Annotated in this window: 59 protein-coding genes (1 of these 59 running past the window's edge); 46 read left to right on the forward strand and 13 right to left on the reverse strand. The window is 58.9% G+C overall.

The genetic code is table 11. The features are described from left to right. The 6 genes from NFR87_RS05930 to NFR87_RS05955 form a co-directional block, all read right to left on the reverse strand. On the reverse strand, positions 1 to 1563 hold a 1563-nt coding region (locus NFR87_RS05930), incomplete at its 3' end, for a M56 family metallopeptidase (RefSeq protein WP_277613131.1). Position 1564: 1 nt separating this feature from the next. After that, positions 1565 to 1939: a BlaI/MecI/CopY family transcriptional regulator gene (locus tag NFR87_RS05935; protein ID WP_251447683.1), complete on the reverse strand. Its 375-nt coding sequence runs from the start codon at positions 1937 to 1939 to the stop codon at positions 1565 to 1567. A 169-nt stretch (positions 1940 to 2108) separates the two neighbouring features. Then, positions 2109 to 3989 (reverse strand): S-layer homology domain-containing protein, encoded by a 1881-nt coding sequence (locus NFR87_RS05940; RefSeq protein WP_251447686.1) that lies wholly within the window; start codon positions 3987 to 3989, stop codon positions 2109 to 2111. 15 nt (positions 3990 to 4004) lie between these two features. Beyond that, complete coding sequence (locus NFR87_RS05945) at positions 4005 to 5225, reverse strand: ABC transporter permease (RefSeq protein ID WP_251447689.1); 1221 nt, start codon at positions 5223 to 5225, stop codon at positions 4005 to 4007. Further along, positions 5222 to 5998, reverse strand: coding sequence for an ABC transporter ATP-binding protein (locus NFR87_RS05950; protein ID WP_251447692.1), 777 nt, complete (start codon positions 5996 to 5998; stop codon positions 5222 to 5224). The genes NFR87_RS05945 and NFR87_RS05950 overlap by 4 nt, the downstream gene beginning before the upstream one ends. Before the next feature lie 3 nt (positions 5999 to 6001). After that, positions 6002 to 7705: an efflux RND transporter periplasmic adaptor subunit gene (locus tag NFR87_RS05955; RefSeq protein ID WP_251447695.1), complete on the reverse strand. Its 1704-nt coding sequence runs from the start codon at positions 7703 to 7705 to the stop codon at positions 6002 to 6004. 252 nt (positions 7706 to 7957) lie between these two features. On the opposite strand from NFR87_RS05955, the gene NFR87_RS05960 reads away from it, so the two are divergent. The 7 genes from NFR87_RS05960 (at position 7958) to rpsR (ending at position 12014) form a co-directional block, all read left to right on the forward strand. Continuing rightward, positions 7958 to 8683, forward strand: coding sequence for a peptidoglycan DD-metalloendopeptidase family protein (locus NFR87_RS05960; RefSeq protein ID WP_251447697.1), 726 nt, complete (start codon positions 7958 to 7960; stop codon positions 8681 to 8683). 219 nt (positions 8684 to 8902) lie between these two features. Beyond that, positions 8903 to 9145, forward strand: coding sequence for a helix-turn-helix domain-containing protein (locus NFR87_RS05965; RefSeq protein ID WP_251447700.1), 243 nt, complete (start codon positions 8903 to 8905; stop codon positions 9143 to 9145). Between the two features lie 183 nt (positions 9146 to 9328). Next, positions 9329 to 9856: a QueT transporter family protein gene (locus tag NFR87_RS05970; RefSeq protein WP_251447703.1), complete on the forward strand. Its 528-nt coding sequence runs from the start codon at positions 9329 to 9331 to the stop codon at positions 9854 to 9856. A 27-nt stretch (positions 9857 to 9883) separates the two neighbouring features. After that, complete coding sequence (gene galU, locus NFR87_RS05975) at positions 9884 to 10753, forward strand: UTP--glucose-1-phosphate uridylyltransferase GalU (protein WP_251447706.1); 870 nt, start codon at positions 9884 to 9886, stop codon at positions 10751 to 10753. Between the two features lie 194 nt (positions 10754 to 10947). After that, entirely contained in the window at positions 10948 to 11244 is a 297-nt protein-coding gene (rpsF, locus tag NFR87_RS05980) for a 30S ribosomal protein S6 (RefSeq protein ID WP_251447734.1), read from the forward strand. 12 nt (positions 11245 to 11256) lie between these two features. After that, positions 11257 to 11730, forward strand: coding sequence for a single-stranded DNA-binding protein (locus NFR87_RS05985; RefSeq protein ID WP_251447736.1), 474 nt, complete (start codon positions 11257 to 11259; stop codon positions 11728 to 11730). Between the two features lie 38 nt (positions 11731 to 11768). Further along, a complete protein-coding gene (rpsR, locus tag NFR87_RS05990) occupies positions 11769 to 12014 on the forward strand; it encodes a 30S ribosomal protein S18 (RefSeq protein WP_251447739.1) in 246 nt (81 codons plus the stop codon). Positions 12015 to 12106: 92 nt separating this feature from the next. Here the strand turns inward: rpsR and NFR87_RS05995 are convergent, their stop codons facing one another. Genes NFR87_RS05995 through NFR87_RS06005 form a run of 3 tightly spaced genes read right to left on the reverse strand, consistent with a single transcriptional unit; the run spans position 12107 to position 14213 of the window. After that, complete coding sequence (locus NFR87_RS05995; RefSeq protein ID WP_251447742.1) at positions 12107 to 13435, reverse strand: [Fe-Fe] hydrogenase large subunit C-terminal domain-containing protein; 1329 nt, start codon at positions 13433 to 13435, stop codon at positions 12107 to 12109. 11 nt (positions 13436 to 13446) lie between these two features. Continuing rightward, a complete protein-coding gene (locus NFR87_RS06000; protein WP_251447744.1) occupies positions 13447 to 13866 on the reverse strand; it encodes an ATP-binding protein in 420 nt (139 codons plus the stop codon). Positions 13867 to 13868: 2 nt separating this feature from the next. Continuing rightward, positions 13869 to 14213 (reverse strand): DRTGG domain-containing protein, encoded by a 345-nt coding sequence (locus NFR87_RS06005; protein ID WP_251447746.1) that lies wholly within the window; start codon positions 14211 to 14213, stop codon positions 13869 to 13871. Between the two features lie 219 nt (positions 14214 to 14432). Between NFR87_RS06005 and serC the strand changes: the two genes are divergently transcribed. The 19 genes from serC to NFR87_RS06100 all read left to right on the forward strand — a co-directional run bounded on the left by serC (position 14433) and on the right by NFR87_RS06100 (position 34648). Continuing rightward, on the forward strand, positions 14433 to 15518 hold the full coding sequence (gene serC / locus NFR87_RS06010; protein WP_251447749.1) for a 3-phosphoserine/phosphohydroxythreonine transaminase: 1086 nt from the start codon (positions 14433 to 14435) through the stop codon (positions 15516 to 15518). Between the two features lie 12 nt (positions 15519 to 15530). Continuing rightward, entirely contained in the window at positions 15531 to 16700 is a 1170-nt protein-coding gene (locus NFR87_RS06015) for a phosphoglycerate dehydrogenase (RefSeq protein WP_251447752.1), read from the forward strand. A gap of 39 nt (positions 16701 to 16739) precedes the next feature. Further along, positions 16740 to 18653 (forward strand): WG repeat-containing protein, encoded by a 1914-nt coding sequence (locus NFR87_RS06020; protein ID WP_251447755.1) that lies wholly within the window; start codon positions 16740 to 16742, stop codon positions 18651 to 18653. Between the two features lie 155 nt (positions 18654 to 18808). Continuing rightward, entirely contained in the window at positions 18809 to 19183 is a 375-nt protein-coding gene (locus NFR87_RS06025; protein ID WP_251447757.1) for a GntR family transcriptional regulator, read from the forward strand. Positions 19184 to 19190: 7 nt separating this feature from the next. Beyond that, the gene (locus NFR87_RS06030; protein WP_251447759.1) at positions 19191 to 20030 is read left to right on the forward strand and encodes an ABC transporter ATP-binding protein; all 840 of its coding nucleotides are present in this window, start codon (positions 19191 to 19193) and stop codon (positions 20028 to 20030) included. Beyond that, the gene (locus NFR87_RS06035) at positions 20027 to 20638 is read left to right on the forward strand and encodes an ABC-2 transporter permease (RefSeq protein ID WP_251447761.1); all 612 of its coding nucleotides are present in this window, start codon (positions 20027 to 20029) and stop codon (positions 20636 to 20638) included. The genes NFR87_RS06030 and NFR87_RS06035 overlap by 4 nt, the downstream gene beginning before the upstream one ends. 161 nt (positions 20639 to 20799) lie before the next feature. After that, on the forward strand, positions 20800 to 21168 hold the full coding sequence (locus NFR87_RS06040) for a TnpV protein (RefSeq protein WP_160642593.1): 369 nt from the start codon (positions 20800 to 20802) through the stop codon (positions 21166 to 21168). 612 nt (positions 21169 to 21780) lie between these two features. Further along, positions 21781 to 22455 carry a response regulator transcription factor gene (locus tag NFR87_RS06045; RefSeq protein WP_251447764.1) on the forward strand — a complete coding sequence of 225 codons (675 nt, stop codon included), beginning with the start codon at positions 21781 to 21783 and terminating at the stop codon, positions 22453 to 22455. Next, positions 22443 to 23723, forward strand: coding sequence for a sensor histidine kinase (locus NFR87_RS06050; protein ID WP_251447767.1), 1281 nt, complete (start codon positions 22443 to 22445; stop codon positions 23721 to 23723). Before NFR87_RS06045 ends, NFR87_RS06050 begins: the two co-directional genes overlap by 13 nt. A gap of 111 nt (positions 23724 to 23834) precedes the next feature. Next, the gene (locus NFR87_RS06055; RefSeq protein ID WP_251447770.1) at positions 23835 to 24869 is read left to right on the forward strand and encodes a hypothetical protein; all 1035 of its coding nucleotides are present in this window, start codon (positions 23835 to 23837) and stop codon (positions 24867 to 24869) included. A gap of 2 nt (positions 24870 to 24871) precedes the next feature. Continuing rightward, positions 24872 to 26038 (forward strand): WD40 repeat domain-containing protein, encoded by a 1167-nt coding sequence (locus NFR87_RS06060; RefSeq protein ID WP_251447773.1) that lies wholly within the window; start codon positions 24872 to 24874, stop codon positions 26036 to 26038. Between the two features lie 248 nt (positions 26039 to 26286). After that, entirely contained in the window at positions 26287 to 27174 is an 888-nt protein-coding gene (locus NFR87_RS06065) for an ABC transporter ATP-binding protein (RefSeq protein ID WP_251447776.1), read from the forward strand. After that, positions 27152 to 28372 (forward strand): ABC-2 family transporter permease, encoded by a 1221-nt coding sequence (locus NFR87_RS06070; RefSeq protein ID WP_251447779.1) that lies wholly within the window; start codon positions 27152 to 27154, stop codon positions 28370 to 28372. Before NFR87_RS06065 ends, NFR87_RS06070 begins: the two co-directional genes overlap by 23 nt. Next, a complete protein-coding gene (locus tag NFR87_RS06075) occupies positions 28369 to 30369 on the forward strand; it encodes an ABC transporter permease (protein ID WP_251447782.1) in 2001 nt (666 codons plus the stop codon). Before NFR87_RS06070 ends, NFR87_RS06075 begins: the two co-directional genes overlap by 4 nt. Beyond that, complete coding sequence (locus NFR87_RS06080) at positions 30359 to 30568, forward strand: hypothetical protein (RefSeq protein WP_251447785.1); 210 nt, start codon at positions 30359 to 30361, stop codon at positions 30566 to 30568. Before NFR87_RS06075 ends, NFR87_RS06080 begins: the two co-directional genes overlap by 11 nt. Before the next feature lie 421 nt (positions 30569 to 30989). Next, a complete protein-coding gene (locus NFR87_RS06085; RefSeq protein WP_251447788.1) occupies positions 30990 to 31280 on the forward strand; it encodes a plasmid mobilization protein in 291 nt (96 codons plus the stop codon). A gap of 1 nt (position 31281) precedes the next feature. Further along, entirely contained in the window at positions 31282 to 32622 is a 1341-nt protein-coding gene (locus tag NFR87_RS06090) for a relaxase/mobilization nuclease domain-containing protein (RefSeq protein ID WP_251447791.1), read from the forward strand. Beyond that, positions 32619 to 32888 carry a transposon-encoded TnpW family protein gene (locus tag NFR87_RS06095; protein WP_251447793.1) on the forward strand — a complete coding sequence of 90 codons (270 nt, stop codon included), beginning with the start codon at positions 32619 to 32621 and terminating at the stop codon, positions 32886 to 32888. The genes NFR87_RS06090 and NFR87_RS06095 overlap by 4 nt, the downstream gene beginning before the upstream one ends. Before the next feature lie 83 nt (positions 32889 to 32971). Further along, positions 32972 to 34648, forward strand: a complete 1677-nt coding sequence (locus tag NFR87_RS06100; RefSeq protein ID WP_251447795.1) for a recombinase family protein — start codon at positions 32972 to 32974, stop codon at positions 34646 to 34648. 112 nt (positions 34649 to 34760) lie between these two features. Here the strand turns inward: NFR87_RS06100 and NFR87_RS06105 are convergent, their stop codons facing one another. Next, the gene (locus NFR87_RS06105) at positions 34761 to 35981 is read right to left on the reverse strand and encodes a 5-bromo-4-chloroindolyl phosphate hydrolysis family protein (RefSeq protein ID WP_251447797.1); all 1221 of its coding nucleotides are present in this window, start codon (positions 35979 to 35981) and stop codon (positions 34761 to 34763) included. A gap of 193 nt (positions 35982 to 36174) precedes the next feature. On the opposite strand from NFR87_RS06105, the gene NFR87_RS06110 reads away from it, so the two are divergent. Together NFR87_RS06110 and NFR87_RS06115 are read left to right on the forward strand one after the other, a co-directional pair. Further along, positions 36175 to 38028 carry a VanW family protein gene (locus NFR87_RS06110; RefSeq protein ID WP_251447799.1) on the forward strand — a complete coding sequence of 618 codons (1854 nt, stop codon included), beginning with the start codon at positions 36175 to 36177 and terminating at the stop codon, positions 38026 to 38028. A gap of 25 nt (positions 38029 to 38053) precedes the next feature. Then, a complete protein-coding gene (locus NFR87_RS06115) occupies positions 38054 to 38728 on the forward strand; it encodes a DUF2461 domain-containing protein (RefSeq protein WP_251447801.1) in 675 nt (224 codons plus the stop codon). Between the two features lie 134 nt (positions 38729 to 38862). Here the strand turns inward: NFR87_RS06115 and NFR87_RS06120 are convergent, their stop codons facing one another. Next, entirely contained in the window at positions 38863 to 39201 is a 339-nt protein-coding gene (locus tag NFR87_RS06120; RefSeq protein WP_251447802.1) for a winged helix-turn-helix transcriptional regulator, read from the reverse strand. Positions 39202 to 39328: 127 nt separating this feature from the next. Between NFR87_RS06120 and NFR87_RS06125 the strand changes: the two genes are divergently transcribed. The 3 genes from NFR87_RS06125 (at position 39329) to NFR87_RS10450 (ending at position 41379) form a co-directional block, all read left to right on the forward strand. Then, complete coding sequence (locus tag NFR87_RS06125) at positions 39329 to 40264, forward strand: radical SAM protein (protein ID WP_251447804.1); 936 nt, start codon at positions 39329 to 39331, stop codon at positions 40262 to 40264. Positions 40265 to 40390: 126 nt separating this feature from the next. Then, a complete protein-coding gene (locus NFR87_RS06130; protein ID WP_251447807.1) occupies positions 40391 to 41113 on the forward strand; it encodes a polysaccharide deacetylase family protein in 723 nt (240 codons plus the stop codon). Between the two features lie 140 nt (positions 41114 to 41253). Further along, positions 41254 to 41379, forward strand: a complete 126-nt coding sequence (locus tag NFR87_RS10450) for a hypothetical protein (RefSeq protein WP_277613132.1) — start codon at positions 41254 to 41256, stop codon at positions 41377 to 41379. 83 nt (positions 41380 to 41462) lie between these two features. Here NFR87_RS10450 and NFR87_RS06135 read toward each other — a convergent pair whose 3' ends face one another. Next, the gene (locus NFR87_RS06135) at positions 41463 to 42632 is read right to left on the reverse strand and encodes a tyrosine-type recombinase/integrase (RefSeq protein ID WP_251447809.1); all 1170 of its coding nucleotides are present in this window, start codon (positions 42630 to 42632) and stop codon (positions 41463 to 41465) included. Between the two features lie 614 nt (positions 42633 to 43246). Continuing rightward, on the reverse strand, positions 43247 to 43741 hold the full coding sequence (locus NFR87_RS06140; protein WP_251447812.1) for a helix-turn-helix domain-containing protein: 495 nt from the start codon (positions 43739 to 43741) through the stop codon (positions 43247 to 43249). Positions 43742 to 43911: 170 nt separating this feature from the next. Here NFR87_RS06140 and NFR87_RS06145 point away from each other — a divergent pair, with 170 nt between their 5' ends. The 15 genes from NFR87_RS06145 to NFR87_RS06215 form a co-directional block, all read left to right on the forward strand. Then, entirely contained in the window at positions 43912 to 44058 is a 147-nt protein-coding gene (locus NFR87_RS06145) for a hypothetical protein (RefSeq protein WP_251447815.1), read from the forward strand. Between the two features lie 157 nt (positions 44059 to 44215). Continuing rightward, the gene (locus tag NFR87_RS06150; protein ID WP_251447817.1) at positions 44216 to 44515 is read left to right on the forward strand and encodes a hypothetical protein; all 300 of its coding nucleotides are present in this window, start codon (positions 44216 to 44218) and stop codon (positions 44513 to 44515) included. Further along, the gene (locus NFR87_RS06155; protein ID WP_251447820.1) at positions 44503 to 44733 is read left to right on the forward strand and encodes a hypothetical protein; all 231 of its coding nucleotides are present in this window, start codon (positions 44503 to 44505) and stop codon (positions 44731 to 44733) included. Before NFR87_RS06150 ends, NFR87_RS06155 begins: the two co-directional genes overlap by 13 nt. After that, the gene (locus NFR87_RS06160) at positions 44730 to 44948 is read left to right on the forward strand and encodes a helix-turn-helix domain-containing protein (RefSeq protein ID WP_251447823.1); all 219 of its coding nucleotides are present in this window, start codon (positions 44730 to 44732) and stop codon (positions 44946 to 44948) included. The genes NFR87_RS06155 and NFR87_RS06160 overlap by 4 nt, the downstream gene beginning before the upstream one ends. Next, entirely contained in the window at positions 44945 to 45373 is a 429-nt protein-coding gene (locus NFR87_RS06165; RefSeq protein ID WP_251447826.1) for a hypothetical protein, read from the forward strand. The genes NFR87_RS06160 and NFR87_RS06165 overlap by 4 nt, the downstream gene beginning before the upstream one ends. After that, on the forward strand, positions 45370 to 45855 hold the full coding sequence (locus NFR87_RS06170; protein WP_251447829.1) for a hypothetical protein: 486 nt from the start codon (positions 45370 to 45372) through the stop codon (positions 45853 to 45855). The genes NFR87_RS06165 and NFR87_RS06170 overlap by 4 nt, the downstream gene beginning before the upstream one ends. 12 nt (positions 45856 to 45867) lie before the next feature. Then, complete coding sequence (locus tag NFR87_RS06175; RefSeq protein ID WP_251447832.1) at positions 45868 to 46497, forward strand: hypothetical protein; 630 nt, start codon at positions 45868 to 45870, stop codon at positions 46495 to 46497. Positions 46498 to 46561: 64 nt separating this feature from the next. Beyond that, positions 46562 to 47296 carry a rolling circle replication-associated protein gene (locus NFR87_RS06180; protein WP_251447835.1) on the forward strand — a complete coding sequence of 245 codons (735 nt, stop codon included), beginning with the start codon at positions 46562 to 46564 and terminating at the stop codon, positions 47294 to 47296. Positions 47297 to 47447: 151 nt separating this feature from the next. Further along, on the forward strand, positions 47448 to 47696 hold the full coding sequence (locus NFR87_RS06185; protein WP_251447838.1) for a hypothetical protein: 249 nt from the start codon (positions 47448 to 47450) through the stop codon (positions 47694 to 47696). Positions 47697 to 48349: 653 nt separating this feature from the next. Then, positions 48350 to 49390 (forward strand): Ig-like domain-containing protein, encoded by a 1041-nt coding sequence (locus tag NFR87_RS06190; RefSeq protein ID WP_251447841.1) that lies wholly within the window; start codon positions 48350 to 48352, stop codon positions 49388 to 49390. A 271-nt stretch (positions 49391 to 49661) separates the two neighbouring features. Next, positions 49662 to 51080: a hypothetical protein gene (locus NFR87_RS06195; protein ID WP_251447843.1), complete on the forward strand. Its 1419-nt coding sequence runs from the start codon at positions 49662 to 49664 to the stop codon at positions 51078 to 51080. Between the two features lie 66 nt (positions 51081 to 51146). Then, on the forward strand, positions 51147 to 51758 hold the full coding sequence (locus NFR87_RS06200; RefSeq protein WP_251447846.1) for an HAD family hydrolase: 612 nt from the start codon (positions 51147 to 51149) through the stop codon (positions 51756 to 51758). A gap of 48 nt (positions 51759 to 51806) precedes the next feature. Continuing rightward, positions 51807 to 53225 carry a hypothetical protein gene (locus NFR87_RS06205; protein ID WP_251447849.1) on the forward strand — a complete coding sequence of 473 codons (1419 nt, stop codon included), beginning with the start codon at positions 51807 to 51809 and terminating at the stop codon, positions 53223 to 53225. Positions 53226 to 53371: 146 nt separating this feature from the next. Continuing rightward, entirely contained in the window at positions 53372 to 55204 is a 1833-nt protein-coding gene (locus tag NFR87_RS06210; protein WP_251447852.1) for an ABC transporter permease, read from the forward strand. A gap of 1 nt (position 55205) precedes the next feature. Continuing rightward, positions 55206 to 56489: the 5' portion of an ABC transporter ATP-binding protein gene (locus NFR87_RS06215; protein ID WP_251447855.1), read on the forward strand. 363 nt of this gene lie beyond the right edge of the window; only the first 1284 of its 1647 coding nucleotides appear in the window; its start codon is at positions 55206 to 55208; the stop codon falls past the right edge of the window.

A 56489-nucleotide genomic window follows, 5' to 3' on the forward strand; every position in this document is an offset into this window, starting at 1 on the left:
GGGGCGGGTCCCGGACCCGCCCGCCTCCACCAGCGTCACACAATACCAGGAAGTCCCGGCAAAGGAACTGTTGTGATAAAGCTTTACCAGATCCCCATCCCGGACTCCGGCGGCGATCTTCGGCCCGCCGGAGTAGTTGGTGTCCCCGTGCATCCAGTAGTAGGCGTCGTACTCTTCCAGGTAGGTGAATTGGTCCAGCCCCACCTTGTTGGTCTCCTCCAAAGAGCGGCCGGTGTACTCCACCAGGAGCCGGTCTATCTCCCCAGCGGTCATCTTATAGCCCGGGCAGGGCATATCCTCCCAGGTATCAAAGCCAAAGGCCGCCGTTAACTCGGCGTCGCTGATCTCCCCGTCCCCCATCTCACAGTAGAACAGCTCATAGAGGTCGATGTCCTCGGGACGGTCATAGAGGATGAGGGGGTTGGCAAACTGGTTGCGGAAGTTATAGAGGGAGGCCTCCGGAGAGGAGAAGAACTCCTCATTGAACCACCGCAGCTCCTCCCCGGTGAGGGCCTCTGGCCCGCTGACGGGCACCTTGCCATCACTGCCTGGTTTGCCCCCCGTGAAGGTGCAGGCGGAGACGACACCCGCCAGCACCGCCACGGCCAGGGCCGCCGCCATGACCTGCCTGGGCCGCCTGGCGATGCGGCTCACCCGGTCTTTCAGTTGCTTTTTCCCGGCGGTCATGGTGGTGGCCGCGATCATGGGATTGGAGACCTTCTTCACCGGGATAAGGGACAGCAGGGTCTGCCCATAGGGGATGCGCTCTTCCTCCCCCAGGGCTCTCAACACGCTCTCGTCACAGGCCAGCTCACAGTCGGCCCTGGAGCACCGGGCGGCGACCCACACCAGGGGATCGAACCAGTAGACGGTCAAACAAACGCACCGCAGCAGGGCCCACAGTGGGTCGAGATGCCGGGCGTGGGTGGCCTCGTGAGAGAGCACGTGGCGGAGCTTTTCGCTGTCGGTGGCCACGGCGGGGGTGATATAGATGGAGCGGCCAAACAGGCAGGGGGAGGGGATCACACCCTCAGGCACCAGGTAAACCGCCTGTTTTACCCCGTAGGGGTGGGCTGTGCCCGCCCACTCTCTTCTATATTTCCTTAGTCTGAAATAAAACCCCAAATTACTCACCAGGAAAAACCCGCCCATCAAAACCATCCCGGCCTTCCAAACCAAAGCCAGCACCTGCTCCACCGACAGCTTCCGGTACTGCACGGCTGTCTCGTCGCTCTGGGCCACCCACACCCGGTCCTGGGCGGGCTCGATGGCCAGCTCCGGGGCGGCGTCGGGGGCGGTGGGGTGCTGGACCAGGGGGGCCTGGGCCACAGGCACGAACACCGGGGCGGCCACCCGGCCGGCCACCACCGTCTGCACCGGCTGGGTGGCAGTAAGGACCGAGAACTCTGTCGCCGGTAGGCTGACCGGCACCAGCAGGCGCACCAGCACCAGGGCCCACAGGGCATACTGCACCCGCCGGGACAGCACCCCCTTGAATCCCTGCCGGATGGCCAGTAGGGCCAGGATCAGGGCGGACGAGGTGATCAGGATCTCCTTCATCATGTCAGTCTCCCTCCTTTGCGCTCTCCAGAATGGCGGTGAGCTCGTCGATGTCCTCCTGGGTCAGGGCCCGGGAGTCCACCATGGCGGACATCATCAGTCCCAGCCGGCCCCCATAGACCTTGTCCAGAAAGCTCCTGGTCTCGCTCTGGGCCGCGTCCTCCTTCTTCAGGACGGCGGAGTACCGCTTGGCGGGGTGGCCCCCGTCGTGGGCCACCGCCCCCTTGGCCTCCAGCCGGGAGAGCATGGTGATGACGGTGTGCTTGCCCCAGCCCGTCTCGGAGTGCAGGGCGGCGGTGAGCTGGGTGATGGTGAGGGGCGCGCCCTGCCAGAGCTTGTTCATCAGCTTCCACTCGCCGTCGGATAAATTGACCTTCATGGAAAACACCTCCTTTTGGTAAACGGCTGTCTACCTTCTATCATCAGTATAGCAGGGAGGTATACAAATGTCAACCCAAATAAAATGACAAAAAAGTTACACTATTTTTCAAAAGAGATACAAAAAGCCCCGGCAGCGTGATGCTGCCGGGGCTTTTTTACAAACTGTGTCACTGGGCCTTTGCCACGATGACCCGGATACGGCCGCCCTGGGCGGCGTCCTTGTCGTAGTAGCCGGTGAGGCTGTAGCCCGTGCGTACCCGATCCAGGCTGGACAGCCGGTAGGTGCTGTTTTCCAGCACATAGACCACCGCCTGATCCCACATGGGGAAGGTGTCGCCGTTGGAGAAGGTGGCCACGGAGGCGTCCGCCCCGGTGAGCCGGGCGGAGCGCAGGGTCGTCATCTTTTCGGGGGAGGCCAGGCTGCCCTTTATCTGCACGGGGCCCTTGCTCAGATTCAGGATGCCGTTTTCCTTCACAAAGCCGTAGGTCTGCCCGCCGATGTCATATTGGTAGGCGCCGTAGAAGGCGCTGATAGAGCCGGGGATGGGGGTGACGGTCTCGTTGACCTCGGTGAGCACGCCGTAAGCGCACAAATCGCCGGTGGCGTCGTCCAGGATGAGCACGTCCACCTCGCCGTTGGCGTTCTTCCGGCAGTAGCGCACATCGCCGCTTTCCAGGCTCATGCCCGCCAGGCGGCTGGGGTAGAGCTTCACCGCCGCGCCGGTGCCGTCGGTGTCCAGGATCTCCACGTCCTCGGCGAATTTGGTGCTGCCGATCTGGGTGCCCGCGGCGTTGACCTTACCGGAGATGGAGCTGCCGGAGAGGCGGGAGACCTTGGCGTCGCCCCGGTCGGCCACCGCCACCTGCACCAGGTTCCCCGCCTTGAGGGAGGAGCCTGCGTCCAGGGGATAGGAGTAGGTTTGACCGTCGGTGGCGGCGATGAGGGCGGTCTTGGCGGTGTAGCTGTTGCCGCTCTGGTCGGTGTAGGCGGCGTCGGTCACCGCCTGCACCACGCCGTAGAGGGTGCCGCTGCCCGCGGCGGAGGAGGCTACCGCCGCCACCTGGCCGTCCCGGCCCAGCAGGAGGGTCACCGTGTCTCCGGTCTTATAGGCGCCCAGGTTGGACAGGGCGTAGGCCGCCTCGGCGGTCTCGATGGAGTAGGTCTTGCCCGCCACGGTGACAGCCTGGGGGCTGGCGGCGGAGGGGGAGACCGCCTGGTACAGGCCCGTCACCTTGTTGGAGTACGCCCACAGGGTGCGCATGGAGGCGGAGTAGTAGATCACGTCATTGGGCTGGAGGGCGGCCAGGGTGGCCAGGGAGCCGCCCCGGTACACCGTGGCGGTGTCCACGTCAAAGTTGATCTTGCCGCGCCAGTCGCCCTCCATCACCACCGGGCCGTTCATGGCGGCGTTGATGAGTCCCACCCGGTCGATCTCCCCGGCGGCGGTGAGGGGATAGCCCAGAGAGGTCAGATAGGGCGTTCCCGTCTTGGTGGCGGCGGTGAGCAGGTTGTAGAACAGGTACATGGCATCCTGCCGTGTCATGGCACTGGTCTGGCCGATGGTGATACCCTCGTCCAGATCCTCTTTATAGTAGAGGGCCATCTGCCCCGCGGGCCAGGCCCCGGAGAAGTCGCTGTCGCTGTAGCCCAGCAGACGCACCGCCATGGTCACCCCCTCCTGGAGGGTGATGGAGCGGTCGGGCTCAAAATAGCCGTAGACGTTGCCGTTGACATACCCGGCGGCCACGGCGGCCTCCACATAAGGGGCCGCCCAGTGGGTGTAGGGGACATCGGGGTAGGGGGAGACCGTGGTGGTCGCGCCCACATTCTTTCCCCTGGGGGAGGCGGCGATGACCAGCTTGGTGAACTCCGCCCTCGTCACCTGGCGGGAGAGCATCAGATCGCCCTCCTCATTGCCCGTCATGATGTCCAGCGCGGCCAGAACCTGAGCCATGTCGGCGGTGGTGACCTGGGCGGCGTGGGCGGCGGGGAGGAGGCTGGCCGACAGGGCCAGGGAGAGCAGGATGGGTAAGATTCGTTTCTTCATGGTAGATACTCCTTATCAATCGTATCTCAGGGCGTCGATGGGGTTGAGCTTGGCCGCCTTGTTGGCGGGCAGATAGCCGAAGAGGATGCCGATGGCCACCGAGACCCCGAAGGCCACGGCGATCCCCTGAAGGGTGGGCATGGCCACGAATCCGTCATTGCCGGTGCCCAGCACCAGGGCGATGACATTGGTGATCGCATTGGCCATGATGATGCCCAGCACGATGCCGATGCCGCCGCCGATGGCGGAGGTGGTGCCCGCCTCGATGATGAACTGGCTGCGGATATCCCGGCCCTTGGCCCCCAGAGATTTGCGGATGCCGATCTCCCGGGTGCGCTCGGTGACGGACACCAGCATGATGTTCATGATGCCGATGCCGCCCACCAGCAGGGAGATGGCGGCGATGAGGGTGAGGATGGCCATGAGCAGGTTTACCATGGAGTCCATGGCGTCCATCATCTCCGCCGAGGTCAAGACTACGTAGTAGTCGGTGTCGTGGTAGGCCTTGAACAGGCGGTTTTCCACGATGCCCTTGGCCGCGGCGGCGGTGGAGCGGTCGGTGGAGGTGAACATATAAAGGACGTACCACTGGGAACCGCCCAGCCGGTTGGCCTGGGTATAGGGGATATAGATGCAGTCGTCACTGCTGCCCTCTGAGCTGTCTCCGCTTTGGTCCAACACCCCCACCACGGTAAAGGGAGCTCCGGAGACAGTGAGGGTCTTGCCCAGGGCGTCCCCGCCGAAAGCCTCCTGCTCCAGGTAGGAGCCGATGACGCACACCGCCATCTCCCGCTCCACATCCACGTAGGACAGGAAGCGGCCTTTGCCCAGGGAGGAGCCGGTCATGATGGTGTTCTTGTTGACATTGTAGAAGGTCTCGCCCACGCCGTAGACGCTGGTGCGCTTAAACTCGTCGCTGCCCTGGCGGACGGTGCCCTGGACGCTGTTATAGGGGGTGACCCCGGAGAGGTACTGGGGGTACTTCTCCACCAGGGCGTACATATCGTCGGCCTTCACGTCCAAAGAGGAGCCGGTGAGATAGACCTGGGCCTGGACCAGGTTGGAGCCCATCTCCTCGAACTGGTCGTTCATGTAGTTCTGCATGCCGTTGCCCAGGGAGGTGATGATGATGACCGCCGCCACGCCGATGATGATGCCCAGCATGGTCAGCAGGGAGCGCATCTTGCTGGTCATCAGGCTCTTCACCGCCAGGCGGAAGGATTGTCCGAAGTTCATTCCCCCACCTCCTCGACCAGGAGGGCGGCAAAGCCGTCGTCTTCGTCGGCGGCCCCGGTCTCCTCGGGCTGTACCACAGCCTGGGGATCCTGGGAGTCCCCGTCGTAGATGATCCTGCCATCCTGAAGGCGTACGATGCGCTTGGCCTTCACGGCGATGGAGTTATCGTGGGTGATGAGGACTACGGTGTCCCCCTCGGCGTTGAGCTTCTGGAGGAAGGAGAGCACCTCCCGGCCGGTGCGGGAGTCCAGGGCTCCGGTGGGCTCATCGGCCAGGATCACCGAGGGGTTCCCCGCCAGGGCCCGGGCGATGGACACCCGCTGCTGCTGGCCGCCGGAGAGCTGAGAGGGCAGGTTCTTCCGCTTGTCGGCCAGACCCACCCGCTCCAGAGACCGGATGGCCCGTTCGTGGCGCTCCTCGGCGGAGACGCCGGCGTAGAGGAGGGGCAGTTCCACGTTCTCCTGGACGTTGAGCTTGGGGATGAGGTTATACTGCTGGAAGATGAAGCCCAGCATTTTGTTGCGGATCTCCGCCTGCTGGTCGTCCTCCATGGTGGACACATCGATGCCGCCCAGATGGTAAGTGCCGGAGGTGGGCACATCCAGACAGCCGATGATGTTCATGGCGGTACTTTTGCCGGAGCCGGACTGGCCCACGATGGCCACGAATTCCCCCTGGTCGATGGTGAGATCCACCCCGTCCAGGGCGTGGACGGTCTCCTCGCCCATCTGGTAAATTTTGTAGATGTCTTTGAATTCGATGAGGTGTTCCATAGCTTACATCCCCATCATGGCGCTCATAAAGCTGGAGGCGGCGTTGGGGATGAAGACCACATCCCCCTCCTCCAATCCGGAGAGGACCTCAATGTACTCATCGTTGTTCCGGCCCAGCTCCACCGGGCGCTGTTCCAGCTTGGTAAAGTCCGCCAGGCCGCCGTTCTCGTCCAGGGCGCCCTCTCCGGCCACCAGGACGTAGGGGATCTCGGAGCGCTGGATGGCGTCCACGGGGACGCAGAGGACGCTGCCTACCTCCTCCACGATGATGTTGGCCGAGACGCTCATGCCGGGGAGAAGGCCCTCAGCGGCCAGGTCCTGGCCGTTGCCGTCCACTGCCACGGTGACGGGGTAGGAGGTGTTGCCGTTCTGGGTGGTGCCGTTGATGTTCACCTTTTCCACCACGCCGGTAAACTCCTGTCCGTCCAGAGCGTCGGCAGTGAAGGTGACCCTCTGGCCCGCCTGGACCCGGACCACGTCCATCTCGGAGACGTTGATGTCAAAGGTGAGGCGGGACATATCATAAATGACCGCCAGGAAGGCGTTGGCTCCAGTGGAGGAGGCGGTGGAGGGGTCGTAGTTGTCCCCCTCCTTATAATTTTTCTCGATGACGGTGCCGGTGATGGGGGAGGTGATGGTGTAATCCTCCAGGCTGTCCTCGGCGCGCTGGAGGCTGTCCTGGGCGTTGCGCAGAGCCAGGCGGGCGTTGTCCAGCTGAATGGCGGCGGCGTCGATCTGATCCTGCATCTGGGTCTCCTTGAATTCGCCCACGACCTGGCCGTCGGCGACCCGGTCGCCCTCGTGGAGCGTCAGGGTCTCCAGCTCCCCGGAATACTTGGCAATGAGCTGCTTGCTCTCGCCGTAGGCGAACTGGCCGGAGGAGGCGCAGGTCACATCTCCCACGGCGGCGGAGCCCATGGAGGTATCGGAGAGGGCCCCGGGGTTTTGGACGGTGATGGTCACGTTCCGCACCAGAGTGCCGCCTGCGCCCACGGCGTCGGTGGCGGCGATCTCGGTAATGGTGCCGTAGAGGATCTCGGCGGTGCCCGAGACGGTGACCGAGGCGGACTGGCCCACATAGAACCCGGCGGCGCTCACCGAGTGGAAGGGCACCTCCAGCTTCATGTTGTCCCGATCCAGGATGTCGGCGACGGGGGTGCCCGCGCCCACGGTGTCGCCGGGATCCACATAGACCTTGGTGACCACGCCGTTGGCGTTGGCCTTTACCTGCCGGTCTTCGGCGTTGTCATTGCGGGTGCGGACGAGGCTGTCGTAGTTGAGCTGGGCGGACTGCACCGAGAGCTGGGCCTGCTCCACGCCGGTGCGGGCCTGCTTGATGGCGTTCTCCACGTCGGAGGCGTCGATGGTGAACAGCACGTCGTCCTTCTCCACCGTGTCCCCCTCCTCAAAGGGGGCGGTGAGGATCTCCCCCTTGATGAGGGTGGTGGCCTTGTAGGAGTCGTTGGACTTGATGGTGCCCGGGCCGGTGACGGCCACGGTCAGGTCCTGCACCTGGGCCACGGCAGGCAGGTAGTTGCCTGCCGCACTCTGGATCCCGCTGGACATACAGCGGGACAGGGCAAAGATGATGAGGGCTGCGATCACGGCCAGGATGACGAGCCGTTTGACCCACTTTTTCTTCTTTTTGGGAACCTGGAGCTTGGGAGTCTCCTTGACGGGAGTTTGGACATTGCTTTGGTCGGCCATATGTATGTTCTCCTTCCGGATCCATTCTTGGAGCTTGAATCAAGTTTGCAGTATAGCATGGTGAAAAGAAAAAAGTGTAAACATAAAGTTAAAATTCGTTTAAGAAGAGAAACTGGGGCGGTTAGCCTGTGCTTATTATTATATAACCTCACAGGGGAAAAAGCAAATCCCTCCCCGCCGCCAAAATTTTGTCCTGGCGGGTATAAATGGCAGGGAAGGGGGCACAATAGGCCCTGGAGGTGTTAAAAACCAATGAAACGAACCATGGGAGAGCGCGCAGGCGACTTCATGGCGGGGAAGGGCTTCTACATAGTCCTTCTCCTGTGCGTCGCAGCGCTGGGAGCTTCGGGCTATTATCTTTTTTCCGGTATGACCAACGACCCCGGGCAGGCAGTGAGCGGCCCGGCCACGGTGGTGGTGACACCCGCCCCTGTGCCGAGTCTCGCCCCCGCCCCCACTCAGGCGGCGGTAGAGCCGCCCACCACCGCCGCACCCAGGCCGGTGCAGACCGCCCCGCCCATTCCGGAGGCTACGTCCGCCCCTGCGGCGCAGCCGCCTGCCACCGCCACCGCCAGCGTCTTCACCTGGCCGGTGAAAGGGGAGGTGCTGCGGGGCTACAGCATCGACACCCTGGTCTATGACAAGACCATGGGGGACTGGCGGGCCCACGTCGGACTGGACATTGCCGCCCCTGTGGGCACTCAGGTCATGGCCCCCGCCGGGGGCACGGTCAGCGACATCTACACCGACGACATGATGGGCACCGTGGTGGAGATCCTCCACGCCGACAACGTCATCAGCGTCTGCGCCAACCTGGGGGAGATCCCCACGGTGGAGATCGGCGACACGGTGCGCACCGGCGACATCATCGGCGCGGTGGGTACCTCCGCCATCGCCGAGAGCAGTGAGGAGGCCCATCTGCACCTGTCTATGACCAAGAGCGGCATCAGCGTCGATCCGCTGAACTACCTGCCCTGAAACTGAAGGGTTCCGCAATAGCCACACATCCTTTGGAAAAATGAAATAAGCGCGCCGGCAGAACAGCCGCGTTCACAGCAGAGAGGGGCCTTGTGGCCCCTCTCTGCTTGCGCTTCACCGGCACGGCCCATCTAAAATAACACATAAGTGTTCAAATGTCAACAAATGTGTTCATTCGGAGAAGACTTACCATTTACACTATATAAGTGAGGTGATCCTATGAGCACAGAGCAGTTAGATCCCGCCGCCGTAGGCCGGGCCCTCGCCAGGGTGCGGCTGTCCAAAGGCATTACCCAAGAGGTGCTCAGCGGCCTGGCCGTTATCGGGCGCAGCCATCTGAGCGCCATCGAGCGGGGGGAGCGAAAGCCAACGCTTGAGACCATTTACCGCATATCCAATGCCTTGGATATCCCCATGTCCAAGCTTGTGGAGGCCATTGAGGAGGAACTGGCGGAGAGATAAGCCCTCCACACCCCCTTTTCTTTATTGACACCTTGTGCTATAATACCTCCGACTGGTTCCCCACCCAGTCCAACCGGTACAGAGAAAGCCGTCCGGAGGTCATGCGCCTTGCCTCCGGGGAAAGGTACCTGTACCGCTGTGCGCGGCGCGCGTACTCTAAACAAAAAATGGAGGTATTTTATCATGCGCAAATTTTCCACCCGCGATCTGACCCTGGCGGCCATGGTGGCCGCCCTCTACGCCGTGATGGGCTATTTCGGCAACATCTTCGGCCTCACCTTCGGCCCGATCCAGTTCCGCTTTGCCGAGGCACTCACCGTTCTTCCGTTCCTGTTTCCCGGCACGGTGCCGGGCCTCTTTGTGGGCTGTGTCATCGTCAACCTGCTCTCCCCCTATGGCCCGCTGGACATCGTGGTGGGCTCGGCGGCCACCCTCATGGCCGCGGTCTGGACGAGCAGGCTGAAAAGTAAGTGGTTGGCCCCTCTGCCCCCTGTGATCTGCAACACGGTGCTGGTGGGCTTCACCATCGGCTGGGCGGAGGCAGGCGGCTTTACCGCAAAGCTTCCCGTGGCCTGGCTGGTCAACGGCCTGAGCGTAGGGGCGGGGGAGCTGGGCGTTTGCTATGTGCTGGGCCTGCTCCTGCTGGAGGTCATGCCCAGGATCGGCTATTTCCGCACGATGATCCCGGAGAAGCGGCTGTCTGTGCTGTAAAACCTGTTTTACAAAGGAGGATGCCCCATGAAAGTCCGCAAAGCAGTCATTCCCGCCGCCGGCCTCGGCACCCGGATGCTGCCCGCCACCAAGACCGTCCCCAAGGAGATGCTTCCCATGGTGGACAAGCCGGTGCTGCAGTACATCATTGAGGAGGCGGTCTCCGCCGGCATTGAGGACATCCTCATCGTCACCAACCGGGCCAAGTCCGCCATGGACGACTACTTCGACTACTACCCCGAGCTGGAGCACCGGCTGGAGGCGGCGGGGAAGGAGAAGGAGCTGGAGGCGGTGAAGCAGGCCGCGGATCTGGCCAACATCTTCTACGTCCGGCAGAAGGAGACCAAGGGCCTGGGCCACGCCATCTGGCGCTCCAAGCGTTTCGTGGGGGAGGAGCCCTTTGCCGTGCTGCTGGGGGATGACATCATGCGCGCGAAAAAGCCGGTCATCGGCCAGCTCATCGCCGCAGCCGAGCAGTATAACGCCAGCGTCATCGGCGTGCAGCAGGTGTCCGACGAGGTGGTGTCCAAATACGGCGTGATCAAGGCGGAGCCTTTGGCTGAGCGGGTCTTTACCGTTCGGGACATGCAGGAAAAGCCCACCCTGGCCGAGAAGTTTTCCAATTACGCCGTCCTGGGCCGCTATGTGCTCGGCCCCGACATCTTCGACATCCTGGAGAATCAGACCCCCGGCTACGGTGGGGAGATCCAGCTCACTGACGGCCTGAAAAAGCTCTGCCCGCAAAACAGGCTCCTGGCGGTGGACTTTGAGGGGCGGCGCTACGATACCGGCAATCTGAAGGGCTTTTTGGAGGCCACCATCGATTTTGCTCTGGATCATCCGGAGACCGGGGCGTGGCTCAGGGAGTTCCTCAAGGAGAAGGCCGCAATATTATAAGGAAGCTGAAGAGAGGCGCTTCGTGGGGAGGCGCCTCTCTTTTTTGATCCTATCCGCATTTCTTCGGATTTTCCTTGACATTTTCCCAAATTCCGTTATAATAATGAAGCCTGTCTAAAGCGATATGCTTATTCAGAGCTCCTTGCTCCCGGCGGAGACCGGGGGCCACAAGACCATAAGGAGGTGCAAGAAAAATGGCAAAACTGAACGCGAATTACGAGGCGGTGTATATCATCGACCCCCGTAAGAACGAGGAGGACACCGCCGCTCTGGTGGAGAAGTTCAAGGCCCTGGCCGAGAGCAACGCCACCCAGGTGGAGGTGGACGAGTGGGGCAAGCGCCACCTGGCCTATCCCATCCAGGATCAGAACGAGGGCTACTACGTGCGCATGACCTTTACCGCCGAGCCCGCCTTCCCCGCCGAGCTGGATCGTATCTTCCGCATTACCGACGGCGTCATTCGTTCCATCATCGTCTGTCTGGACGAGTAAGGAGGAAGGGACATGCTCAATCGCATCGTCCTCATGGGACGACTGGTGGCCGATCCTGAGTTGCGCACCACCCCTGCCGGGGTCACCGTGGCCACCTTCCGCGTCGCCTGCGACCGGGACTTCAAGAACAAGCAGACCGGCGAGCGGGAGACTGACTTTATCAACATCGTGGTCTGGCGTCAGACCGCGGAATTCGTCAGCCGTTACTTTACCAAGGGCCGCATGGCCGTGGTGGAGGGCCGGCTCCAGATCCGCAACTACACCGACCGGGACGGCAACAAGCGCACTGCCGCGGAGGTGGTGGCCGACAGCGTCTACTTCGGGGATTCCCGGAGAGATGGCGAGGGCGGCGGCTTCTCTCCCGCTTACGGCGCGCCCGCCGGCGGCTTCGGCGCCCCCGCCGCATCTGCGGGGAGCTATGAGGCTCCCAGCGGAGGCGACCAGTTCGCTGAGCTGGCCGATCCGGACGGCGATCTGCCGTTCTGAAAACGGCGTCTATTTTAGCTTAAAGGAGGTTATCCGTTATGCCTATGGAAAATAGAGAGCAGCGTCCCCGCGGCCGCAAGCGCCGCAAGGTGTGCACCTTCTGCGTGGACAAGGTGGAGCACATCGACTACAAGGACGCCGCCAAGCTTAAGCGGTTCCTGTCCGAGCGCAGCAAGATCCTGCCCCGCCGTACCACCGGTACCTGCGCCATGCATCAGCGTCAGCTGACCGTGGCCGTGAAGCGGGCCCGCCAGATCGCTCTGCTGCCCTACGTGACCGACTGAGGTATCTTCTCAAAAAGAAGGATGCCGCCGGCAAATGCCGGCGGCATCCTTTTTGTTTTTATTACGCGCTCTGCCCCACCGCAAAAGAGCGGTTACCGGTCGGAGGGCACCACCTTGCCCAGTTTACTGCGGAAGGGGGCGGGCAGATATTCGTCGGAATCCTCCGGCCCGGTCATGGCCCGCATGCGTGCCCGCACCTGGAAGATACAGTCCTCCCGCTGGGCCCGGCCCATGACCACATCCTCAGCGAAGGCGTGACAGGAGGGGGCGCCGCAGGAGCCGCACAGCAGACCGGGCAGCTGCCGCTCCAGGTCGTGAATGGCGGACATCTTCTCCATGGCGACGGTGCGGTCGGGATCCAGAAGATAGACCGGGGCGAACTCCAGTTCCTTGTCCGCCTGGACAATGGCGGGGTCTCCCACCTGGTCGTCGTAACTGCAGGCCACATCGGGCAGGCTTCGGATCAGGTGCCGCAGCCGCATGGTGGACACAAAGGGATCCTCCACGGTGAGGCAGCCGCCCACACATCCCTGGGTGCAGGCGCACAGCTCCACGAAGTCCACGTCGGGCACCCGGTCGTCCTCGATGGCCGCCAGGATGCGAATGACGCTGTCCATGCCGTCCACGGCCAGGAACCGCTCCGAGCTTCCCCGGGCGCTGGCCTCGCCGCCGCAGAAGGCCCACCGCACCCCGGCCTTTCCGGCGGAGGAGGGGGTGTGGGGCGCGTCCAGCTTCTGCATGGGGGAGAGCAGGCGTAAGTACAGGTCGCGAATGGAGAAGGCGCCGTCCAACACCGGCTGCTGCAGGTCGTCGGGGGAATGGGCGGCGGTGACCTGGGCCGAGCAGGGCACGATGGCGAAGACGCCGATCTGCTCCGGCAGAAGTCCCGTCTCTTCCACCGCTTTCTTCCGGGCCAGAATGGCGGCCAGCTCCATGGGGGTGATGGTGGAGGTGATGTGCTCCAAAAGCTGGGGGAAACGGATGCGGATGAGCCGCAGGGCCGCCGGACAGGCCGAGGAGATCACCGGCAGCTTCTTTTCCGCGGCGTCGCCGGGGTGCTTTCTGGCGTAGTCGGACAGGAGCTCCGCGCCCTTGGCAGTCTCATACACTGCGTGGAAGCCCAGCTCCAGAAGTCCGTCCAGCACCCGCCCCACCTCGTCCAGATGCTGGAACTGGCCGTAGAGGGCCGGGTCGGGCAGAGCCACGGTATATTGGAACTCCTCCAGGCAGGAGAAGGGGTCGCTGCGGGCCTTGATGGCCTTGTGGGGGCAGCATCGGATGCACTCGCCACAGTCCACGCACCGCTCGGTGAGGATGGTGGCCTTGCCCCGGCGGACGCGGATGGCCTGGGTGGGGCAGTTTTTCATGCAGGTGGTGCAGCCCCGGCAGCGGGCGTACTCAATAGAAACGGAATGCTGCACGGAAGTTCACCTCAAATTTTGATCTTGATGGTGACGGTAGTGCCCTTGCCTACCTCTGTCTCAATGTCCATCTCGTCGGAATAGCGCTTCATGTTGGGAAGTCCCATGCCCGCGCCGAAGCCCAGATCCCGGGCCATGTCTCCGGCGGTGGAGTATCCCTCCTGCATGGCCCTGTCGATATCGGGAATGCCGGGGCCCTGGTCGATCATGCGGATGACGATCTCGTCCATCCCCACGTCCACCTCCGCCTGGCCGCCGTCGGCGTGGATGACCATGTTGATCTCACCCTCATACATGCAGATGGAGGCGCGGCGGATCACATCGGGGGGCAGTCCCAGCTTCTTCAGGGTGAGCTTCATTTTGCTGGAGGCCTCGCCGGCCTCGATGAGGTCGCCGCCCTCCACGGGATATACCAGTTTGACTGCTTCCATGCTCAAACATCTCCTCTCAATCCGGCGGCGTACAGCTTGCCGCAGGCGTCATACATCCGAATGGGGGCGCGCATGATCACCATGTCCCGTTCCCTGGCCAGCGCCAGCACGTTCTCGTCGGGCTGCTTGCCCCGGACAAAGGCCACGCACTTCATATCCATCATGTCCGCCGTGCGGATCACCTGGGGGTTTACAAGACCGGTGAGCAGCAGAGCCTGGTTCTTCACATAGGCCAGCACGTCGCTCATAAAATCGCTGCCGCAGGCGGAGAAGACCTCCCTGTCCAGCTCATCCTCCCCGTAAAGCACCTCAGCATCGAGAATGTCGCGCACCTCAGAAAGCTTCATGGTATTTCCTCCCAAAAACTAAACTTACGATTCTGCTTTTTTATTGTAGCACGCCGTGGGCCGCTTGTAAAGCTAATTGTTCTATTTTTCACAAAGTTTTTTGCCCCGGCGCCTCTCCTTTCGCCATCCCTTACCTTGACGAAAGAGCACAAGACAACTATAATGAACTTTAATTAACCCAAAAGCAGCTTTTTGAGAGAAATAAGGAGGTCATTTACAATGGGAGATCGTGTCTACAACTTTTCCGCGGGGCCCTCGATGCTGCCGCTTACGGCCCTGGAGCGGGCGGGAGCCGAGATCACCAACTATCAGGGCTCCGGCATGTCCGTCATGGAGATGAGCCACCGCTCCAAGGTGTTCCAGAAGATCTTTGACGACACCCAGGCCAAGTTCCGCAAGGCTCTGAACGTTCCCGAGGGCTACAAGGTGCTGTTTCTCCAGGGGGGCGCCTCCACCCAGTTTTCCGCCGTACCCCTGAACCTGATCGGCAGGACGGGGCGGGCGGACTACGCCGTCACGGGCAACTTCTCCAAGCTGGCCTATAAGGAGGCCCTGAAGTACGGCGAGGTCAGCGTGGCCGCCACCAGCGAGGATGAGAACCATACCTATATCCCCGCCCAGTCTCAGTTGAAGCTGGATCCCCAGGCCAGCTACTTCTACTACTGCGCCAACAACACCATCTACGGCACCGAGTGGCAGTATGTGCCCGAGACTGGGGATGTGCCCCTGGTGTGCGACATGTCCTCTGATATCCTCTCCCGTCCCGTGGATGTGAGCAAGTACGGGATCATCTTTGCCGGCGCCCAGAAGAATATGGCTCCCGCGGGTCTCACGGTGGTCATCATCAAAGAGTCCCTGGCCGGCCATGAGTTGCCCTTCACCCCTCTGATGATGAACTATAAGACCATGATCGACAAGGACTCCATGTACAATACGCCCCCCTGCTGGTGCATCTATATGCTGGGCCTGGTGCTGGACTGGCTGGAAGAGCAGGGCGGCGTGGAAGGCATGGAGAAGATCAAGCACGGGAAGGCCAAGCTCCTCTATGACGTGCTGGACAGCTCCCGGCTCTTCACCTGCGCCGCCGAGGAGGGCAGCCGCTCCGACATGAACGTGACCTTCCGCTCGGTGAGCGAGGAGCTGGACGCGAAATTCGTGGCCGAGGCCACCGCGGCGGGCTTCACCAATCTGAAGGGCCACCGCAACGTGGGCGGTATGCGGGCCTCCATCTACAACGCCATGCCTGTGGAGGGCGTGGAGAAGCTGGCCGATTTCATCAGAGCCTTTGATAAGGCCAACGGTTAAGGAGGGGCCGCCATGTTTCGCATTAAAACCTTGAATAAGATCTCCCCCGCCGGGCTCAGCCAGTTGGACAAAGCACGCTATGCCGTCTCTGACAGCGAGGAGAACGAGGATGGCGTTCTTGTCCGTTCGGCGGACATGCAGGACTACGTCTTCCCGGAAACCCTTCGGGCCATTGCCCGGGCCGGCGCGGGCACCAACAACATCCCCGTGGACCGCTGCTCCCAGGCGGGCATCGTGGTCTTCAACACCCCCGGGGCCAACGCCAACGCCGTCAAGGAGCTGGCGGTGTGCGCCCTGCTGCTGGCCTCCCGCCGGGTGGTGGACGGCTCCCGCTGGATCCACGACCAAGTCCTCTCCGGCGTGAATGTGGAGGATGTGGTGGAGAAGGGGAAGAGCCAGTTCACAGGCCCCGAGCTGCAGGGCAAGACCCTGGGCGTCATGGGCCTGGGGGCCATCGGCGTCCAGGTGGCCAACATCGCCACCAAGCTGGGTATGACGGTCTATGGCTACGACCCCTACCTGTCCGTGAACGCCGCTCTCAACCTGTCCCGGATGGTTCACGTCACGGCTGAGACGGAGACCATCTATAAAAACTGCGACTATATCACCATCCACGTCCCCCAGAACAAGGAGACCCGCGGGATGATCAACGAGGACGCCATCCACATGATGAAGGGCGGCGTGCGCATCGTTAACCTGGCCCGGGGCGGCCTGGTCAACGAGGACGATCTCATTGAGGCGCTGGGCTCCGGCAAGGTGGCCGCCTATGTCACCGACTTCCCCACCAATAAGCTGGCGGGGGCACGGAACGTGACCCTCATCCCCCACCTGGGAGCCTCCACCCCGGAGAGTGAGGAGAACTGCGCGGTCATGGCCGCCCAGGAGCTGCGGGATTACCTGGAAAACGGCGACATCCGCAACAGCGTCAATCTGCCCACTCTGGTGCAGCCCTGGTCGGGCATCGCCCGGCTGTGCGTCATCCACGCCAACAGCCCCGGTATGCTGGCCAGGATCACCGCCGTCCTCTCCGCTGAGGGGGTCAACGTGGAGAACCTGACCAACAAGTCCAAGGGGGAGTACGCCTACACCGTGGTGGATATCGGCAGCCGCATTGGGGAGAAAGAGGTGGAGGGCATCCGCGCCATCGACGGCGTTCTCCGGGTGCGGTACCTGACCCACTGAGATAAGCGGGCCAGCAATCTGAGGAAAGAGGAGAAAGATATGAAAAGACGCTTTTTGCCGATGCTGCTGTCTATAGCGACGGCCCTGTCCCTGCTCCCGGCTCCGGCCCTTGGGGCGGAGCTGGAGATCACCTGGCTGGCGGAGGACGCCTTCGAGCATTCCGGAGACTTTCATGGGGGCCTGGCCGTTGTGTTTGACGGCTGGTGGAACGACCCGGAGGGAACCCGCTATGGCGTGGTGGACGCCTCCGGCAAGCTGGTGGTGACGCCTTCGGGCGCCTACCAGCTGATCGAGGACTTCCACGATGGCCGCGCCATTGTGAGTACCGATAAGGGGATGGACGGGATAGCCCGGATCGGTGAAAAGTACGGTGTGATCGACGCCAACGGCAAGCTGTTGGTTCCTATGAGCTATGATAAGATCGAAGACTACGCCGAGGGGATGGCCGTGGTGAAAAAGGCCCTGTCCGGAAAGAGCCCGGCGGGCCTTACCAACGAGTGGGAGATGGGCTATCTCGACCTGGACGGCGAATTGGCCGTCCCGATGAAATACGGCGACGCCGGTGATTTTTCCGAGGGGCTGGCTCTGGTCGCCGATAAGGATTGGAACCGGGGCTTTATCGACAAAACCGGCAAAGAGGTGATCCCCCTGGGAGAATTTGACGATCTCTGGGACTTCCGGGAGGGCCTGGCCTATGCGAAAAAGGGCGAAAAGGCGGGCTATATCAACACGGACGGAGAGGTGGTCATCCCCCTGGAATACGATCAGGCGGCCCTGGAATTTTCTGATGGGATGGCCATCGTGGGCATGGGCGAGCTGCAGGAGCGGAAATTTGGCGCCATTGACAAAACGGGAACCGTGATTGTTCCCTTGGAATATGAGGCAATGCAGGATTTTCATGAGGGCATGGCCATGTTCTGGGAGAACGGCAAGGTGGGGTTTGTGAATAAGAACGGCCAGGTGGCGATCCCTGCCGTGTATGACGACGCCGAACTCTTTGACGGCGGTCTGTGCGTGGTGACAAAGGACGGTCAACGGGGCGTGGCGGATCGCTCAGGCCGTCTGGTGGTTCCCCTGGGCGCCTATGAATATGTCAAGCTGGCGCAGGGCATGGTCATAGCCTCCGATATAGAGACGATGAAGGGCGAGGAGCACTACGGAATGTATATCTCCCATGTGTCCCTGCTGGACGCCGACGGCCAGGTGGTGATCCCCGCCGACCGGTACGACGCCATTTACTCCGTGGGAGAGGGCCTGTTCCAGGTGGAGGCCGGGAACATCGGCACGCCGGAGTACCAGACCGGCCTCATCGACAGGGCGGGGAATGTGGTGATCCCGCTGGGCGAGCTTGAAGGGATCTCCGGCTTTTCCGAGGGCCTCGCCTGGGTCGTGGGGGATGGCAAATATGGGATCCTGAAAAATCCCCTGCCGCCGGAGGAGCGTCAGGCCCCCGATTTGGGAGAGCTTCCGGCGCCCTATGTGGAACCGGCCCAGCCGGATCCCGCAGAGACCATCCCGGCGGCGGGCCTGGCCTACGCCTCCACCCAGTTCGTGCTGGTGGATGGCCAGAACGTGGAGTTCCAGTGCTACGCCCTGAAGGACGCGAGCGGCAATGACACCAACTACATCAAGCTCCGGGATGTGGCTTCTGTGCTCAACGGCACCGGCGTTCAGTTTGACGTGGGCTGGAATGGCGCGGTGAACATCGAGACCGGCAAGGCATACGCCCCCAACGGCTCCGAGATGTCCACCCCCTTCAGCGGCGACCGGGCCTACGAGGCTGCGTCCGCCCCCACCAACATCGACGGGCAGCGGGCCGCGCTGGGCGCCATCGTTTTGAAGGACGACCAGGGCGGGGCCTTCACCTATTACAAGCTCCGCGACCTGGGGACGGCCCTGGGCTTCGCCGTGGACTGGTCGGCGGAAAAGGGCATCTTCATCGAGACAAAATAAGTCCGTCGGAGCTCCGGCGGACAAAAAGCCCCCGGCGGGAAAATTTCCCGCCGGGGGCTTTTTTGCCGTTTCCTATTGACAAGGGGGAACAATGCGATTATACTGTATATGTTCGATAGATACAGTATCTACAAAAAGCAGATGGGAGTGACCACATGGATATCATCATCCGAAATACGGGGGAGACCCCCATCTACGACCAGATCACCCGGCAGGTCAAGACGTTGATCCTCACCGGGGTCCTGGGGGAGGGGGAGGCGTTGCCCTCCATGCGGGCTCTGGCCCGGGATCTGCGGATCAGCGTGATCACCACCAAGCGGGCCTATGAGGAGCTGGAGCGGGAGGGTTTCATCACCACCGTCCCGGGCAAGGGCTGCTTCGTGGCCCCCCGGAACCTGGAGCTGGTCCGGGAGAACGCCCTGCGTCAGGTGGAGGAGCATCTGCAAAGGGCGGTGGACGCCGCCAAAATGGGCGGGATCGCCCGGGATGAGGTGCGCCAGACCCTGGACATCCTATACGAGGAGGAATAAACAGACGATGAAATACGCCGTTGAAATCAAAAATCTCACCAAAACTCTGGGCACCTTTCGCTTGGATGACGTATCCCTCGCCATCCCCGGCGGCACCATTCTGGGGCTCATCGGGGAGAACGGGGCGGGCAAGTCCACCCTCATCAAGTGCCTGCTGGGCATCCTCACGCCGGACAGCGGCAGCGTGGAGCTGCTGGAGGGGGCGGGCCTGGCGGGGGTGGGCTACGTCCCCGACGAGTGCCCCTTCTCCGACCAGCTCAAGCTCTGCCAGGTGGCCGACTTCTGCGCCGGGCTCTTCCCCGGCTGGGACGGCGGGCTCATGTCCCACTACATGGAAAAGTTCCAGCTTCCCTGGGACAAGAAGGTGAAGGAGCTGTCCCGGGGCATGAAGATGAAGCTGTCCATCGCCGCCGCCCTCAGCCACCGGCCGAACCTCCTGGTGCTGGACGAGGCCACCTCCGGCCTTGACCCGGTGGTGCGGGACGAGATCCTGGACGAGTTCCTGGCCTTTATCCAGGACGAGGAGCACGCCATCCTCATCTCCAGCCATATCACCAGCGACCTGGAGAAGATCTGCGACTATGTGACCTATCTCCACAAGGGCCGGGTCACCATCGCCGGGGCCAAGGACGAGCTGCTTGCCACCTATGGCAAGCTCTCCTGCTCCAGGGCGGAGCTGGCCGGGATCGACTCCATCCTTCTGGTGGGCAAGCGGGAGGGGGAGTTCGGCTGCCAGGCTCTCATCAACGACCGCCGGGCCTTCCAGGCGGTGTGGCCCCAGCTGCCCCTGGAGGCGCCCACACTGGAGGACCTGATGATCTTTACCACAAGGGGGGACAGGACATGACCGGCTTTTTGAAGCGGGACTTTTATCTCATCAGCAATAACATCCGTTTTTACATTCTCATTATCGCGGCCTTTGCCGCCCTGTCGGTCTTTACCGATTTCAATTCTGGTTTTTATGTCTTCTATATACTCATTTTTGGCATGTCCAGCATCCTGGGCCTGTTCAGCTACGACGATTTCAACCACTGGACGGCCTACGCCGCCGCCGTGGAGAAGGGCCGCCGGGACATGGTGAACGCCCGGTACCTCCTCACTGTCCTGGTGGCGGCGGGGATGACGGCGCTGCAGCTCCTCCTGAGCCTGCTGGGAAGGGAGGAGAACAGCCTGCCCGTGGCGGCGGTCTACGGCGGGGTGTTCCTCCTCTACGCCGCCATTGCCCTGCCCGTCAGCTACCGCTTCGGCGGCACCAAAAGCCGGACGGTGATGGTGGTCATCATCGCCCTTTTGGCCGGCGGCGTCGGCGTGGGGAGCTCGATCCTGACTATCTCCGGCACCCTGGGCCGGCTGCGCCTGCCGCCGGTGACCCTGCTGCTGCCGCTGCTGGGACTGGCCGCCCTGGCCGTCTCCTACCAGATCTCCTGCCGCATCATGGCGAAAAAGGAGCTTTGAGCCTGGGAGCTCTCCGGCGGGATATGGCCCTTCTGCGTCAACAAAAAACCGGGTCTGCCCCTTGGGAGGAACTTCGTAAAGAAGTTCCTCCCAAAACTTTTGTCAAGCCAGCCGGATGTGATTGAATTGCGAGGAATTTCTACATATTGGAGGACTATATCATGGAAAAGTCACTATTTGAGCGCATGGGTGGAACCTATCATCAAGAGGGCGATTACTTTCTCCCCGACCTGTCTGTACCCGAACTTCCCGCCATCGGTATATGGGGACAACGGAGGAGGCGGTATCTGAAAGAACACCGTCAGGCTCTTTATACGGCTTTGCTACTATCTGGCAAATTGAACGACCACCTGTCCGAAGTTGACGAACAAGCAGAAGCTATGTTTTCTCAGCTTGTAAAACAGATGGCGGCACAGGACAGTATCACCGAGCAGTTTAAAGCGGATAATCAAATGGAATGGGTCAGGCAAATGAACAGCGCCCGAAACCGGGCGGAGGAAGTTATCTATAATAAGTTGATTTACGCCTGAAATTAAGAAACCTGTAGAGAACATTTAGCAGACTGCCCTATATTCAAAGATACGGGGCAGTCTGTTACTGTCCGGCCCGATATTTTTCTATTACCGCCTTTATTTTCTCCCTGGCCCGAATGACTGAGTGCATGATTGATTGCGGTCTGCAACGCTCCATCTGTCGAAATTTTATATAGAACGTTTCCGATATTTCCAAATCACAAAATTCCCCCTGCCCGTCTGTAAAAGCTGATAAAATACGACGTTTTTTCCATCGCTCCACACTTCCGTCCGAAGTGTATAGACCTTATCCATGAACGTCATTTGCCTGCCCTCCTACAAAAAAGCTGGGTGAAAGGGCTTAACCTCTCACCCAGCAGCCCGTGAGGATGTGCAATTTGGGAGCTACCCTTGAAATTTCTCCAATTTTTTCAGCCAGTTTCCAACGCTGCCTTTAGCAATTTGCCTGTACAAGAGTGCCGGTATCGCCACGGTCAGGAGGATGAGCCTCATTTGCACAATTGATACTTACCGCTCCACAGTGTATAATTTATAATATTCCATCGAGTTTCGATCTTGACGGAATTTTGACTTTCTCCCTATATGATGAAAAAGGCTGGAGGTGTTCACATGGCATACAGAATTTTGATCGTGGATGATGAGCCGATCCTGACCGAACTGCTTTCCACCCATTTGCAGGATCACGGATATGCAGTTTCCGTAGCCAACAGTAGCGATGAAGCCCTGGCAAAGCTGAATACAAAGCCAAATCTCATTCTGCTGGACATCAATATGCCGGGGATGGATGGACTGGAGCTGTGCAAGGTCATTCGGAATCATATCGTCTGCCCTATCCTGTTCCTGACGGCGCGGATCACAGAGCAGGATAAGGTCAACGGCCTGCGGGCCGGAGGGGACGACTATATCACCAAGCCGTTCGGCTTGCAGGAATTGCTTGCCCGCATTGAGGCCCATCTGCGCCGGGATGAGCGGAATAACCGCCCGCCGGAGGTCGTGACCTCTCAGGGGCTGATTATCAATCTCTCTGACAGAAAAGTGTTTTGGAATGAGCAGGAGCTTTCTTTTTCAAAGAGGGAATTTGACATCATCGAATTTCTGTCCTCTAACCCCAATCAGGTCTTTGACAAGGAACGCATCTATGAGGCGGTATGGGGCTATGACGCAGAGGGCGACAGCAACGTGATTAAAGAGCATATCCGCAAGATCCGCGCAAAGCTCATGCAGGCCAGCGGGAGTGAGTACATCGAAACAGTTTGGGGGATGGGCTACCGATGGAAAAAATAAAAAGGCAATCACTGAAACGCTCTTTTATGGCGGCTGTGGCGATTACTATGTTGATCGTGTTCCTATGCAGCGGTCTTGCAATTTTCGGCTGTTACCTTCTACAAAAGCATATTCTCCCCGATTCCAACGAGGTTTGGCTGACGCAGCAGACAACCGCCCCGGATGGTACGGTCACAGAGGCAAAGATGAGGTATGTCCTTGATGACTCGCCAGAGCCATTCGGCCAACTGATAGCGGACGGTCAGGAACGCAACGAGAGTCAGGGACAGACGAGCTACATGATAGAGCGTATCGAATCCAGCTACTCCATGCTTTCCCCGAAAACGAGAACGGCCTACCGCGTTTCGCAGATTTGTATGATGTTGCTGCCCTTCCTGTTTGCTGTAATTGGAATTACTCTGTGCGCGTGGTGGTTTTATCACAAGATACTGGAGCCGCCGATCACTGTCTTGATGGATGCCACCGTACACATCCAAGACCGGGATTTGAACTTCCAGATCAATTTTAGCGGGCGGGATGAGTTGGGCCAGCTCTGTACCGCGTTTGAAAAAATGCGGCAGACCCTATATGAGAATAACCGTCAGCTCTGGAGTATGCTGGAGGAACGCCGCGCATTGCAGGCATCCGTGGCCCACGATCTGCGTAATCCCATCGCCATTATGACAGGCTATGTGGAATATTTGCAGGAGAACCGCCAGGGCGGAACCTTGACGGACGAAAAATTAGAAAAGGCGCTCGCCAATCTCGGCATTACTGCGGAGCGTATGGGCCACTACACAGATACCATGCGCGACCTGGGCGCGATTGAAGAAACAGAAGTCCACCGCAGAGAAGTGGAACTTCCTGAGTTTTTACAGCACATGGCGGACTCATTATCCATTCTGTTTCAGAACACCGAAGTACGCTTTGCTTGTAATTTCCATGTGCCAGCGGGCAGGGCCATCCTTGACGGGGAGCTGTTATACCGCGTTCTGGAAAACCTGATTTCCAATGCCCTGCGTTTTGCGGAACATCAAATTAAGCTTGCCTTTTATCTGGAACACGGAACGCTGTCGGCCACCGTGACAGACGATGGGCCGGGTTTTTCGGAAAAGCTGCTGCAAAAGAAAACCGCCCTGTTCTACTCCGAAGATACCTCCGGCAAGCACCTGGGCCTGGGGCTTGCGGTGAGCCGGGTGCTGTGCCAAAAGCATGGGGGAACCATAGAGCTGTCAAACAGATTGCCGCATGGAGCCTGCGTGAAAGCCACCATCACCATCAAGCAATAAATCGTCCCTCCAAAATGCTGCCCCAAAAACCTGGGCGGCATTTTTCATTTCTTGACCGAATCTTGACCTTTGCCCATTATGCTTAGTCCATCAAAGCAAAGGAGGCCATGTATGCGAAAACGATTGATTGCCGTTCTCTTGATATGCGGCGCACTTTTATCCCTCGCCGCCTGTGGGAACTATGCCATTCCAGACAGTACACCCCCGCCGTCACAGGCTGTTGCCGCAAACCCGTTTGAGGCAGCGGAGGAGGACGCCGGATTTCTGGCAATGCTCACCCACGAAGCTGCTTCGGCTGATTTCTCCGAGAGTGGGGAGCGCCTGCCCTTCCCCTATGACGGCGGCGAGTTTCGGCTGGACTACCGATTCTCCCTCACCGGCAAGATGGATACCGTTGGATTTCTCCTGTTCCTGGACGGCCAGCCCCAGCCCTACAAGGTGAACGATACCACTGCGGAGTATGAGTATTGCCATAGCTTTCCCGCAAAGGAGGATCACAGCTTTTCCTTCCTCTTTGAGCCTGTAACCGGCAGCACCGGCGATACGCTGGCCCTGACTGTGGTGAGCATCACCAACCCGGACTTCCAGCCGGATATGGAATCCACCTCCAGCTTTGGCTGGTATCATAAGACGCTGGATTCCTATGTTGAATTGAAGTTCAACATGGACGCACCCGCCGCCCATTCAGACCTTCCGCCCGTCCGGGAAATCTTTTCACAAAGCGAAGCGCGGGAGGAAAAGGCCACAGCGCAGTATGTGGAAAACGAGCTTCCCAAATACGGCTGGGGAGATGTGAGCATGGACACGCTGGACAGCGGAATCTATTACACCTTCTCCTGCGATGGCGGCATCACCTATGACAACCTGCTTGTCTCCGCTCCCGTTCTCCTGCGGTTTACCATGTGCGGCACAGCCGGAACAAGTTACAGCATCGCCTTCTTCTTGGACCATCAGCCGGTGAAACTTGGCGAAAGCACCTGCTGCTCTGTTGCCTTGAGCAAGGGCGGCGTCATGGAGCTGGAGGCTGTAATCGACCCGGACAAGCTGGGGCAGTTTCACACCTTCTACTGTGTGGCCGTCCCCCAGGACGGAGCTTCCGGCCCGCTCATTAAGACCAATTCTATTTTATTGTATAAGGAGAGCTGAACATGAAAAAGAAATTCTGCATGACATTGGTGCTGATTTTTACCCTGGCGTTGTCCGCCTGCGGTAAGACGGACGCCCCGGCTCCTGCGGTTTCGGGAGACACCCCCTCCGACACTCCTGTGGTTTCTGTTCCGACCCCTGACGGACAGACGGGACTGTCCTCTTCTTCCTGCACCTTCGACCCCGCCCTGTTTGGCGGCAAGCTCCAGAGCTGCGCCTATGCCGGGAACGGAACGCTTTTTGTGCTGGCAGACAAGCTGTACCTCTACGACACTGGGACTTCCTCGGTGCTGGCCACCGCAGAAGCGCCCCTGCGCGACTTTGAAGCCCAGGCCATTGACGGGGGCTACGTCCTGTCCGGTATGGGCGACAGCGGCATGATGGCGTACATCTATGACAGCTCCCTCTCTTTGAACAAGGAGATCGCGGTGGATGAGCTTTTACAGGGGGATCTTGTTGTCAGCGAAACCGGGGGCGTAGCGGCCTCCACAGACGGGAAAAAGCTGGCCTTCGCCGCCTTGGGTGGGCTGTATCTGTATGACCTGGAAAGCGGGAGCCTGACTACCCTCCTGGACATGGCCCAAGACGCCGGAACAGCCAGCATCCGTATTTCCATGCTGAACGGCGCTGCCTTTGCCCAGGATAACAGCCAGATCGTGTTCTTTGGCAGCGGCAGCTCGATTCCCGCGGCAGACGGCGAGGAAGGCTTTTCCATCTACGGGAGCATCGCCGTGGATGGCAGCGGTCTGATGCTCACAAAACCGTCCGACTATGAAATGGAAGAAATGCAGAGCAGCGTCAGCCGGTTGTTTTTCCCGCAGACCTTTACCCAGGCCAACGGCACACTGCTTTGGATCGACCGGGCAACAGGCAGCGCCAATACGCTCTCCTTCTCCACCAGCGGTGAGGGCAAAGACGGCGTGTACGGCTCGGAGCAGGGGAACTATGTGGCAACCGCCGTTTTGGACGGCAGTCTGACCGTTCGCGTCTATGACGTGGTCTCCGGCGCATTGGTTGCCACCGAAGTGATCGAGAACTCTGACCCCACATATTTCAACCGTATCCCCAGGATTTACCTTTTGGACGGGGCCAAAACCGCCGTAGTCGTTCTCGGAGGCAGTATCAGCGAAGTTGATACGCTGGTATCCACATTTGAGTTTGGAGCGTAACATGGAGATAACAGGTGGAAATGTGCGTGGAATGGAAACAAAATGCCAGCCTATTTCCCGCATCTGGCTTGATACAGAACGAAAGATCGCATCCTTTCATCCTCTTGCTGATACTGAGCAAAACCATTTTTGCTGTTACAGCCGTGAGCAATTTATGATATATACCTTTGCCCTGGTAGAGAACGGATTTCGGTTTATGTAGGGCATTGTAAGCAACCTATATTCATTACTCGAATTTGGAGAATAACATGGAAATCACATTTGAAAGCGTATCCAAGCAATACAAAAGCAAGTATGCGCTGAAAAACTTTACCGCCACCTTAAGCGAGGGCGTGTACGGCCTGCTGGGTGAAAACGGGGCCGGGAAAACAACGCTTATCAATACCTTTGTGGGTATCCTGCGCGGGGACAGCGGCACGATTCGGGTGGACGGACAGGATGTGAGGACGCTGGGCAAAGCGTTCCTATCCCAAATCGGCTATATGCCGCAGTACCCCATTTTTTACCGGGATTTTACCGTCAAGGATTTTCTGCTCTATATGTGTGCGCTGAAAGACATTCCCACCCATGAAGCGCAAGACCGGGTTGCGGAGCTGCTTGCCACGGTGAACCTGACGGACGCTCAGGACAAGAAGATCGGGGCGCTCTCCGGCGGTATGCGTCAGCGTGTCGGCATTGTGCAGGCCATGCTGTCCGACCCCAAAATTCTGATCCTGGACGAGCCTACCGCCGGTCTTGACCCCAGCGAACGGATACGGTTTCGGAACCTGATCTCCCGGTTTGCCCAGGGCCGGACGATCCTGCTGGCAACTCACATCGTTTCCGATGTTGAGTGCATCGCGCGGGAAATTCTGCTGCTGAAACAGGGGACGCTTCTCATGCAGGGAACGCCCGCCGCGCTGGAACAGGGGATTGAAGGTAAGGTGTGGAGTGTAACTGCCGGGGCCGAGAGCGCCGCGCTGCTGACCGATATGTACTGTGTCAGCAACATGAAGCAGGAGGACGGACGTTTTACCCTCCGCATTGTTGAGGATGGATGCCCGATCAAGACCGCACAGCCTGTCCAGCCCAACCTGGAGGATGTGTTCTTGTACTATTGCAGGGGGGAGCGCCATGATACGTCTGATACGGTATGAGTTTATCAAGCAGTTCTGTAAACGCTCCATCCTGGCGCTCTTTGTGGTGTTCAGCCTCGCCAACCTGTTCAAAATCTATGGCGAATACAAATCCTACTCCTATCTGACAGACGGGAATGGAGAACGGAGCTGGCACACGCTTCATTGGCAGCTCTATGAGGAATACCAGGGGGAAATCACCCCGGAGAAAATCGAACGCCTGCTTGCGGTTTATCAGCCTCTTGTGGAGGCCACGTCAGATATGACCGCAAGCACAGCCACCGATGATCCCAACACCATGACCGGGAACCTATACAGCGACAGGAATCTACTGGACAAGTATTTTGTGCAGCCTATGCAGTATTCCTATGAGTACAGCGGCCGGTCGGAGCAAGTGGCAAATAGAGCGCGGCAAAGTGCCGCGCTCTATGGGGAACGGGGAGCGGTCTACCAGCAGAGGGAGAGCGGCGCGATCTATAACCTTTATGCTGGCCGCACCATCCCCGCCTTTGCCTACCGAGAAATGTGCAATTACTATCTGAACTATGATTTTTCCATTGTCCTGACCCTCCTGCTCTGTCTCTATGGGATCATCGGAACCTTTGTGAGCGAGCGGGAAACGCAGATGGATATGCTGCTGCTGGTAAGTCCCAACGGCGGCAGAAAAACAGCCCTGGCGAAAATCATTGCGGCCACCCTGTTTCTACTCCTGACCTCGCTGTGGTTTTCTCTCCTTGACCTGATTGGCTTTGCGGCCTCTTTTCAGACTTTGGAAGGGCTGGCCCTGCCGGTATTCGCAATTCCAAACTTTGCGGAGGCATCCGTCAATCTCAGTATTTTTCAATATGTCCTCCTGTCTGCGGCGCTCAAATGCGCCGGCGCATGGATGATCGGGATGCTCTGGCTGTTGGTTTCGATGTTCTGGAAAAATGCCCTGCTCCCGTTCGTCATCAATTTTGCCCTCTGTATGGCGCTGACCGTCAGTGGAGCCGCCTGCGCCTACTCCAATTTCTTCTGGACAAAGGTGCTGAACCCGTATTCTCTGCTGACAAACCGTGTTCTCCTGGGCAAAACAGAGTTCGTAAACCTGGGCGGATTCCCCGTCCTGACATGGCAGGCCGCAATATGGTTTGCCCTGATCGCGGGCCTTGTGCTTGTAGCTGCAATCTATTTTCTGTCAGCGGAAAACTGTCACCGCTGTGTTCGGAGGGCAAAATGAGCGTTTTCTCTTATGAATGGAAAAAACTGATGGTCATGCAGCGGGGCCTGTTCTATATCCTGGCTGCGCTCCTGGTCAGTACGGTTTGGCTGGCCGCAGCCGACAGGCCGCAGAACAGCGCGATGGAAGAATACCGCGAGGAATACGAGTGGTATCTGGAACGGCTGGACGGGGCGTACACAGAGGAAAAGGCCGCTTGGCTGGAGCAGGAGGCCCAGGCCATCACGGAGGCCCGCAGTACCCGCTCTCAATCCCAGGAAAGCTATTACAGCGGTCAGATCACAGCGGAACAGTATGAGCGGCAGATCGCAGAGGTCAACACGGTTTTGGCCCATGAGCATGGCTTTGAAGCTGTATATCAGCAATATTTATATATCTGCGAGAACACCGGCAATCGTTACTTTCTGAAAACAAACGGCTGGGCGGGGCTGTTTTCCTCCCAAACGCTGGACTTCCCTCTGTTTCTTGTCATTTTGATTTTGGCCGCTACGGTTTTTTGCTCGGAGTATAGCTGCCAGATGGACGCGCTTTTGCGGACGGCACCGCAGAGCCGCAAGAGTGCCAGGAGCAAAGCCGTAATGACCCTCTACGCCGTGTTTGTCCTCTGTGTAGGACTATCCCTGATCCGTTTTCTGTTCTTTGCGGTAAAATATGGCCTGCCCCACGGGGAGTACCCTGTTCAGAGTATCGCCAGTTTCGGAGGCAGTACAAAAAACATCTCCCTGCTGGCTGCGTATCTGATTCTGACCGTCCTGCGCTGTTTTGGCTCGGTGTATCTCGCCGCCCTGCTGCTCTTTACCTCCGTTTTGGTGAAGAAATATGCTTTAACGGTGGTGATCGGAGTGGCATCCACCTTGATACCGTACATCGGACTGTCCAGGCAGATCTGCTACCGCTTGCCGCTGCCCCTGCCGTTCCTGCTGGCAACCGGCTTTCTGGAGGGAGCCTCCTCCATGGAGGATTCGCTGACAGGCGAAGCCATTGAGATTTTTTCGGAGCGTTCCCCCCAGGAGCTGCTGGCCTTGCTGGGCTTGTCCGCTGTGTGCTGCTCCCTCATGGTATGGTGGGTTCTGCGGCAAAACACAAACTGCTGGCAGTCTGGAAGAAAACCTGTCAGACGGTGTGAGGCCGCAGTCCTGAGCCTACTGCTTCTGATTTCGCTGTCCGGCTGTTCTTTCGGAACGTCCACAAACGGGATATTCAATTCATCTTCGCAAAGTGTGTCGGAAACTTACAGCGTGATCTTCGACGATCAGACGCGGACATACTCTCTGGAAAACCGGGAAACCGGCGCTTTGACGGATTTGCCCCTCTCTCCGCTGTTCGGAGCTTTTTCGGATGGGGAATCCGTCAAAGCCGTCTATATGGATGCCCCGTACATTTATTATATGGCTTCCCGCACAGAACAGTATGTGGATCGGGTCGGCAGCTACAACAGCACAGCCACCCAGGTGTCCATCGTCCAGCTTGATACAGAAACCTTTGAGGAACAGGTTATTTTTGAGAAAATAACGGACAGCGGGCGATCTCTGTTGGGAATTGACTATACCGTGGGGGATACCTGGATGTTTCTGCAATACTGCTATGGCTTTTTCTTGAACAACGACAGCCTTTTTTTCATTACGAATGATGGGATTACGGAAGTAAGCAGGACGACTCAGCGAACTCAAATGCTGGACATCCCCACCAGGGGGAATATAGCGTTTGATGGGCGGACGATCTATTTCATCAACGAAAATTCTTTGCTGACAGCGTATGACACCAAAACCCACAAAACAAGACCGTTTCGGAATGCTGTCGCTTACGATTTCTGCCTGACCGAGCAGGGGCTGTATTTTATCAACCGCATGGATTCCGACTGCGTTTATCTGTGCGGCAGGGATGGCGCCCACAGTCTGAAGATTTCAAATGACCCGGCCCTGTCTGTTGGCTATAACGGTGAGAAAGTTACCATGATTCTAAAATCGGACGGGAAGGAGGTGATTTTTGAACCGTGACGGTACGGGAGTGCCAAGCATCCGTCAGAGCAAAGCGAAAAAAACGCATCAGGAGGTTGGTGATCGCCTACGCTCTGCGGAGTGCGATCATCCTTCTGCTGGTTCTAATGGAGGACTGTGTAATCCCCAACTGTTTTTTACAGAACACCATACAAAGGGGCATTTTCCAGAGCAAACTGTAAAATTTGCTGATTTGTAATTGACAAACTACTTCCCCATGTGGTATCCTACAACACTTCCATAAGGGAGCGCCAACTGAATAGGCTGATCTGATTGATACAGATAAAGCCGGTTACATACACAAACCAAAACAGACACCAGCGGGGCGAGGATCGTCCTGCTGGCACGGTTGTGTATGTAGCCGGTTTCTTTATTTGCCCGAGGGAAACAAAATTTTTGGAAAACCTCAAGAAAAAAGTTCCGTTTTGGGCACTGAAAGTTGTAGTGGAGGATGGGAGGAAAATTCTGAGTGGCGGCAAAACACTGTTACCCGCTGTTGCCCTGTCCACAGGGATAGCGAGCATCGGATTTCGCCCCCCCACGGGGCAAAATCCATTCCCAGGGGAGACCCCTGAATACCCCCTCCTACGGCGGAAATTCGACAGAATGGAGGAATTAATTTGAGTACGCACGATGAAAAAGTCCGTCTGAAAATTAGGCTGACTGAAGAAGAAAAAGCCAAGCTGGAATATGACGCTGCCCTGTGCGGCATGACCCAATCCGAATACTTCCGACAGATTTGCCTGGGCAAGCAGCCCCGCCCCAAGCAGCCGCCGGAGTTTTGGGAACTGCTGGACGCTCTGTATGAAGTCCATGATAAGCTGGAACGGCTGATAGTCTACTGCCCGGAGGTGGCAGAAGAATGTTTGCGGTTTGAACGGCTCGTTCTGCTATTGCAGGGGGTGGCCTGACGTGGCAACCACCAGCCTGTGGCACATCAAGGGCGATCTCGGAGACCTGATCGCCTATGTGGAAAACCCTGAGAAAACCATCCCCAAGGGCACCGAGGACTTTTTCAATGTATTTTCGTACATCCAGAACCCACAAAAAACCGCAGATGGCTCCTTTGTCACCACTATCAACTGCTTGAAGCAAACAGCCCTACGTCAGATGATCCTGACCAAGCAGCGGTACGGCAAAGAGGACAAGTACATCGCGTGGCACGGCTATCAGAGCTTCAAACCGGGGGAGGTCACCCCGGAGCGGTGCCATGAGATCGGCGTGAAGCTGGCACAGGATATGTGGGGTGACAGGTTCCAGGTCATTGTCACCACCCACCTGGACAAAGGCCACCTGCACAATCATTTCTGTTTCAATTCAGTATCTTTCAGGGATGGCAAAAAGTATAACTACTCCAAAGCCGAGCAGCAGCGCCTCCGAGACACCTCAGACCGGCTTTGCCGGGAATATGGCCTGTCCGTCATTGAGCATGGGCGCAAGGCCCCCAGCCGCCCGGTCTGGCTGGACGAGCAGAGCGGCAAACCCACCCGCTACAATGTTTATCGGGCGGACGTGCGGGAAGCGGTCAACGGAAGCCGTACTGTGGAGATGATGGAGAAGTATCTCCGGCGCAAGGGCTATCTCACCGATTTCACGGGCAAACATTGGAAGATACGCCTGCCACAATACCAGCACTTCACCCGTCTGGACACCCTGGACGAGCGGTGGACGCCGGAAAATATCAGGCGCAGCCTGGGCGCACGAGCCAGCTTTGGGAATAAACGCCCCACCGTGAATTTCGCCCCGGAGCTGCCGGAGGAACTGCGGGTCTATGTTCCGTTCCAGCCCACAGGCCACGTTTACCGGCTGTTCCTCTATTGGGAATACCAGCTTGGCATTTTACCCAAGGGAACGGATTACAAGCCCACCAGCCCGTTTATGAAAGAGGAACTGCGAAAGCTGGATACGATCACCGCCCAGGTGGATTATTTGGCGAAAAACCGCATTGAAACGCTGGACGATCTTCTTTCAGCCCGTGAAACCATTCAAAGTGAATTGGACACGCTGATCGACCAGCGGACAAAGCTACAAAATAAGATACGCAGAGCGTCACCCGCTGAAAAGGAGCGGTTACGGGGCGAAAAACAAGCTATAACCGCTCAGATTTCTGCTTGTAGAAAGAAATTGAAGCTGAATACAGGCGTTGAGGAACGCTCCGCCAAAATTCAAGACACGATGGACATGGTTTACACCAACGAGGAACAGCACCGCCAGATAGGGCAGGAGAGAACGAGAGGAGCGAGAAGCAGATGAATATTATCAAGTTGGAATTGACCGAGCAGGAAGCGAAAATCTATGATGAAGTGATGGAGCAAATAGAGAAAACAGCAGCTTTTCTTGTCGGTCTGTCCCACGAGGAACGCCTGGACTGGCTGAAAAAGCACCAATACAGCCGTCCCATCAGCTTTGAGCGGGAGATTGACGGGACGATCTACACCGTCAACGCCCATTTCAGCGAGAACACTGAAACTGTGGAGGGGAAGATAAATCGCATTCTCAACCAAAATATCACACTGTAAAGTGTTGAAGTTTTGCGCCGGATGTGGTATGATAATCGTACCCTGCAATTCATATCACATCCGGCTGCGGAAAGGAGCATACTTTGAAGAAAAAGCAGCCAAATAATCAGAGGATTACAGCATTATACGCCAGATTGTCCCGTGACGACGAGAAAGAGGGTATCTCAGGGTCAATCCAAAATCAAAAGGCCATCTTGGAGAAATTTGCCAGCGACAATCATCTGCCTAATCCAAGATTTTTCTTTGATGACGGTTACTCAGGTGTTTCGTTCACCCGTCCGGCCTTTATGGAAATCATGGAGTTGGCCGAGCAGGGGCTTGTGGCAAACCTTGTTGTAAAAGACCACTCAAGGCTGGGGCGTAACCGTCTTGTGGTAGGCCAACTGTTGGAAGAAGATTTTGTCCGGCTGAATGTGCGGTATATCGCCATCATGGACAACATCGACACCGCAAACGGAGTGAGCGATATCGTTCCTATGCAGGATTTGTTCAATGAATGGCACGCAAAAAATACGAGTGACAAGGTACGGAGGGTCATGCAGAGTCGCGGCAATGCCGGAATACCTCTGACCACGAACACTCCCTTTGGCTATAAGAAAGATCCAGAGGACAAGAACAGGTGGATCGTGGATGAACCGGCAGCGGAGGTAGTACAACGGATTTTCCGAATGAGCGTGTCCGGCCTGGGGCCTACGCAAATCGCCAAGCGGCTAAAGTCTGACGGCGTGATGACCCCCAGCGAGTATCTGCACAGCGTTGGCGTAAAATGCCCCGTTAAGCCCCCTGTGTACCCGCATAACTGGTGTTCCTCCACCGTGGCCGCTATTCTGGACAGGCAGGAGTACACCGGCGATACGGTAAATTTCCGCTCGTTCAGACAATCCTTTAAGTTGAAGAAGCGGATGGACAAGCCCCAGGAGGAATGGAAAATCTTCCCGGACACCCATCCCGCCATCATCGACCGTGAAACTTTTGCCCTCGTGCAAGACCTCCGGCAGCACCGCCGCAGGCCCACGAGAACGGGCATCGTCAGTATGTTCTCCGGGCTTCTTTACTGTGCCGACTGCGGCAGTAAGCTGGGGTACAGCGCCACCAACAACTACAAGCGGGAGCAGGCGTTTTTCTTCTGTTCTGCTTATCGAGGAAATTCCAACGTTTGCTCGGCCCATTTCATCCGGGAAAAAGTAGTTGAGGAATTGGTGCTGGAAGGTCTGCAAAGACTGTTGTGGTACATCCAGGTCTATGAAAAGCGGTTTGCCCAGGAACAGATGGAACGGTTTGGCATTCAAGAAAAAAGAGAGTTGACCGCCAGGGGCCGGGAGTTGGACAAGGCCAAACAGCGGGTGGTGGAGATCGACCAGCTTATCCAGAAAAGCTACGAGGACATGAGTAAGGGTTTACTTTCGGAGGAACGGTTTGCCACCCTGTCTGTATCACTGGAAACCGAGCAGAAGCAGTTGAAAACAACTATCCCGGAGATGGAGGCCAGCTTGGAGGCCACCACGGACAAGGCCGCTGACTTACAGCGGTTCATTGAGCGGGCCAGACAGGTGACCCGGCTGACGAAATTGACGCCTGAGATTGTCCATGAGTTCATTGACAAAATCGTGGTGTCCAAGCCCGACAAGGCAGGCGGCAAGCGGCACCAGCGGGTGGACATTCACTACAACACCATTGGCCTATGGTGCGCTCCCTCCCCTGAAGAAATGGAGAGACTGTACCAGGAACATCTTGCAAACCAGCGGAAAAGGACGGCATAGCCACAACTACGCCGTCCAAATAGATAGAATTTCTTTACAGGTTAGCCCAAGGCCGACACTTCCTTACGGAGTGTCGGCCTTGGGGCAGACCCGGTTTTTTGATTCGTTTCTGTCAGCCGCCCATGGTCATTCCCGACCCCAGGCCGTCCTTTTCCAGCATCCGCTCCAGCACCTCCACGTCAGTGGCGATGTCCATGGCGTCGGTCTGGAAGAGCTGATCCAACTGTTTCTCAAAGCCCTCCACCACCTTGTCCATCATGTCCTCGATGCGCTTTTTGGAGGCGGTGATATTGTCCCCCTCCACCCCCTGGGCGTCCAGCTGGGCGTAAGTCTTGAGCAGCTTGAGGGTGGTGGGCAGGTAGTAGTTCAAAAACTGCCGCAGTTCAGTGGCCTTGGCGGGATTTTGCCGCTGGTAATCCAGGATCTTTTTGGTGATCTCCCCAATGCGGTCGATCTTCCGGGTCATCTCCTCGCCGGGGATGGCGTCGTTGACCGCGCGGATCTCCCGGAGGATGGCGTCGTCGTCCTCCTGGGGCTCCTTTTTGGCCTTTGCCTGGGAGGACTCGGGCGTGACCTGAGGTTCCGGGGCGGGCTCGTAGCCCTGGTCGGTGAGCACCAGCCGTCCGCTGGCCCGGTCGATGTAGCCCATGGGCAAAATGCCGTCGGAGAGCATTTTCTGAATGTCGGCGATCACCCGCTTTTCACTGACCCCGGCGGCCCCCGCCAGGTCAGAGAGGAAGACGGAGCTTCTCTGCCCAATGACCCCCATATAGAGCCGCTGACGACGGGACAGCCTGGTTTTGCCGATGCCGTGTCCCAGGAGAAATAGCCAAGCGCAGAGAAAACCAAAGATGGGAAACCACTCGTCGGCATAGAGAAGCAGGCCGTAGTGCAGGGCTTCGATAAACTCCACGGCAAAACCGATGCCGAAGATAAAGCTCATAACACCGCCCAGAATGGTCATGGCCTTGCCGTCCCGGATCTTTTTCTCCCAGCTTTTCTTCTTCGGGCTGGGGGCCTGCTTCTGAGCCTGCCCGGCCTGGCCATAGTGGTAGGGACTGCCGCCGGCCTTCTGGGCTCCGGGGACGGCGGAGCCTGTTCCAGTCCCCGTCTTTGCCTGGCTCTGGCCCTGCCCGGTGTATGTATAATGATAGGTGTAGCCCGTTCCGGTGGTTCGGCCCTGCTGAGGGCGCGCGCCGGTATTGAGCTTGTCCGTGGGGATGCGCACACCGCCCAGATTGAGGAACAGCAGCACCATGCCCACGGGCCAGAAAAAGATAAAACCTAAAATAATGGCCCACCAAGGGATCTCAGAACCCTGTTTATTGTTCATGGGGAATATCCCCTCCCTGAAATTACATACTTTTTTGATTCTCACATATCATACAACGATTTCAAGCGGTTGTAAAGGAAAAATAGAGGGGCGCTGTAACCGTTCTGTTATTGATTTTTAGTGCGAAATGTCCTATAATAACTCTATATATTGTGTATGACCGCCCCCTGGGGCGGTATTGGAGTGATCGAGCATGGAAGAGAAGGATACGAGAGCCGGCGGGAAGCGGGTGGCGGCCGGCAGCGGCGGTGGGGGCAAGAAGGCCGCCGTTGCCCTGGGCGCTGTCGCGGCGCTGCTGCTGGCGGGCTATCTGGGCCTTTGCGCCTATGCCGGAAGCGGCGGCGGACGGATGGCGCCCAACACCCATATCGGCGGTGTGGCGGTGGGCGGACAGTCCACCGAGGCCGCCGCGGAGACCCTGGAGCGTGCCATGGAGGCGCGGCTGGCCGAGCTCGAGGTGCAGTTCTCCTGTGAGGGGCGCATCTACACCGTTCCCGGCGGAGAGTTTTCCTATGACGCGGCGGGGGCGGTGCGGGCGGCCTCGCCTGCCTCCAGCGGCTTTTTTACCCGGGGAGCCAAATTTCTGCAGGGCCTTCTGAGCAAGAACGGCCATGCTGTGTCCCTGACCCTGGATCATATGCCGGAGGCTGTGACCAGAGCCGCCCGGGAGTGCGGGGATGCGGACGCCCAGACCACCTGGGAGGTCACCGACACCGCTGTGCTCTTTACCAAGGGCCGTACCGGGCGCAGCCTGGACGCCGCCCAGCTCATGGCCGCGCTCACCGAGCGGGCGGGCCACCTTTTCAATAATGACGAGCCTGCCGGCTATGTGCCTGTAGAGGCTGCCATCGCCGTGGCTCCGCCTGCCGAGCCGGATTTTGAGATGATCCGCCGGGGCCTCTTTACGCAGGCCGCCGATGCCTATCTGGATCGGGAGAGCGGGGAGATCGTCCCCTCGGTCACCGGAAAGGATCTGGATATCGACGCCGCCCGCACCGCTTTGGCCGGGACGGAGGAGGGCAAGCTGTGCCGGGTGGAGCTCAAGCTGGACGTGCCCGCGGTCACCACCGAGGGCCTGACCGAAAGCCTCTTCCGCGACACCCTGGGTTCCGCGGCCACCCGGGTCACCGGCACCGCCGACCGCAGAATGAACGTGCGGGTGGCGGCGGCCTTCCTGGACGGAAAGATCGTCTTCCCCGGGGAGGAATTTTCCTTCAACCAGGCCTGCAGCCCCTACTCCGTGGCCAATGGCTACGGAAAGGCCACCGCCTACGTCAACGGCCTTTCCAAGGACACGGTGGCCGGCGGCATCTGCCAGGCCAGCTCCACCCTCTACTGGGCCAGCCTGCGGGCCAACCTGGAGACCCTGGAACGTTCCGCCCACCGCTATGAGCCCTCCTACGTCAACGGCGGCCTGGACGCCACGGTCTATGGGGACTATCAGGAGGAGGGGAGCCTGGACTTCCGCTTTCAGAACAGCACGGAGCACCCCATCAAGCTGGAAGCCTATATGGATGAGAGAAATTACCTCTATGTGAACATCTACGGCACAGATACCACCGGCATCCACGGTGAGCCCTACTCTACCAACCGGGTAGTGATCCAGGCCTACCAGACCGTCTATGAGCCCAGCGACGCCATCCCCCAGGGCACCACCCAGAAGGATCCTGAGCGTACCGGCTACCATGCCGTGAGCTGGGACACCTACCAAAAGCTGGTGGACGCCGAGGGCAACACCATCTCTGAGACCAAACTCTATACCACAAAATACAAGCTGCGCAACGCGGTGGTGCTCTATAACCCCGCCGATATGGCCCTCTGGGGCATCGACCCCTATACGGGCCTTCAGACCCTGGAGCCTGTGGTTCCCTCTGCGGAGCCGGAGGGCGGACAGCCCGGCGGGATGCTGCCGCCGGCGGAGACGGGGACGGTTCCCTCTGCCGGAGAGACGGAAACGCCGCAGCCCCCGGCGGAGACTGCTCCCGTCCTTCCCGTGCCGACCCCCATTCCCGATCCCGGCGAGGCCATTCTGCCTCCGGGCGTCTGAGAGATAGAAAAGGAGCGTTCCTGCCATGTTTCAGGGCTTTTCACCAGAGACCGTCGATTTTATGTGGGGCGTCCGCTTCAACAATGAGCGCGGCTGGTTCGAGGCACATAAAAGCGAGTATAAGACTTATTTAGAGTATCCCATGAAGGAGCTTTGCCGGGAACTCTACAAGGGCATGGATGAAAAATACGGGGCGCTGGGCCTGGTGAGCCGGGTGTGCCGTATCTACCGGGACGCCCGCCGCCTCCATGGCCGGGGGCCCTATAAGGATCACCTGTGGCTGACTATCTCTCAGCCGGCGGAGCGGTGGAGCTGTCTGCCCACCTTCTGGTTTGAGATCGCTCCGGATAACTACAGCTTCGGCCTGGGCTACTGGATGGCGAAGGCCTCCACCATGGCCAAGCTGCGCGCCCGGATGGACAACGACCCCGAGACCATGGAGAAGCTGGTGCGGAAGCTGGAGAAGCAGGACACCTTCCAGCTCCAGGGTGAGCCGTTCAAAAAACAAAAAGAGGCCCCCAGCGAGCTGCTCTCACCCTGGTACAACATGAAGGGGGGCTTTTCCATGAGCAGTGAGCGCCCCCACGACGAGCTGCTCTTCTCCCCGGAATTGAAGCCTCACATTCTGGAGCGGTGGGCGCTGCTGGTACCTCTGTTTCGCTACCTGTCCACCCTGGACGGCGATCCTGACCCGAGATAAGAACGCCAAGACCCGCGCCGAAGGATAAGCTTCATAAAGAAATAAAGGGCAAGACAGACCGTAATGGTTTGTCTTGCCCTTTTTATTAAGAGGTTTTAACAGAGTATCTCATTCGGACGGTCATTCACGTGCTTTCAATCTGTGCAATCCGGTAGATTGCGTTCTCCCCATTGTTTCATATAGCGGATCACATCAATAAAGCTCATTCCCAGTTCAGACAGCGTGTATTCCACCCTTGGCGGAATCTCCTTATAGTCATGCCGGATCAAAAATCCATCGGCTTCTAATTCCCGAAGCTGTTTTGTCAGGGAGGACTCCGTGATCTCGCCGAGCTGGCGGCGCAAAGCGCCAAACCTGTGAATGTCGTGAAAGGCAATATAGTAGAGGATTTCGAGTTTCCACTTTCCGCCCAACATTTTTTGAAGCGTTGACATGGTTTTGCAGCGTTGGATCGCTGTTTCTGTTTTTCTCATTTCCACGACCTCCTGTCAATACATTGTATCGCTGTAACATCAAAATAGCAAGGTACTACAAAAAAGTACCGTACTTTTATTTTCTTTGTACTATGATATAATGACGGAAAAACAAGGAGGTTCTGCTATGCACTACACGGGAACAATATGGCGGCCGCCTTACGAGGCTTCCTCGCTGCTGCTTGAAGTCACGGCTGGCTGCACCCACCACAAATGTAAATTCTGTACGCTCTATCATGACCTGCCGTTCAAATTCAGAATGTCCCCCCTTGCGGATATCGAGAGCGACCTGCAGGAGGCCCAGCTCTGGAGTAACGACCCTATCTCCATGCTGACGGCCCGCTTGCAGGGGATACCCAGGCCGGAACGTATCCAGCGGGCTTTTTTGACCGGGGCAAACCCCTTTGTATTGAAGTGTGAACGGCTTATGGCTATTGCTGACCTGATCCGGCAGTACATTCCCTCCATTAAAACGATTGGATGCTTTTCACGAATTACAGATGTTGCGTTAAAGTCGGACGAGGAATTGGCATCACTCCATCAAGCTGGATATGACGGCCTGACCATCGGAATAGAAACTGGCGATGATGAAGCCCTGCGATTTATGAATAAAGGCTATGTCGCCGCTGATATTGTAAAGCAATGCCGGCGGTTAGACAAGGTCGGTATTCATTACAGCTTCTTCTACCTGGTGAGTATTTCCGGCGCCGGCCGGGGCGAAATTGGCGCAAAAGCGACTGCTGCCGTCTGCAATCAACTCCACCCAACGCTCATTGGCGTCAATATGTTGACCATCTGCCCGGATTCGGAGCTTTATCAGGAAATCCAACGTGGCAACTGGCAAGAGGAAAGTGAGATTGAAAAGTATAAGGAAATTCGCACTCTCCTTGAAAACTTGGAGATACCTACCCAATTTGCCGCTTTAGGCGCATCCAATGCGTTTCAGTTTCAAGGAACTCTGCCGGAGGATAAAGACGTTCTTGCCGCGGCGCTTGACAAAATCATTAAAAATGTACGGGAGGATGACTTGCGTGAATATCGCAAGAAGCTCCCCCACTTATAAAAATAGCGGGCCCCGCACAGGTGGATCCTTATAATGATGCGGGCTTTTTATTGCGAAACCTTCCAGTAAAAAATCCTCCCCAATGGACATACTGACCGCAGGAATGAACAGAAAGGCGGCGTTGGTGTGAAAGGGAAGGAAAAAGTTGTTGCCCTGGCTTTGGCGTTGGCACTGACGCTGGCGGGGGCGCGGTGGAGAGCGCCGGCGGCGGTGACGGCGGAAGGCCCGGCGGAGATCGGGACGCAGGGCCCTCTCATTGCGCTCACCTTTGACGACGGCCCCCGCCGCTCCACCACCACCCAGCTTTTGGAGGGCCTGGCCCAGCGGGGGGTCGCCGCCACCTTTTTTCTCATTGGCGAGCAGGTGGAGGGCAACGAGGATCTGGTGGCCAGAATGGAGGCGGAGGGACACCAGGTGGGGATCCACACCTGGGATCACGTCTCCCTTGCCGGGCTCAATGCCAGAGATTTTTACAGTCAGGTGGAGCGGACGGGCTCTCTGCTGTCCCAGACGCTGGGGCATGGGGGCTTTTTCCTTCGCCCGCCCTATGGACTGGTGGACAACGGGGTGAAAAAGCGCTCCGGCACGCCGATCATATTATGGTCGGTAGACCCCACCGACTGGGACGACAAAAATACCCAGCGGGTGGTGAGCGAGGTGGTCTCCCAGGCCCGGGACGGGGACATCATTCTCCTGCATGACATCTATCCCACTTCGGTGGAGGCGGCGCTTCAGATCGTGGACGCCCTCCACGCCAAGGGGTTTCTCTTTGTCACGGTGGAGGAGCTGGCCCTCCAGCATCACGTGGCGCTGGAGCCGGGAGAGGTCTACTGCAACTTCTGGCCGTAATTACAAAATAGTCACAGTGAAAAGTGAAAAATGTAGTATTTCCAAGGGACGAGGGGCCACAGTAGGCGAGGAAAAGGGCCTGTTTTCCCTTTAGTTTTCCCTTTACAGCTTTTGGGGAGGGTGTTTGCGGGCCTCTTTTGATGTCCGAATCGGAAACCGGCGACGGCCACCAGGCGGAGCTTGCCCGGGCCGCGGCGGCCCGCCCGCTCGGTGGGGATCTTCTTGGCGCCGGTCACCGGGCCCAGCTGGGGAGCTGGCCGGGGTGATCTCCGGGCCCACAACATAGAAAAACCGAGCGGGAGGGTGTCCCGCTCGGTGGTGTGGCCTTTATGGGGGGCGGCTGGGTCGCTCAGAGGCCCAGGACGCCGGTTATATACTGTTCCATATGCTGGGCGCTGTCCCGCTTCATCTGCTCCGTGACGTGGCCGTAAACGTCCAGGGTGAAGGCGGCGGTGGCGTGGCCCAGGTTGCCCTGTATGGTCTTGATGTCGTCCCCGGCCCGGAGGGCGGCCACGGCGTAAGAGTGGCGGAGATCGTGGAAGCGGGCGTCGGGGCGGCCTATGGAGGCGGCCATCCGCTTGAACTGGCTGTAGGCGGTGTAGGGTGGGATATAGTGGCCTATGGCGTCGGTAAAGACAAAGCCGCCGTCCTCCCACAGCTCCCCGGCCTTCAAGCGCTGCTTGGCCTGCTCTGTCCGGTGGCGCTTGAGCATGGACATGATCCAGGGGGCGGGGGCTACGGTGCGCCCCTTTCCGCTCTTGGGAGACTGGAGAGTGTATTCCTCTGCACCAGGGAGGCGCTGGAGCTGCTTATTGACGGTGATGACGCCGCTTTTGAAGTCCACGGCGTCCCAGGTGAGGCCCACGATCTCACTTTTCCGCATACCGGTAAAGAGGGCGAGGGTGAACAAGGCCTCCAGGCGGTGGCCCTTGATGGCCTGTAAAAAAGCCTTTGTCTCCGCTTCGTCGAGGGGGCGCAGCTCGGTCTTCTCGATGCGGGGGAGGGTACAGGCGTCGGCGGGGTTAAAGCGGAGATAGCCCAGCTTCACGGCCTGCTGAAGGGCGTGGTGAAGCACGGCGTGAACCACGTGGACGCTGCGGGGACTGAGGCCCAGAGAAAGGCCGTTATAGAGGCGCTGGATGGTGTGGGCACTGAGAGCGTCCAGCTTCACCGCCCCAAGGGCGGGACGGAGGTACAGGTCTATACGCTGCTGATAGGAGGCCGCCGTCTTCTTCTTGACGCCGCCCAGGTAGTCACGGGCCCAGATGTCCAGCCACTCGCCCACGGTGAGCTTGCAGGGGGCTTTATAGGTGCCCTCGTCCAGGGCGGCCACGGCGGCGGTGAGCTTCCGGGCGACTTCGGCTTGGGTTTGGCCGGTGAAGCTGCGCTGGATCTGTCTGCCGGTGCCGGGATCCCGGCCCACGGTGACACGGGCCTCCCAATAGGTGTATGGCTTTCCCTTCCGGGTGACGGTCTTCTTGCGGATGGTGCCGGTGCCGGAGGCCGCTCTTCTGGGCATGGAAATCCTTCCTTTCCTCTTGCCCTCCCGGCGCTCCTGTGGTACAATAAGAGCGCAAAGGGGCCTTGGTTTTAGCTGACTGTGGTCTTTTGCATCTACGCCGCTCCCGGAGGTCGCAACTCCGGGGGCGGTTTTTTGTTGCCATTTGTCGGGCGCTGTGGTATGATGGCCGTGGCGCTGCCCGTATACGGTAGGCGGTTGGCCCTCTTCATCTTGGAGGGGGCAGCTTCTTGGCCTCCTCCACTGAGAGGAGGCGGTGCCCATGCTTACATACTCAGAGCTGTTCCAGTTCTGCCTTGTGGTCATCGGCATTATCGGCTTGTTTTTTCAGGCAAAAAAGAAGTAACCGCCCATGCTTTCCCGGCTGGCGGTTACTTCGTAACTAACAGAGGGGGCTGACCGTCTACCGGCAGCGCCCTTTCTATGGTCATTATAACCGTCCGGGGCTATGTTGTCAATGTGAAGTTTCCTGATTCCTTCTCATTCCTTCTGATTTCTTACCTGTTTCTTCTCATTTCTTCCCTTCCCGCTTTCGAGCGGGAGGGGCTTTTTTATGCCCCGGCAAATGCCCAAACGCTTGGGGATTTGGCGGCGTCACCACCACCGGGGGCGGTTCAGCCTGCGCCGGTACCAGAGGAAGGGGATGAGCTTCCCGCCGCTTTTTTCCCGGCCAGGAGCTGGGCCCGGTAAGCCTCCACCTCCCGCTCGATGGCGGCCAGATCATCGGGAGGGGCGGGGGTGGCCGCCGCCTGCTGGGCGGCGAGCTCAGACGCCATTTTCTCCAGCAGCTCCCAGCCGTCTTCATTGAGACGGGAGAGCATGGAGACAAAGCGGCGCTTGAAGCTGTCCGGCTGGCCCGCAAGGGCACGGTCAACAAAGGCGGTGATCTCCTGATCTCTGGAGGTAGGGGAGAACATTTCCCCCTCCCCGGTGCGTAGCCACGATTCACTGACGCCAAATTCCCGGCAGATGGCGAAGATGGTCTGGTTAGACGTATTCCTCCCGCCCTCGATGAGGGCTATTGTATTTTGTTTCATACTGATACGGGAACCAAATTCCGCTTGCGTAAGGCCCAGGGCTTTCCGCAGTTTTTTTATACGCTCATTCAATGGGTTAACCTCCTTTCTGCGATAATAATATCACAGAAATATCCTCACGTCAATAATAAAATCGCAAAATAAGTAAAAAGGGGTTGACAATATAGATTTTACAATGTATGATTATCCTGTAATCTATGCGCTACATTGTAAAATCATCCCGAGCGGGAGGAGGTGAGCACATGACCGAGAAGGAAAAGACGATGGCCAAGCGGCTGGAGGAGTCCATGCCCAAGCTGACCGGGGAGGCTATGGCAGCTATGGCCGCCTATGGCGAGGGTATGGCGGCGGGGCTGGAGCTGGCCCAAAAGGCCCAGGCGGGACAGTGAGGGGCCCGGAGAAGGGCGGCGGGGCATTTATCCCGCCCCGTCTGCTGGAGGGGCTGACGTTCCATGAAGGGCCGGTGAAATTTACCGGGCCGGTGTCCGAATTGGACACCAGGACCGGGCGGGAAGGCCCGCTCGACGGGGAAGGAGGTGAAAGGGGATGGACTTTGACTTGATCTCCGCTCTGTTCAGCGCCGGGATGGGCTTCGTGGCCCCGGAGCTGCTGGAGTTGGGCAAGGAGACCGGCGCAAAGCAGAAGGCGGATCAGGCAGCGCTTGACGCGCTGAATGCGCTGAAGATATCTGATACCGACCAAGAGCGGCTTGTGGATATCTTCGTACATGCGGGCTTTGAGGCCCAGCGGTGCGGGTTTATCAATGGCTTCCGGCTGGGCGTCCGCCTGATGGCGGAGGTATACGGAAACGACAAAAAGAAGGAGGAAACGGCATGTTCTATGTAAAGTACAAGGGCGAGGAGCTTCAGATCAGGAAGGACACGGTATATAACAAGTGCCCCCGGTGCGGGAAGGAGGTCAAGGTGGACTTAGACGACCTGGCCGCCGGGATGGAGCGGGGAGCAAGCCTGCTGAAGAGCGGCGTCTACTGCGACGTTTGCGGGGAGCTGGCAAAGGCAGAGCTGGCGGAGGGACGGCCAATGACGGAGGAGGAAATGCCGTGAGCGGAAAGAAAGCCGTTGAGGTGCCACCGTGGGAAAAGCTGGCCTTGAACGTCCCGGAGGCGGCGGCCCTGCTGGGGCTGTCAGAGGCGGCGGTCTATAACCTGGTACATACCGAGGGCTTCCCGGCTATTCAGCCGGGGGGCGGGAAGTGGATCATCAACCGGGCACGGCTTCAGGACTGGCTGGACAAGCAGCTTCTGGGGGCGGAGATATGAGGGACGGGGTGATCTTCGCCCTGTGTCTGGGGGCGGCGATATGCGCGGACAGCTTGCCGGTGTCCCTGCTGCTGGCTGTGGCGGCGCTGCTGCTATCCTTCCGGGCGGACAGGCCCAGGAAGGCCAAAAAGAGACCCGCCGAGCGGGCGGGGAAAGGAGCAAGGGCAATGAGCTATTATCGTACATGTCCCCATTGCGGGGCGCATCTGGATCCCGGCGAGCTGTGCGACTGCCGAGCCGTCAGCGACAAAGGAGCGCTACGGATCGGGCGTGCCCCTGGCGGGTACTGCCGGGATGTCAGAGGGCAAAAAGAGAGCCGCCCCGGTGCTACGAACACCAGAGGCGGCGAGGTCGGAAAAGCAACTGCCAAGCGGCTTATTCCTGCCTCTATTTTAGGCTATGCCTGGGGAGGTTGTCAAGGGTGAATTATCAAGGGATCGTTGACCGCCTTCGTCAGAATGAAGATCATTTCATCCGTGTGGGGGACAGCTGGCCCGGCCACGATGGGCCCGCCGTGTCACTCTATCCGAATTTGGCCGCCGAGCTGGTGGCGCGGGAATGGCAGATCACCACGCCGTCAAATGCCGCCGGAGTCTCACGGGAGAAAATGACAAGGGTGATCGAGGACGGGGCAGAGCTGGAGGAAGAACGGTTGGAAGCGATTGCCCGGCGCATGGAGATCACTATGGGGTATCTCAAGGCGCCTATGCTGGCCTATGTTGACCCAACCACCAAGAAGGGACGGCGCAAGCGGGCGGTTTTGAAACGGCTGCTTCAGCGGTCAGACACCTTTCAGGGGATCCACACATTCAATGCGCAGGACACCCTTGCGGAACTAAAGCGGGGGCAGTGCGTTACCTATGCGGCGTGGAGCTGGGCCTGCTGTTCCACTCAATGGGAAGCGTAGGGGGTGGGAAAGATGAGCAGCAACACGCCGGAATATAGCCGGGCCTATTATCAGGCCCACAGGGAAAAGACCGTCGAGCGGGTGAGGGCCTGGAGGCAGGCAAACCCGGAGAAGGTGCGGGAGGCGGCCCGGAAGAGCGTCAGGAAGTGGAGGGACGCCCACCCGGAGGAGGCAGCAAAAAAAGACGCGGCGAACTACCGGCGGCGGGCCATGGACAAGGTGAAGCGGATCCTGGAGGCGAACTTCACCGGGGGCGGCTACCTCCTCACCCTGGACTTTACCGGGCTGAGTTTCCGGCCCGCCCGCTCGGTGATGCGGTCAGAGGCAGAGCGGATGATCCGGAGGCTGAGAGCTGACGACAGGGGAGCGGGGGAGGAACTGCGGTACATATACGCCGCCGATCTGGCGGAGGGGCCGGTGGTGCGCCTGCTGGTCAATGAGGGCGGGCTGGACTTCGCCCAGGGCCCGGAGGGGGCCCTTGACCGGGTGGCGCGGCTGTGGCAGGTCGGCGGGGTGCATATCGTCCATGCGGACAGGGCCAACGGCTGGGGCGGGCTGCTGGAGCTTCTGACGCCGGGCACGGCGGCGGGTGGCCGGAGCTGGACACGCTCCCGCAATATGCGGGAACCGATGGAAGACTGAAGAGCTGGGGCGGGGACAACACCCGCCCCGGCTTTGCCGTATCTATACGAGAGGACGGGGAAGCGTGGCAAAACGGAAGAAGACTATCATATCGGGGCCTATTGTGGAAGCGGTGATCTACACGCCACCGGAGCCCAGGGACGGCCCCAGGGCGCGGGCGGAGAAGTCCAGAATGACCACGGCGGCCCAGAAGGCGATCAATGACAACTGCGCCAGGCGGAGGCTGTCACGGCTGATCTCCACAAACTTCACATGGCGGGATCTCGTTGCCACGCTGACATACCGGGACGGAAGCTTACCGGCCAACCGCAAGGAGGCGCGGAAGCTGATGCGGGCCTTCCTGCGGAAGCTGAGAGAGGTCAGGCGGCGGCGGGGCGTCGATCTCAGATATATCTACGTCACAGAGGACAAGCACGGGGAAGGGCGCCTCCACCATCATCTGATCCTCAACGCCACGGGGGAGGACGTGGAAGAGCTGCGGAGCCTGTGGAGCTATGGGGACATTGTAGACGTCCAGTATGTAGGCAAGCACGACTTTGACGGCTGGGCGGTCTATCTGAGCAAGGAGGCGGGAGACCGGCCCAACGGGGCCCAGATGTGGACGCCTTCCCGGAACCTGAAGAAGCCCATTGTGAAATATGAGTATGTGCCCAGCGACACCACCTTGACGCCTCCACCCGGAGCCCTTCCCCTTGACCGGAAGGAGGGAGGAGGCTTATACGGGAGCTTCTGCTATATCCGTTACCGTCTGCGGGATAACGGGGGCGGCGGAGGCTTCCCGATGTACCTTGACAACTGAACACCGAGCGGGAGAAGGAGAGAAGGCCCCCTCCTATCAGGCTTGTACGTGACTATATCTTTGGAACACGCCCGGAGAAAATGAGGAAAACGGCGGACAGCCAGGAAGAAAACATGGTAAAATCAGAGCAACAGGAAAGGCGGTGGTCAACATGCCGTTGATGATCCAGACAAAGGCCGACGAGACCGGGAAGGAGTGGCTGAGATGCCCGTTTTGCAGGCGGAAACTGCTACGGCTGGAAGAGGACAGCGAGGCCCGAGGCGTCGGGCTGTGGTGCGTGCGCTGTAAATGCGAGCTGGAAATGGACGTTACGCCCGGTGAGAATGGGCATGAAGTCACAGTCAAACGGGCCTTGCGGAGGGTGGAAAGGGAGGCTTTTTGTTCGGATTTTGGGGGGTGAAACTGCCAGGAGGCTACGTGTCGCCCGTGTGCCCGTGTGCTTGCGCTATGCGGGCGAGGAATGGGGCCAAGCCCAACGGCGGCAAGGGCTACACCCCTCTTCAAAAAGTTTGAAGGCGAGGGTTGAAAAGACCCCGTTGCCCCTCGCGTGTGAGAAAAATTCCCACATCACGCCCCGGAAAGGCGGGAAAATCCGGGGAATTTTTACCGGGCTTTCGGGCTGTGGGCCGGGAACGCTTGGGCGTGCGAACAAGACACCACGCGCCCACGCGGGCGCGGCCCCTACGGGGCAGACCCCTCCCCCCCGGTCGAAAAGTTTAGACTTTGGGCCGGGAGACCGCATAGCCCCCTTCGTGAGAGATTTTTTCCCCATATGGATGAAAAAATGGGAGTGTCCCCAAGCTGGGACGCTCCTATTTTTTGAGACCAAAAGTTTTCCCTTTAGTTTTCCCTTTAGCGCTTCAAAAAAAGCCCGCAGAAAAGTGGAAGGAATTAGAAGGAAATGCGGGAAAACGTTGGGAAATAAGGAAAAAGGTTAAAGACCGGGAAGAACTGGGCGAATTACAAAATAATAACAGTTGTGTCAAGAACATTGACGATGCCGCCCGAAACGTGTAAAATAGGAAAAGAAAAATCCGAAACGGAGGGAACGGCATGGCACGGCGCGGCACGAAGAACGACCTTGTCAAATGTGAATATTGCGGAGAGATGTACTCCGTCACCTATAAGCACTGCCCCTTCTGCAATGAGGACGGCACAGGCCGTTGGAACGAGCCGGAGGAGCAGGAGGATTATTACAGCGAGAGAGACGCCCGCTCCGGCGGGGGCAAGCGACTGGCCGGCGGAAGCCGGCGGCGGGGCAACGGCCCCAGCGCAGGTTCCATTATCGGCGGCATCCTCTCTCTGATCCTGATCATCGCCGCCGTTTGTATCGTGGTCTCCCTGGTGAGATCCTTCCTGGGAGGAAAGGATCCCAAGCCCAAGGAGAGCGCCGTGCCGGATCCTTCGGCGGCGGTGAGTACGATCCCCTCCACCGCACCCACGCAGCCGGCCCTTCCCAGCGCGGATCCGGCGGTGCCCAGTCCCGGCCAGGCCGTGGAGCCCTCCGCGCCTCCGGTTCCCACGGTGACCACCCCCGCGGTGGATCTGGTGACGCCTACCGGCTTTACATTGAGCAAGTCCGACTTTACCTTCGACCATGTGGGCGAGGTCTATAAGATCAAGGTGACTTACACGCCTGCCGACGCCCATGGGGACATTTCCTGGAGATCCAGCAACCCCAACGTGGCCTCCGTGTCCTGGGATGGCACGGTGACGGCGGTGTCTCCCGGCACGGTCACCGTCACCGCCACCGTGGCCGGGGTGGGGGAGAAGAGCTGTATCGTGCGCTGCAGCTTCTCCAGCTCGTCCGCGCCGGTCTCCTCCGGGCAGTCCGGATCGGAGGGCACCCAGACGCCGGATACATCCTCCGCCGCCAAGCTCAGCCGGAGCGACTTTACATTGAGCTCTGTGGGCGACAGCTGGCGGCTGGTGGTCTCCGGCACCAGCTCCGCCGTGACCTGGGCCTCCAGCAACAGCGAGGTGGCCACAGTTGGGGCGGACGGCACCGTCACCGCCGTGAGCAAGGGTACCTGCAACGTCACCGCCACAGTGGACGGGGTCACCCTCAAGTGCATCGTGCGCTGCAACTGGTGATCGAAAGAGAGAGAAAGGGACGGCCCTCGGGCCGTCCCTTTTTTGCGCCTTTTCGGCAGAAGGACTTCGGACAAAGTGACGAGGAGGGCGACATAAAAGCGGAAGTTATCTGTATATGTTGCTCAAAAAATGGATTTTTCACAAATAACCGCAGTTTTGTCCAGTGGATATTAAAACCGGCGTTTTGTAAAATATAATCATACCGAGCGCCAGAACTGTCTCTTGTTTTGGCAGGATAAACAAACAATCAACCTAAGGAGGAGTACATCGTATGAAAAAGCGTATTCTCGCGCTGACCCTGTCCCTGGCCATGACGGCCGGTCTGCTCGCCGGCTGCGGCGGCGACAACAATCCCCCGGCGGAGAGTAAGGCGGCCGATCCCGCCCCGGCTCAGTCCCAGGCGGCCGATCCCGCTCCCGCTACCCCCGACACCTCCAACATGAGCGAGGTGCAGAAGATCATTGCCGAGGCCGAGACCATGAGTTGGGAAGACCTGGCCAAAAAGGCCATCGAGGAGTCCAACGGCAAGACCTTCTTCGGCGTGGGCAACTCCAGCCGCGGCAAGTCTGCCCTGCCCCTGTTCATCGAGGCTCTGCAGGCCATCGACTCGGGCTACAACATGGAGTTCGAGTGGCAGCAGCCCAAGAACAACAAGATCTTCGACCAGCTCACCGCCGACTCCCTGAAGCCTGAGGGCACCTTCGCCATGACCCTCATCCAGGACGGCAACCAGATCGAGAGCAAGATGGTGCAGACCGGCATCCTGGATACCTTTATCCCCAAGGAGTGGGCCGAGGCCAACGGCACCACCGCCGACGCCTATGACGGCTTCCTGCCCCTGCAGACCCTGAACAAGGTCTTTATGTACAACAACACCGGCTCCAAGACCTACGACAACTGCTGGGACTTCGTGGCCGAGGGCGAGCACGGCCTGTACATGGATATCGACTCCGAGATCGTGGGCAAGAACTTTCTGTACATGCTTACCGAGGATACTTACGCCGGCTGGCTCAAGGAGGCCTTTGACGCCCTGAGCGCTGAGGAGCAGGCCTACTTCCAGCCCGTCATCAATGAGATGAAGTCCGAGGCCGAGGATCTGGGCCTGGGCGCCAACGGCGCTTATGCTCTGGCCTGGATCAAGCTGTGGGTGGAGTCCTACAACGCCCAGACCGACGACGGCCCCATCTGCAACACCCTGGTGGACAAATCCGCCACCGATCAGTTCGGCCTGCTGGTGTACTCCAAGCTGCGCTCCGTGGAGGAGTCCAGCTCCGTATCCGTCAACAACATCAACGTGGCGGCCTATGACGACGGCTATACCGGCATCGGCGGCTACGGCTACTGCCACTACCTGTTCGTCACCGACAACAGCCCCCTGCCCTGGACTGCCTGCGCCTTCATCCGCTACATGACCTGCGATGTGGACGGCTTCTCCGCCTGGGGCAAGGACATGGGCGGCTACTCCTCCAACCCCACCGTGGCCGAGGGCACCGAGGCCAAGTACGGCCACTCCAAGGGCGGCATGGCTGAGGACGGCACCACCGTTCAGTTCGAGGCCAAGAACGACCGTGGCTACGACTGGTGGACCGGCGAGGGCAAGCTGGTTCTGGAGGATCCCGAGTACTGCGCCGACGTGGCCTTTACCGTGGGCTCCTGGATCGAGATGCTGACCAAGTATTCCGCGGGCTGATTTAAGCATAGCCTATCTGCCCCGGCACGATTTCGTGCCGGGGCAGTAGCTAAAAGGGGAATTTTCATGATCAAAAATGTAATTTTTGACGTGGGCGGCGTGCTCATGGACTTTGACACTGGAGCCCTGTGCCGGGCACTGACCGAGAACGAGGCGGACGCCCAGCTCCTCGATGCGGAGACCTTTGGTCACCCGGACTGGATCTCCCTGGATCGGGGCGTACCTGAGGCGGCGGTACTGGCTGGGTTTCAGTCGCACCTGCCCCAGCGCCTGCATGCCGCCGCCGCCGAGCTGCTCAAGCGTTGGGATGAGTGGCTGACGCCGGAGAAGGATATCAACGCTCTGGCTTTGGAGCTGGATGCCATGGGGATCCAAGTGTATATCCTTTCCAACACCTCTCCGGAGTTTTACCGCTTCAGCAAACGGATCCCGGCCTGGCCGGTGGTGAAGGGCTGCATCCTCTCCTTTGAGGAGAAGCTCCTGAAGCCTGATCCGGAGATCTACCGCCGCCTGTTGTCCAGGTTCGGACTGGCTCCGGGGGAAAGCTTCTTTGTGGATGACAACCATTTGAATATCGAGGCTGCCAAGTGGTGCGGCCTGAAAGGGGAGCTCTACCGGCACGATATCGTGCGCCTGCGGGCGAGCCTGCGGGCCGAAGGGGTAGAGGTAAAACCCTGAAACATAGCAAAGAACTGCTTTTAATAACAGAAGGGAGATCATATGGTTATGACTGGGTTTAAACGTATTTTATCCGGTTCCCTGGCGCTGAGCCTGTGCCTGTCTCTGGCCGGCTGCGGCGGCAACAACAATCCCCCGGCGGAGAGTAAGGCGGCCGATCCCGCCCCGGCTCAGTCCCAGGCGGCCGATCCCGCCCCCGCCACGCCGGACACCTCCAACATGAGCGAGGTGGAGAAGATCATCGCCGAGGCTGAGACCATGACCCTGGAGGAGCTGGCGAAGAAGGCCATTGAGGAGTCCAACGGCAAGACCTTCCATGCCGTGGGCAACTCCAGCCGCACCCCCACCGCCATTACCAACTTTATTGCCTACCTCCAGACCATCGAGCCCAGCTATACGCTGGAGGAGGACTGGCAGACCCCCAAGAACAATAAGATCTTCGATCAGCTCACCGCCGACTCTCTGAAGGACACCGGCACCTTTGCCATGACCCTCATTCAGGACGGCAACCAGATCGAGAGCAAGATGGTGCAGACCGGCATCCTGGATACCTTTATCCCCAAGGAGTGGGCCGAGGCCAAGGGTACGACCGCCGACGAGTGGACCGGTTATCTGCCCATGCAGACCGGCAGCAAGGTCTTTATGTATAACAACCAGGGCAGCAAGACCTACGACAACTGCTGGGACTTCGTGGCCGAGGGCGAGCACGGCCTGTACATGGACATCGACTCTGAGATCGTGGGCAAGAACTTCCTCTATATGCTGACCCGGGACGACTATGCCGCCTGGCTCAAAGAGGCGTATGAGGCGCTTTCTGCCGAGGAGCAGGCTTACTTCACGCCCGTCATTGACGAGATGGCCGCAGACGCCACCGATTTGGGCCTTGGCCCCGATGGAAAGTATGCCCTGGCCTGGATCAAGCTGTGGGTGGAGTCCTACAATGCCCAGACCGACGATGGCCCCATCTGTAATATCCTGGTGGATAAATCCGCCGCCGACCAGTTCGGCCTGCTGGTCTACTCCAAGCTGCGCAGCGTGGAGGAATCCGCCTCCATTTCCAAGAACAACATCAATGTGGCCGCCTATCAGGACGGCTATCAGGGTATCGGCGGCTACGGCTACTGCCACTACCTGTTCGTCACCGACAACAGCCCCCTGCCCTGGACTGCCTGCGCGCTCATCGCCTTTATCACGGAGACGGTGGACGGATACTCCGCCTGGGGCAAGGACATGGGCGGCTATTCCTCCAACCCCGAGCTGGCCGCTGAGATCGAAGAGGTCTACCAGCACTCCAAGGGCGGTATGGCTGAGGATGGCGTCACGGTAGAGTTTCCCGCCAAGAACGACCGTGGCTACGACTGGTGGTCTACGGAGGGCAAGCTGGTTCTGGAGGATCCCGAGTACTGCGCCGACGTGGCCTTTACCGTGGGCTCCTGGATCGAAATGCTGACCAAGTACGCCGCCTGAGATATCCCCATTTTCCTGTCTATGACCAGCCTGAGGACAGGGCTGCGGTGAAACAATAGCGGAAAAGGCACCCCCGGGGCGGTGTACCTGCCGCGCCGGGGGCGCCTTTTTTCCCAAGTCCTCCATTCTCAAGAGAGGAGCTGCCTATGAACGAGAACACCACCCTGGCCGCCAGTCCGTCGGCCATTTGGCTCAACAAGATCAAGACCTTTTTTTCCAAGCCCTACAATGTGATCCTGCTGCTGTTTGGCATCGTGGTGACGGTGACCACCATCGCCCCCATCCTGGCCATTATTCAGGACACCTTTAAGATCCACCCCGGTACCATCGACCAGCACCTCACCGGCATGGCCTCTGGCTATACGGCGGTGAACTACATCGACCTGTTTACCAGCAAGATGGCAAAGGCCAACCTTTGGACGCCTCTGCTCAACACGGTCTGGCTGGCGGTGGGCACCTGCATCGTGTCCATCCTCTTCGGCGGCATTTTCGCCTTTCTCATCACCCGAACCAACCTGGCCTGGCGGAAGTATCTCAGCTCCATCTTCATCTTCCCCTATATCATGCCCCAGTGGACGCTGGCGGTGGTGTGGCAGAACCTCTTTAACTCCAACGCCGTTACCGGCACCTCCAACGGCCTGCTGGCCACCCTGTTCAGCATCAACATGCCCATGTGGTGGTGTAAGGGCCTGTTCCCCAGCCTCATGGTGCTGGGCCTCCACTACGCCCCCTTTGCCTATATCCTTATTGGCGGCATCTTCCGCAACATGGACGCCAACCTGGAGGAGGCGGCCACCATTCTGGACACCCCCCGGTGGAAGATCGCCTTCCGGGTGACCCTGCCCATGGTGAAGCCTGCCATCCTCTCCACCATTCTGCTGGTCTTCGGCTCGGCCATGGGCTCCTACCCGGTGCCCCATTACCTGGGCCTGACCACCCTCTCCACCAAGTACGTGTCCATGAACTCCAAGTATACCGGCGAGGCCAGCATCCTGGCCATCATTATGATGGTCTTCGGCGTGGCCATTATGATGCTCAATCAGATGAGCCTGAAAAGCCGCAAGAGCTATACCACCGTTACCGGCAAGTCCGGCCAGATCTCCAAGATCAACCTGGGCAAGGTGGGCCGGTACGTCATCGCCCTTGTGCTGGTCATCGTGACCTTCTTCACCAGCATTTTCCCCATCGTCTCCTTCGCCTTCGAGACCTTCCTGCCCAATCCCGGCGACTACTCCTTCCTCTACACCGGGGATACCTCCAACCTGACCACCAAGTGGTGGGTCACCGACGAGAACGTCACGGAGAACGGTATGTACGGTCAGAAGGGTATCCTCCACAATGAGACCATCTGGAGGGCCTTCCGGGGCACCATGCTGGTCAGCGTGGCCTGCGCGCTCCTGGCGGGCACCATCGGTACCCTTATCGGCTACGCCGTCTCCAAGAACCGACGAGGGCGATGGGCAAGCTACGTCTACAATATGGCGTTTTTGCCCTATCTGATGCCCTCTATCGCCGTGGGCGCGGCCTTCTTCATTCTGTTCTCCAACCAGCATATTAACCTCTTTAACACCTATACGCTGCTCATCATCACCGGTGTCATCAAGTACATCCCCTTTGCCAGCCGTACCTCCCTCAACTCCATGCTCCAGCTCTCCGGTGAGATCGAGGAGGCGGCCATCATCCAGAACGTGCCCTGGATCAAACGGATGAGCCACATCATCATCCCCATCCAGAAGTCCTCCATCATCTCCGGCTACATGCTCCCCTTCATGACCTGCCTGCGGGAGCTGAGCCTGTTCCTGCTGCTGTGTACCCAGGGCTTCATCCTCTCCACCACGCTGGACTACTTTGACGAGATGGGCCTCTACGCCTTCTCCAGCGGCATCAACCTGATCCTTATCATCACCATTCTCGTGTTCAACACCCTTGTCAACAAGCTCACCGGAGCCAGTCTGGACGAGGGGATAGGAGGTAACTGATATGCCGAAAATCGAACTGACCCATGTGACCAAGCGGTGGGATAAATTCTACGCCGTGGACGATCTGGATCTGGTCATTGAGGATAACGCCTTTGTCACTCTGCTGGGCCCCTCAGGCTGCGGTAAGACCACCACCCTGCGGATGATCGCCGGACTGGAGACCCCCACCTCGGGCCGCATCACCATCGGCGACACCGTGGTCTTCGACTCGGAGGCGGGCATCAACGTGCCCCCCAACAAGCGGAAGGTGGGCTTCCTGTTCCAGAACTACGCCCTCTGGCCCAACATGACGGTCTACCAGAACATCTCCTTCGGTCTGACCAATGTGAAGGAGGAGCTGCCCAAAATCGACCTGGAGGCCCGGAAGACCGCCGCCCTCATCAAGGCGCTGAAGCGGCCTGACGACGTGGTGAAGACCATCCAGGAGTGTGTGGACAAAAAGGGTAAGCTGGATGTGAACAAAGCCCACATTAAGCTCATTGACCGCTATGAGATCTCCATCTACACCGCCAAAGAGCTCATGGGCTACAAGCTCCACGAGTCCATGGAGCCGGCCACCATCGCCCAGGCCAAGCTCTCTGAGCTGGAGAAGGCGCTGGAGGCGGCCAGGGCCAAATGCCAGAGCGAGGGGTGCACCTTCTCTGACGACTTTACCTACCTGAAAGACGGCAAGCCGGTCACCAGCGTGCGCAAGCTCTCCAAGGAGGAGATCGACCTCAGTGTGCGCCGGGTGGCCCGGATCGTGAAGATCGGCATGTTTATGGACCGCTACCCCGCCGAGCTCTCCGGCGGCCAGCAGCAGCGGGTGGCCATCGCCCGTACTCTGGCTCCCGAGCCCTCGGTGCTGTTCATGGACGAGCCTCTTTCCAACCTGGACGCCAAGCTGCGTCTGGAGATGCGCTCTGAGCTCCAGCGGCTCCACCTGGAGACCGGCTCCACCTTCGTCTACGTCACCCACGACCAGATGGAGGCCATGACCCTGGCCACCAAGATCTGCCTGATCGAAAACGGTGTGCTTCAGCAGTACGACGCGCCCCTGACGGTCTATGGCCAGCCCAACAACACCTTTGTGGCCGACTTTGTAGGAAACCCCGCCATCAATTTTGTGGAGGGCAAGGGCAGTCAGAACGCCGACGGCTCCATTGGCCTGACCATCTTCGACGGCACCCGGGTCACCTTTACCCCCCAGGCCCCCATCCAGGTGGCCGACTGGTTCGCCCAGGCCGACGCCGAGGATGAGCACAAGCGTCAGCTCATGGCGGAAAAGGCCACCCAGAAGGGCTAT

Source organism: Vermiculatibacterium agrestimuris, assembly GCF_943193085.1.
Lineage (GTDB): Bacteria > Bacillota > Clostridia > Oscillospirales > Oscillospiraceae > Vermiculatibacterium > Vermiculatibacterium agrestimuris.

Excerpts from the sequence above, each read along its gene's own strand:
- NFR87_RS06210 (WP_251447852.1), top strand. The coding sequence starts at position 53,372 with ATGAACGAGAACACCACCCTGGCCGCCAGTCCGTCGGCCATTTGGCTC.
- NFR87_RS06095 (WP_251447793.1), top strand. The coding sequence starts at position 32,619 with ATGAATATTATCAAGTTGGAATTGACCGAGCAGGAAGCGAAAATCTAT.
- NFR87_RS06155 (WP_251447820.1), top strand. The coding sequence starts at position 44,503 with ATGTTCTATGTAAAGTACAAGGGCGAGGAGCTTCAGATCAGGAAGGAC.
- NFR87_RS06005 (WP_251447746.1), bottom strand. The coding sequence starts at position 14,213 with ATGAAGCTTTCTGAGGTGCGCGACATTCTCGATGCTGAGGTGCTTTAC.
- NFR87_RS05935 (WP_251447683.1), bottom strand. The coding sequence starts at position 1,939 with ATGAAGGTCAATTTATCCGACGGCGAGTGGAAGCTGATGAACAAGCTC.
- NFR87_RS06175 (WP_251447832.1), top strand. The coding sequence starts at position 45,868 with ATGAGCAGCAACACGCCGGAATATAGCCGGGCCTATTATCAGGCCCAC.
- NFR87_RS06150 (WP_251447817.1), top strand. The coding sequence starts at position 44,216 with ATGGACTTTGACTTGATCTCCGCTCTGTTCAGCGCCGGGATGGGCTTC.
- NFR87_RS06135 (WP_251447809.1), bottom strand. The coding sequence starts at position 42,632 with ATGCCCAGAAGAGCGGCCTCCGGCACCGGCACCATCCGCAAGAAGACC.
- NFR87_RS06105 (WP_251447797.1), bottom strand. The coding sequence starts at position 35,981 with ATGAACAATAAACAGGGTTCTGAGATCCCTTGGTGGGCCATTATTTTA.
- NFR87_RS06060 (WP_251447773.1), top strand. The coding sequence starts at position 24,872 with ATGAAAAAGAAATTCTGCATGACATTGGTGCTGATTTTTACCCTGGCG.
- galU (WP_251447706.1), top strand. The coding sequence starts at position 9,884 with ATGAAAGTCCGCAAAGCAGTCATTCCCGCCGCCGGCCTCGGCACCCGG.
- NFR87_RS06185 (WP_251447838.1), top strand. The coding sequence starts at position 47,448 with ATGCCGTTGATGATCCAGACAAAGGCCGACGAGACCGGGAAGGAGTGG.
- NFR87_RS06070 (WP_251447779.1), top strand. The coding sequence starts at position 27,152 with ATGATACGTCTGATACGGTATGAGTTTATCAAGCAGTTCTGTAAACGC.
- NFR87_RS06050 (WP_251447767.1), top strand. The coding sequence starts at position 22,443 with ATGGAAAAAATAAAAAGGCAATCACTGAAACGCTCTTTTATGGCGGCT.
- NFR87_RS06000 (WP_251447744.1), bottom strand. The coding sequence starts at position 13,866 with ATGGAAGCAGTCAAACTGGTATATCCCGTGGAGGGCGGCGACCTCATC.
- NFR87_RS06205 (WP_251447849.1), top strand. The coding sequence starts at position 51,807 with ATGACTGGGTTTAAACGTATTTTATCCGGTTCCCTGGCGCTGAGCCTG.
- NFR87_RS06190 (WP_251447841.1), top strand. The coding sequence starts at position 48,350 with ATGGCACGGCGCGGCACGAAGAACGACCTTGTCAAATGTGAATATTGC.
- NFR87_RS06145 (WP_251447815.1), top strand. The coding sequence starts at position 43,912 with ATGACCGAGAAGGAAAAGACGATGGCCAAGCGGCTGGAGGAGTCCATG.
- serC (WP_251447749.1), top strand. The coding sequence starts at position 14,433 with ATGGGAGATCGTGTCTACAACTTTTCCGCGGGGCCCTCGATGCTGCCG.
- NFR87_RS10450 (WP_277613132.1), top strand. The coding sequence starts at position 41,254 with ATGTCCGAATCGGAAACCGGCGACGGCCACCAGGCGGAGCTTGCCCGG.
- NFR87_RS06125 (WP_251447804.1), top strand. The coding sequence starts at position 39,329 with ATGCACTACACGGGAACAATATGGCGGCCGCCTTACGAGGCTTCCTCG.
- NFR87_RS05960 (WP_251447697.1), top strand. The coding sequence starts at position 7,958 with ATGAAACGAACCATGGGAGAGCGCGCAGGCGACTTCATGGCGGGGAAG.
- NFR87_RS06195 (WP_251447843.1), top strand. The coding sequence starts at position 49,662 with ATGAAAAAGCGTATTCTCGCGCTGACCCTGTCCCTGGCCATGACGGCC.
- NFR87_RS05950 (WP_251447692.1), bottom strand. The coding sequence starts at position 5,998 with ATGGAACACCTCATCGAATTCAAAGACATCTACAAAATTTACCAGATG.
- NFR87_RS05985 (WP_251447736.1), top strand. The coding sequence starts at position 11,257 with ATGCTCAATCGCATCGTCCTCATGGGACGACTGGTGGCCGATCCTGAG.
- NFR87_RS06120 (WP_251447802.1), bottom strand. The coding sequence starts at position 39,201 with ATGAGAAAAACAGAAACAGCGATCCAACGCTGCAAAACCATGTCAACG.
- rpsF (WP_251447734.1), top strand. The coding sequence starts at position 10,948 with ATGGCAAAACTGAACGCGAATTACGAGGCGGTGTATATCATCGACCCC.
- NFR87_RS06025 (WP_251447757.1), top strand. The coding sequence starts at position 18,809 with ATGGATATCATCATCCGAAATACGGGGGAGACCCCCATCTACGACCAG.
- NFR87_RS06115 (WP_251447801.1), top strand. The coding sequence starts at position 38,054 with ATGTTTCAGGGCTTTTCACCAGAGACCGTCGATTTTATGTGGGGCGTC.
- NFR87_RS06065 (WP_251447776.1), top strand. The coding sequence starts at position 26,287 with ATGGAAATCACATTTGAAAGCGTATCCAAGCAATACAAAAGCAAGTAT.
- NFR87_RS06200 (WP_251447846.1), top strand. The coding sequence starts at position 51,147 with ATGATCAAAAATGTAATTTTTGACGTGGGCGGCGTGCTCATGGACTTT.
- NFR87_RS06075 (WP_251447782.1), top strand. The coding sequence starts at position 28,369 with ATGAGCGTTTTCTCTTATGAATGGAAAAAACTGATGGTCATGCAGCGG.
- NFR87_RS06035 (WP_251447761.1), top strand. The coding sequence starts at position 20,027 with ATGACCGGCTTTTTGAAGCGGGACTTTTATCTCATCAGCAATAACATC.
- NFR87_RS06030 (WP_251447759.1), top strand. The coding sequence starts at position 19,191 with ATGAAATACGCCGTTGAAATCAAAAATCTCACCAAAACTCTGGGCACC.
- NFR87_RS06055 (WP_251447770.1), top strand. The coding sequence starts at position 23,835 with ATGCGAAAACGATTGATTGCCGTTCTCTTGATATGCGGCGCACTTTTA.
- NFR87_RS05970 (WP_251447703.1), top strand. The coding sequence starts at position 9,329 with ATGCGCAAATTTTCCACCCGCGATCTGACCCTGGCGGCCATGGTGGCC.
- NFR87_RS06040 (WP_160642593.1), top strand. The coding sequence starts at position 20,800 with ATGGAAAAGTCACTATTTGAGCGCATGGGTGGAACCTATCATCAAGAG.
- NFR87_RS06020 (WP_251447755.1), top strand. The coding sequence starts at position 16,740 with ATGAAAAGACGCTTTTTGCCGATGCTGCTGTCTATAGCGACGGCCCTG.
- NFR87_RS05940 (WP_251447686.1), bottom strand. The coding sequence starts at position 3,989 with ATGAAGAAACGAATCTTACCCATCCTGCTCTCCCTGGCCCTGTCGGCC.
- rpsR (WP_251447739.1), top strand. The coding sequence starts at position 11,769 with ATGCCTATGGAAAATAGAGAGCAGCGTCCCCGCGGCCGCAAGCGCCGC.
- NFR87_RS06045 (WP_251447764.1), top strand. The coding sequence starts at position 21,781 with ATGGCATACAGAATTTTGATCGTGGATGATGAGCCGATCCTGACCGAA.
- NFR87_RS06110 (WP_251447799.1), top strand. The coding sequence starts at position 36,175 with ATGGAAGAGAAGGATACGAGAGCCGGCGGGAAGCGGGTGGCGGCCGGC.
- NFR87_RS05945 (WP_251447689.1), bottom strand. The coding sequence starts at position 5,225 with ATGAACTTCGGACAATCCTTCCGCCTGGCGGTGAAGAGCCTGATGACC.
- NFR87_RS05965 (WP_251447700.1), top strand. The coding sequence starts at position 8,903 with ATGAGCACAGAGCAGTTAGATCCCGCCGCCGTAGGCCGGGCCCTCGCC.
- NFR87_RS06165 (WP_251447826.1), top strand. The coding sequence starts at position 44,945 with ATGAGGGACGGGGTGATCTTCGCCCTGTGTCTGGGGGCGGCGATATGC.
- NFR87_RS06015 (WP_251447752.1), top strand. The coding sequence starts at position 15,531 with ATGTTTCGCATTAAAACCTTGAATAAGATCTCCCCCGCCGGGCTCAGC.
- NFR87_RS05955 (WP_251447695.1), bottom strand. The coding sequence starts at position 7,705 with ATGGCCGACCAAAGCAATGTCCAAACTCCCGTCAAGGAGACTCCCAAG.